General features: G+C 36.8%; 52 protein-coding genes, 1 tRNA gene and 1 riboswitch (1 of these 54 running past the window's edge). Of the genes, 26 read left to right on the forward strand and 27 right to left on the reverse strand.

The window, feature by feature from the left end:
• Positions 1-18 precede the first annotated feature (18 nt).
• Positions 19-609 (forward strand): NapC/NirT family cytochrome c, encoded by a 591-nt coding sequence (locus tag H4J67_RS16555; RefSeq protein WP_182204400.1) that lies wholly within the window; start codon positions 19-21, stop codon positions 607-609.
• A gap of 180 nt (positions 610-789) precedes the next feature.
• Here H4J67_RS16555 and rimI read toward each other — a convergent pair whose 3' ends face one another.
• From rimI to aceK, 10 genes are all read right to left on the reverse strand, one after another.
• Positions 790-1,239: a ribosomal protein S18-alanine N-acetyltransferase gene (rimI, locus tag H4J67_RS16560; RefSeq protein ID WP_182204388.1), complete on the reverse strand. Its 450-nt coding sequence runs from the start codon at positions 1,237-1,239 to the stop codon at positions 790-792.
• A 1-nt stretch (position 1,240) separates the two neighbouring features.
• Positions 1,241-1,591, reverse strand: coding sequence for a DNA polymerase III subunit psi (locus tag H4J67_RS16565; protein WP_182170998.1), 351 nt, complete (start codon positions 1,589-1,591; stop codon positions 1,241-1,243).
• Between the two features lie 152 nt (positions 1,592-1,743).
• Positions 1,744-2,196, reverse strand: a complete 453-nt coding sequence (locus H4J67_RS16570; RefSeq protein ID WP_182171000.1) for an EAL domain-containing protein — start codon at positions 2,194-2,196, stop codon at positions 1,744-1,746.
• A gap of 2 nt (positions 2,197-2,198) precedes the next feature.
• On the reverse strand, positions 2,199-2,978 hold the full coding sequence (locus H4J67_RS16575) for a diguanylate cyclase domain-containing protein (protein ID WP_182171010.1): 780 nt from the start codon (positions 2,976-2,978) through the stop codon (positions 2,199-2,201).
• A gap of 19 nt (positions 2,979-2,997) precedes the next feature.
• Positions 2,998-3,225: a PAS domain S-box protein gene (locus H4J67_RS16580; RefSeq protein WP_182204401.1), complete on the reverse strand. Its 228-nt coding sequence runs from the start codon at positions 3,223-3,225 to the stop codon at positions 2,998-3,000.
• Between the two features lie 3 nt (positions 3,226-3,228).
• The gene (locus H4J67_RS16585; protein WP_182171013.1) at positions 3,229-3,954 is read right to left on the reverse strand and encodes a hypothetical protein; all 726 of its coding nucleotides are present in this window, start codon (positions 3,952-3,954) and stop codon (positions 3,229-3,231) included.
• Between the two features lie 12 nt (positions 3,955-3,966).
• On the reverse strand, positions 3,967-4,467 hold the full coding sequence (locus H4J67_RS16590) for a tetratricopeptide repeat protein (RefSeq protein ID WP_182171016.1): 501 nt from the start codon (positions 4,465-4,467) through the stop codon (positions 3,967-3,969).
• 174 nt (positions 4,468-4,641) lie between these two features.
• Positions 4,642-4,914: a hypothetical protein gene (locus H4J67_RS16595; RefSeq protein WP_182171019.1), complete on the reverse strand. Its 273-nt coding sequence runs from the start codon at positions 4,912-4,914 to the stop codon at positions 4,642-4,644.
• A 195-nt stretch (positions 4,915-5,109) separates the two neighbouring features.
• Positions 5,110-5,186: transfer RNA gene (locus H4J67_RS16600), tRNA-Trp, on the reverse strand.
• A gap of 152 nt (positions 5,187-5,338) precedes the next feature.
• Positions 5,339-7,072, reverse strand: a complete 1,734-nt coding sequence (aceK, locus tag H4J67_RS16605) for a bifunctional isocitrate dehydrogenase kinase/phosphatase (RefSeq protein ID WP_182171022.1) — start codon at positions 7,070-7,072, stop codon at positions 5,339-5,341.
• Positions 7,073-7,310: 238 nt separating this feature from the next.
• Here aceK and queA point away from each other — a divergent pair, with 238 nt between their 5' ends.
• The 5 genes from queA to secF all read left to right on the forward strand — a co-directional run bounded on the left by queA (position 7,311) and on the right by secF (position 12,904).
• Positions 7,311-8,363, forward strand: a complete 1,053-nt coding sequence (gene queA / locus H4J67_RS16610; protein WP_182171025.1) for a tRNA preQ1(34) S-adenosylmethionine ribosyltransferase-isomerase QueA — start codon at positions 7,311-7,313, stop codon at positions 8,361-8,363.
• Positions 8,364-8,489: 126 nt separating this feature from the next.
• Entirely contained in the window at positions 8,490-9,605 is a 1,116-nt protein-coding gene (tgt, locus tag H4J67_RS16615) for a tRNA guanosine(34) transglycosylase Tgt (RefSeq protein ID WP_182171367.1), read from the forward strand.
• Positions 9,606-9,663: 58 nt separating this feature from the next.
• The gene (gene yajC, locus H4J67_RS16620; protein ID WP_182171028.1) at positions 9,664-9,999 is read left to right on the forward strand and encodes a preprotein translocase subunit YajC; all 336 of its coding nucleotides are present in this window, start codon (positions 9,664-9,666) and stop codon (positions 9,997-9,999) included.
• Positions 10,000-10,095: 96 nt separating this feature from the next.
• On the forward strand, positions 10,096-11,943 hold the full coding sequence (gene secD, locus H4J67_RS16625; RefSeq protein ID WP_182171030.1) for a protein translocase subunit SecD: 1,848 nt from the start codon (positions 10,096-10,098) through the stop codon (positions 11,941-11,943).
• Positions 11,944-11,956: 13 nt separating this feature from the next.
• Positions 11,957-12,904, forward strand: coding sequence for a protein translocase subunit SecF (gene secF, locus H4J67_RS16630; RefSeq protein ID WP_182171033.1), 948 nt, complete (start codon positions 11,957-11,959; stop codon positions 12,902-12,904).
• Between the two features lie 321 nt (positions 12,905-13,225).
• On the opposite strand, the gene H4J67_RS16635 is transcribed toward secF, so the two are convergent.
• Positions 13,226-14,425, reverse strand: coding sequence for an HD-GYP domain-containing protein (locus tag H4J67_RS16635; protein WP_182171036.1), 1,200 nt, complete (start codon positions 14,423-14,425; stop codon positions 13,226-13,228).
• 139 nt (positions 14,426-14,564) lie between these two features.
• On the opposite strand from H4J67_RS16635, the gene H4J67_RS16640 reads away from it, so the two are divergent.
• The gene (locus H4J67_RS16640; protein WP_182171039.1) at positions 14,565-14,936 is read left to right on the forward strand and encodes a DUF2750 domain-containing protein; all 372 of its coding nucleotides are present in this window, start codon (positions 14,565-14,567) and stop codon (positions 14,934-14,936) included.
• A gap of 51 nt (positions 14,937-14,987) precedes the next feature.
• On the opposite strand, the gene H4J67_RS16645 is transcribed toward H4J67_RS16640, so the two are convergent.
• From H4J67_RS16645 to can, 5 genes are all read right to left on the reverse strand, one after another.
• Positions 14,988-15,638: a sulfotransferase gene (locus H4J67_RS16645; protein ID WP_182171042.1), complete on the reverse strand. Its 651-nt coding sequence runs from the start codon at positions 15,636-15,638 to the stop codon at positions 14,988-14,990.
• A gap of 7 nt (positions 15,639-15,645) precedes the next feature.
• Complete coding sequence (locus tag H4J67_RS16650) at positions 15,646-17,238, reverse strand: PH domain-containing protein (protein WP_259368648.1); 1,593 nt, start codon at positions 17,236-17,238, stop codon at positions 15,646-15,648.
• On the reverse strand, positions 17,231-17,794 hold the full coding sequence (locus tag H4J67_RS16655) for a PH domain-containing protein (RefSeq protein WP_259368649.1): 564 nt from the start codon (positions 17,792-17,794) through the stop codon (positions 17,231-17,233). The genes H4J67_RS16650 and H4J67_RS16655 overlap by 8 nt, the downstream gene beginning before the upstream one ends.
• Before the next feature lie 138 nt (positions 17,795-17,932).
• The gene (cobA, locus tag H4J67_RS16660) at positions 17,933-18,739 is read right to left on the reverse strand and encodes a uroporphyrinogen-III C-methyltransferase (protein WP_182171049.1); all 807 of its coding nucleotides are present in this window, start codon (positions 18,737-18,739) and stop codon (positions 17,933-17,935) included.
• Between the two features lie 3 nt (positions 18,740-18,742).
• Positions 18,743-19,342: a carbonate dehydratase gene (gene can / locus H4J67_RS16665; RefSeq protein ID WP_070376043.1), complete on the reverse strand. Its 600-nt coding sequence runs from the start codon at positions 19,340-19,342 to the stop codon at positions 18,743-18,745.
• Between the two features lie 680 nt (positions 19,343-20,022).
• Between can and H4J67_RS16670 the strand changes: the two genes are divergently transcribed.
• Positions 20,023-21,189, forward strand: coding sequence for a methyl-accepting chemotaxis protein (locus H4J67_RS16670; protein ID WP_182171053.1), 1,167 nt, complete (start codon positions 20,023-20,025; stop codon positions 21,187-21,189).
• A gap of 728 nt (positions 21,190-21,917) precedes the next feature.
• The gene (locus H4J67_RS16675; RefSeq protein WP_182204392.1) at positions 21,918-24,113 is read left to right on the forward strand and encodes a penicillin acylase family protein; all 2,196 of its coding nucleotides are present in this window, start codon (positions 21,918-21,920) and stop codon (positions 24,111-24,113) included.
• Positions 24,114-24,501: 388 nt separating this feature from the next.
• Here the strand turns inward: H4J67_RS16675 and cobO are convergent, their stop codons facing one another.
• Positions 24,502-25,107 carry a cob(I)yrinic acid a,c-diamide adenosyltransferase gene (gene cobO, locus H4J67_RS16680; protein WP_070376046.1) on the reverse strand — a complete coding sequence of 202 codons (606 nt, stop codon included), beginning with the start codon at positions 25,105-25,107 and terminating at the stop codon, positions 24,502-24,504.
• A 122-nt stretch (positions 25,108-25,229) separates the two neighbouring features.
• Positions 25,230-25,374: riboswitch (cobalamin riboswitch) on the reverse strand.
• A 152-nt stretch (positions 25,375-25,526) separates the two neighbouring features.
• Positions 25,527-27,599 (reverse strand): M13 family metallopeptidase, encoded by a 2,073-nt coding sequence (locus H4J67_RS16685; protein WP_070376047.1) that lies wholly within the window; start codon positions 27,597-27,599, stop codon positions 25,527-25,529.
• Positions 27,600-27,929: 330 nt separating this feature from the next.
• Here H4J67_RS16685 and H4J67_RS16690 point away from each other — a divergent pair, with 330 nt between their 5' ends.
• The 3 genes from H4J67_RS16690 to lolE are packed head-to-tail and all read left to right on the forward strand — an operon-like array spanning position 27,930 to position 31,144.
• Positions 27,930-29,168: a lipoprotein-releasing ABC transporter permease subunit gene (locus H4J67_RS16690; RefSeq protein ID WP_182171057.1), complete on the forward strand. Its 1,239-nt coding sequence runs from the start codon at positions 27,930-27,932 to the stop codon at positions 29,166-29,168.
• The gene (gene lolD, locus H4J67_RS16695) at positions 29,161-29,844 is read left to right on the forward strand and encodes a lipoprotein-releasing ABC transporter ATP-binding protein LolD (protein ID WP_070376049.1); all 684 of its coding nucleotides are present in this window, start codon (positions 29,161-29,163) and stop codon (positions 29,842-29,844) included. Before H4J67_RS16690 ends, lolD begins: the two co-directional genes overlap by 8 nt.
• 10 nt (positions 29,845-29,854) lie before the next feature.
• A complete protein-coding gene (gene lolE, locus H4J67_RS16700; RefSeq protein WP_182204394.1) occupies positions 29,855-31,144 on the forward strand; it encodes a lipoprotein-releasing ABC transporter permease subunit LolE in 1,290 nt (429 codons plus the stop codon).
• 64 nt (positions 31,145-31,208) lie between these two features.
• On the opposite strand, the gene H4J67_RS16705 is transcribed toward lolE, so the two are convergent.
• Positions 31,209-31,721, reverse strand: a complete 513-nt coding sequence (locus H4J67_RS16705; protein ID WP_182171061.1) for a DUF2062 domain-containing protein — start codon at positions 31,719-31,721, stop codon at positions 31,209-31,211.
• A gap of 61 nt (positions 31,722-31,782) precedes the next feature.
• Here H4J67_RS16705 and H4J67_RS16710 point away from each other — a divergent pair, with 61 nt between their 5' ends.
• From H4J67_RS16710 to kdsB, 5 genes are all read left to right on the forward strand, one after another.
• Positions 31,783-34,248, forward strand: coding sequence for a DNA internalization-related competence protein ComEC/Rec2 (locus H4J67_RS16710; protein ID WP_182171063.1), 2,466 nt, complete (start codon positions 31,783-31,785; stop codon positions 34,246-34,248).
• 92 nt (positions 34,249-34,340) lie between these two features.
• Positions 34,341-36,101 (forward strand): lipid A export permease/ATP-binding protein MsbA, encoded by a 1,761-nt coding sequence (gene msbA, locus H4J67_RS16715; protein ID WP_182171065.1) that lies wholly within the window; start codon positions 34,341-34,343, stop codon positions 36,099-36,101.
• A gap of 21 nt (positions 36,102-36,122) precedes the next feature.
• Positions 36,123-37,211 carry a tetraacyldisaccharide 4'-kinase gene (gene lpxK, locus H4J67_RS16720; RefSeq protein ID WP_182171068.1) on the forward strand — a complete coding sequence of 363 codons (1,089 nt, stop codon included), beginning with the start codon at positions 36,123-36,125 and terminating at the stop codon, positions 37,209-37,211.
• A 33-nt stretch (positions 37,212-37,244) separates the two neighbouring features.
• Positions 37,245-37,424: a Trm112 family protein gene (locus H4J67_RS16725; RefSeq protein WP_070376055.1), complete on the forward strand. Its 180-nt coding sequence runs from the start codon at positions 37,245-37,247 to the stop codon at positions 37,422-37,424.
• 22 nt (positions 37,425-37,446) lie between these two features.
• Positions 37,447-38,226, forward strand: a complete 780-nt coding sequence (gene kdsB / locus H4J67_RS16730; protein ID WP_182171071.1) for a 3-deoxy-manno-octulosonate cytidylyltransferase — start codon at positions 37,447-37,449, stop codon at positions 38,224-38,226.
• 80 nt (positions 38,227-38,306) lie between these two features.
• Here kdsB and pepN read toward each other — a convergent pair whose 3' ends face one another.
• Complete coding sequence (gene pepN, locus H4J67_RS16735) at positions 38,307-41,006, reverse strand: aminopeptidase N (protein WP_182171074.1); 2,700 nt, start codon at positions 41,004-41,006, stop codon at positions 38,307-38,309.
• A gap of 465 nt (positions 41,007-41,471) precedes the next feature.
• Between pepN and H4J67_RS16740 the strand changes: the two genes are divergently transcribed.
• The gene (locus H4J67_RS16740) at positions 41,472-42,911 is read left to right on the forward strand and encodes a hypothetical protein (RefSeq protein ID WP_220463201.1); all 1,440 of its coding nucleotides are present in this window, start codon (positions 41,472-41,474) and stop codon (positions 42,909-42,911) included.
• Positions 42,912-43,092: 181 nt separating this feature from the next.
• A complete protein-coding gene (locus H4J67_RS16745; protein ID WP_182171076.1) occupies positions 43,093-44,490 on the forward strand; it encodes a hypothetical protein in 1,398 nt (465 codons plus the stop codon).
• Between the two features lie 67 nt (positions 44,491-44,557).
• Here H4J67_RS16745 and H4J67_RS16750 read toward each other — a convergent pair whose 3' ends face one another.
• Entirely contained in the window at positions 44,558-45,661 is a 1,104-nt protein-coding gene (locus H4J67_RS16750; RefSeq protein ID WP_182204396.1) for a 1-acyl-sn-glycerol-3-phosphate acyltransferase, read from the reverse strand.
• A 313-nt stretch (positions 45,662-45,974) separates the two neighbouring features.
• Here H4J67_RS16750 and hpf point away from each other — a divergent pair, with 313 nt between their 5' ends.
• Positions 45,975-46,331, forward strand: coding sequence for a ribosome hibernation-promoting factor, HPF/YfiA family (gene hpf, locus H4J67_RS16755; RefSeq protein ID WP_070376060.1), 357 nt, complete (start codon positions 45,975-45,977; stop codon positions 46,329-46,331).
• A gap of 123 nt (positions 46,332-46,454) precedes the next feature.
• Positions 46,455-46,868, forward strand: coding sequence for an alternative ribosome rescue aminoacyl-tRNA hydrolase ArfB (gene arfB, locus H4J67_RS16760; RefSeq protein WP_070376061.1), 414 nt, complete (start codon positions 46,455-46,457; stop codon positions 46,866-46,868).
• A 10-nt stretch (positions 46,869-46,878) separates the two neighbouring features.
• Here arfB and H4J67_RS16765 read toward each other — a convergent pair whose 3' ends face one another.
• Positions 46,879-47,649, reverse strand: coding sequence for a peptidylprolyl isomerase (locus H4J67_RS16765; protein ID WP_182204398.1), 771 nt, complete (start codon positions 47,647-47,649; stop codon positions 46,879-46,881).
• 298 nt (positions 47,650-47,947) lie between these two features.
• Positions 47,948-48,610 (reverse strand): signal peptidase I, encoded by a 663-nt coding sequence (lepB, locus tag H4J67_RS16770; protein WP_182171085.1) that lies wholly within the window; start codon positions 48,608-48,610, stop codon positions 47,948-47,950.
• A 432-nt stretch (positions 48,611-49,042) separates the two neighbouring features.
• Between lepB and H4J67_RS16775 the strand changes: the two genes are divergently transcribed.
• The 4 genes from H4J67_RS16775 (at position 49,043) to H4J67_RS16790 (ending at position 52,298) form a co-directional block, all read left to right on the forward strand.
• On the forward strand, positions 49,043-49,591 hold the full coding sequence (locus H4J67_RS16775; protein WP_182171088.1) for an RNA methyltransferase: 549 nt from the start codon (positions 49,043-49,045) through the stop codon (positions 49,589-49,591).
• Positions 49,592-49,873: 282 nt separating this feature from the next.
• The gene (locus H4J67_RS16780; protein ID WP_070376065.1) at positions 49,874-50,080 is read left to right on the forward strand and encodes a cold-shock protein; all 207 of its coding nucleotides are present in this window, start codon (positions 49,874-49,876) and stop codon (positions 50,078-50,080) included.
• A gap of 319 nt (positions 50,081-50,399) precedes the next feature.
• Positions 50,400-51,323: a cell division protein ZapE gene (gene zapE, locus H4J67_RS16785; RefSeq protein WP_259368650.1), complete on the forward strand. Its 924-nt coding sequence runs from the start codon at positions 50,400-50,402 to the stop codon at positions 51,321-51,323.
• Positions 51,324-51,488: 165 nt separating this feature from the next.
• Positions 51,489-52,298: a DUF2884 family protein gene (locus H4J67_RS16790; RefSeq protein WP_182171091.1), complete on the forward strand. Its 810-nt coding sequence runs from the start codon at positions 51,489-51,491 to the stop codon at positions 52,296-52,298.
• A gap of 131 nt (positions 52,299-52,429) precedes the next feature.
• On the opposite strand, the gene H4J67_RS16795 is transcribed toward H4J67_RS16790, so the two are convergent.
• Positions 52,430-53,656: an EAL and HDOD domain-containing protein gene (locus H4J67_RS16795; RefSeq protein ID WP_182171094.1), complete on the reverse strand. Its 1,227-nt coding sequence runs from the start codon at positions 53,654-53,656 to the stop codon at positions 52,430-52,432.
• A gap of 255 nt (positions 53,657-53,911) precedes the next feature.
• On the opposite strand from H4J67_RS16795, the gene putP reads away from it, so the two are divergent.
• The gene (gene putP, locus H4J67_RS16800) at positions 53,912-55,405 is read left to right on the forward strand and encodes a sodium/proline symporter PutP (protein WP_182171097.1); all 1,494 of its coding nucleotides are present in this window, start codon (positions 53,912-53,914) and stop codon (positions 55,403-55,405) included.
• A gap of 737 nt (positions 55,406-56,142) precedes the next feature.
• Here the strand turns inward: putP and H4J67_RS16805 are convergent.
• The 3 genes in view from H4J67_RS16805 to H4J67_RS16815 are tightly spaced (at most 58 nt apart) and all read right to left on the reverse strand, a layout consistent with a single transcriptional unit that may run on beyond the window.
• Positions 56,143-56,856, reverse strand: a complete 714-nt coding sequence (locus tag H4J67_RS16805; RefSeq protein ID WP_182171100.1) for a DUF3379 family protein — start codon at positions 56,854-56,856, stop codon at positions 56,143-56,145.
• Positions 56,849-57,364 carry a sigma-70 family RNA polymerase sigma factor gene (locus H4J67_RS16810; protein ID WP_310650621.1) on the reverse strand — a complete coding sequence of 172 codons (516 nt, stop codon included), beginning with the start codon at positions 57,362-57,364 and terminating at the stop codon, positions 56,849-56,851. Before H4J67_RS16810 ends, H4J67_RS16805 begins: the two co-directional genes overlap by 8 nt.
• Positions 57,365-57,422: 58 nt before the next feature.
• Positions 57,423-57,671, reverse strand: partial view of a BatD family protein gene (locus H4J67_RS16815; RefSeq protein ID WP_182171106.1) — the 3' end only. 1,428 nt of this gene lie beyond the right edge of the window; only the last 249 of its 1,677 coding nucleotides appear in the window; the start codon falls outside the window, past its right edge — the gene reads right to left on this strand; its stop codon occupies positions 57,423-57,425.

Raw genomic sequence — 57,671 nt, forward strand, 5'->3', positions numbered from 1 at the left:
AAAAATCAAAAATCAAAAATAAAAAGCTTACTTTCGTATTTAAAGTCGCCAAGCAGTGCCGCCTTATGGTTTATTTTAGCTATTGGCTTTGCTGGCGGAGTTATCTTTTGGGGGGGATTTAATACCGCGCTTGAAGTGACCAATACCGAAGAGTTCTGCATTAGTTGTCATGAAATGGAAAATAATGTTTATGAAGAATACAAAGAAACTATCCATTACTCTAATCGTTCGGGCGTTCGTGCTACTTGTCCAGACTGTCATGTTCCCAAAAAATGGACACATAAAATTGTTCGTAAAATTGCGGCGAGTAAAGAAGTTTGGGGCATGCTTACTGGCTTGATCGACACGAGAGAAAAGTTTCAAGATCATCGCCGCGAATTGGCTGAACGTGAATGGAAACGGATGAAAGAGAATGATTCACTGGAATGTCGTAACTGCCATGATTTTGAGTACATGGACTTTTCAGGACAAGGTAATCGCAGTGTTAAAATGCATTCAAGTGCGCTGGCTTCTGGCGAAAAAACCTTTATAGATTGTCATAAGTATATCGCCCATGAATTACCAGACATGAAAGGTGTTGAAAACTGGTGGTTTACTGACTTTCTGTGAATAGCTCAAACGCTTGTTCGTGAATCCGTGATATGTAAAAGCCTCTTTAATTGTCATGATTAAAGAGGCTTTATTTTGTTTCGTGTATGATAGTTTTAACTCTTATTGCTCTAATTATTGCAGCAGATTTTTACTGAACTCTATTAATTGAAAACTTATTTATGCCTGTTTTATTAGATATTAGAGCACTTTCTTCATGACGATAGCGTCTTCATAACCGAAACCAGAGGCACTTGGGTAGTAACCTGTTCTTCTGCCAGTTTCAATAAAGCCATTATTGATATACATCATTTGAGCACTGATGTTTTTTGCCCGAACTTCTAACCAAATAACGGTATTGTTTAGTTTTTTTGATTGCATAAAAAAGTGTTCTAGTAATGCTTTACCATAACCTTTGCCCTGCAGTGTAGGTAATACACAAACATCCATTAACGTTGCTTCACCAGCGACATGCTCGCCAATATAAAAACCCACTAACTCATTGTCCACTTGTAAGTAATGACCATAATAGCGCGCGCCAATACAGCCGTTAAAGGTTTTTTCACTCCATGGGTGAGAGTGACAAGCATTCTCTATAGGGATTAATAAGTCTACGTCGTTGTTTAATATTTTATGGTAGCTAAAAGTCATATCATTGAATTTCTTGTAGTTTTTGCCAAAGTGTTTGTTTTAATAGCGGAGAATTTTTCAAAACGTTAATCGACGGGGTAACCAAGTGATGCTTTGTGAGTGATATATCAGTCTGTTCACTAAATTGCCAAGTTAATAAACCTATCGATAAGGCGTTATTATTGCAACTTACTTCACCAATGGAGCAACCTAAAGAGTGCAGGATGTCGGTAAATATATGAGTATCAACTAATGTAGCAAGTTCAATGTCTAGATAAAGAGGGTGGTCGCTATCGTTCGTTTTATCACTGTTCTTTAACTGCCAAAGTTCAATACCCATAGCCTGCAAGTGCGAAAACTGTCTTTTAGTCATGGTCATAAATTAAGGCGATAAAGCATAGCGTAAGTAAGAAGCACATAATGACAGAATTTTCACTTAATACCAAATATACCCGTTAATATAGACGGTGTATTAATTCTCTGATTCTGAATTAATCGCAAATTTAAAGATAAAGCCACTGTACTTTATAGCGTTTTAATTTGAGTCATGACTAGTTGTTCTAACTCTTTAAAACTAATGGCTTTACTGAAATAATAACCTTGATACTCCTGATACTCCTGATAGTTTAATTGTTGGAGAAACGCTAAATGTTCACTTAATTCCACCCCTTCTGCGATAACACTTAAATTTAAATTATTAGCCAAGTTAATAATAGAGTGAACAATACTTTGATCAATTGAAGACTCATGCATTCCCATAATAAACGAACGGTCAATCTTGAGAATGTCGAAAGGAAATTGTTTTAAGTAATTTAAAGAAGAAAAACCTGTACCAAAATCATCTAATGAAAGCTTAAAGCCAAGTGCCTTAAGTTGTTGCATAGTTAAAATAGCGATATCTATTTTATCCAGTAACATACCTTCAGTAATTTCAATTTTTATCCTGGCGGGAGGGATGCCATATTGGTTTAGTTTCACTTTTAAAAGTGCAATAAGGGCTGCTGAGTCAGAAAAATTTTTGCTGATAAATTAATGGCAATAGGTCCAAAGTATAACGCTTGTTTTTGCCATAAAGCAACTTGAGCGAAGACCTTATTTATTGCGATTTCATCCAGTTGATCTATTAGACCAAGCTTTTCAGAAAAAGGAATAAAACTGTCAGGGTAAATAATATTACCGTCCGCTTCAACCCAGAGAATTAAGGCCTCTGCACCCGAAATTAAGCCAGACTTAGTATCAACAAAGGGTTGATAATAAAATTCAAAGGTCTCATCTTTTATTGCTGTGAGTAGCCTTTGTTCTTGCGCTAATTGTTCTGCAACTTCACTGTTCATGCGCTGTTCAAAAAATTGATAATTATTCTTTTTTTGAGCTTTTATATCAAAGATTGCTAACGCTGCTTTTCTTAATAGCTCTTGAGGAACATCAGCATCTTCAGGGTATCGTGTAATGCCAATGCTTGCGGTAACAGTCAACTGGTGGTCATCAAAGGCATATGCAGTGTCAAAACAAGACAGTATTTTCCGTGCAACAGCGATAGCGCCATAATTAGGGTCAGAAAGCTCAACTAAAATACAAAATTCAGCACCATTAATACGTGCAATAACGTCTTTTGGGTATAATACCGCACTTAAACGATGGGCAATTTCACAGATAACTTCATCACCGGCACTATGACCATAAGTATCATTAATTTTTTTGAAACTATTTACATCAAGTAATAATACGGTTGGTGATTTTTGAGAGCGCTGAGAGTTCAAAGAAGATTGGACAATCAATTCATGCAGTAGGGGTTCTATTAGGCCATTTGGTTAAATCATCGTGGGTAGCAAGCTTACTCAATTGCTGTTGTATTTTTACTTTTTCAGTAATGTCTCTAAAAACACCAAGATAATGGATGATTTCATTATTATCGTTTGATATCACTTCAATCTCTAATTCTAAACTATAAATTTCACCGGTAGATTTTTGATCAAAAAGCTCCCCTAACCAACTACCATGTACTATAGCCTAAGCGCGTAATTTTTCAGATAAATCAGTAGGCTGGCCATTTATTTCTGCAAAAACTACCTTTTGACCTATTACTTCAGATTTATGCTTGTGGGTATGTGTCACGTAAGCATTCTTTACTACTTCAATTTCGAAGTCTTTATTGCTTATCCATACCGCATCAGCCGTATTCCTAAAAGCAATAGACAATAACGCCAACTGTTCTTCATTGGCTCTAATTTCATTATTATGACGTGTTAAACGTACTTTTTCTTTTCGTATATAATGACGATTTACCGTAAGTAATAAAATGACTAAGGAAAATAGACTAATTACAATCGTCACAATACTCTGACTTATTGCTGACTGTAACTCTAATGTTTGTAATTGATTTTCAGCTTGTAATAAGTTGATTTTTTTCTGTTTTACTTCTGCTCTATATTGATTTTGTAGAACCCTGATTGATTTTTGCTGTGCTTCGCCATTAAGTTTATTAATGAATAGGGTATGTTTTTCATAAAAATTAAGGACTTGTTGCCACTTTTTCTGCGCTTGATAAGCTTTGCTGATGCGTTTATAGGTCTCTGGTTCAAGTTGCTGAAGTTTGGTCTCTTGATAGTAAAGTAATGCGCGATTATAAATAGCTAAAGCTCGAAGAGGCTCTCCCTGCAGTAGATAGATATCGCCAATAAAGCCTTCCGCACTAATTTGTGATTTTTTATTCTTGGTTGCTGCAGTTAATTGCAACGCTTCTTCTAATTACTTTTTTGCTAATGTTAATTCATTAATTGTAATGTAGGCATCGGCGAGACCAATAATGGCACCTAATGTCTCTTTAGGAAAATATTTACTGTCAGGGTGATTAATCACTTTTTTATAAGATACGATTGTATTCTCAAACTGTTTAAGATCAGTATAATAGATACCTTGATTTGAAATGTTAATGATATATAGCACACTGTCGTTAAGTTGTTGTGATATATCTATAGGTCTCTCTAAATATTTTAAGGCCGCATGAAAATCTTTTTGTGCCCAGCTAATTAGCGATAAATTATTAAGCGCCGCTGCGAAACCCTGTAAAGCCTGCAAGTCTTCATATAAACGCAAACTAGTAATAAAATACTGTTGTGCTTGGTCATAGTCGCCAATTGAGAAATACGAAATACCGGTTAAATTATTAATTTCAGCAACATCTAAGTTGGTCAGGTGGGCATCATCATTTAAAAGACTGTTATTTCTTTTTATTATTAGGTTGTTCATCTGATTAAATAACAGCAAGGAAATCTTTAATGCTGGCAGATGTTGTTGATCATTTTGTAACTCAAGCAGCTGATTTTTTTAATAGAAGATTTAATGCTAATAAGGATTTTTTTGAAATAATTTGATTAAGGTTTTTTTATAGCGGTCTAACCATCTTTGAGCATTAATAGTATCTCATTGAAAAATAGCATTGTAATGCAACTGATTAATAATTAGTGCTTCAAAGCGCTTGTTTTTAAACGGCGTTAGTTGCTCAAGCAGTTTAGTGTAGCTACTTTCTTTTTCTTGAAATGAAATCGACGTATTATTACGGTTAGACTGATAATCGGTGTCTAAATTTACTTCGCTGGTTAGCGCTGTTGCAACAGTGCTAAATATTATGAAATATAAAGAAAAAAATAATAAATAGGGTGATTTTATTTGGGGCACAGTACTAAAAAGTGTCAAATTATTCCAGTCAGATATTATTAGAAGTAATAAATATATTATAGGTTATATTTTTATTTCTTCACCTAAAAATAAATTATACTTTAATAAGTATAATGACTGCTCTTATTTTGAGAGAACTGAGTTACTATTAAGTTTTCGGTGATTTATAAAGATAGATTTTTTATCATAGCTAGAAATAGCTAAGAAAAGAATTGGCAGGGGTGGAGAGATTCGAACTCCCAACCGTCGGTTTTGGAGACCGCTGTTCTACCAATTGGAACTACACCCCTGCAACGGATTCGAATTATACGCAAGCAATAGCAAAGGTAAAGCGCTAAAGTCAAAAAAAATGAAATAAATGACTGTTTGCTTAAAATAACAACATTGCGTTTGTTTTAAAATCAATTGTTATCAGGTAAAGCAAACAATCACAGATACACTATTAATTATTACAAAAACGAAGTGCCTCTGGGTAGGGGAATACATCTTCAAATTTACCCGTAGCCACACTTTTTTGGCATTGTTGCCAAAAACTGGCTTCTAACAAATCTGCATGATGTAATAAAAAAGCATTGCGGTATTTAGTATTTGCCAACGCAAAAGTCGCAATTTCTTCTGGAAACATGTCGCCAGGTGCTACCGAGTACCAAGGTTCTGCAGCGTAAATTTGTTCCTCGGTAATCGCTTCTGGTTTCACCCTAAAGTTAACTTCATCCATATAGGTTATTTCATCATAATCGTAAAATATGACTCGTCCATGTCGGGTTACGCCGAAGTTTTTGAGTAACATGTCGCCAGGGAAAATATCGGCAGCAATTAACTGTTTGATCGCGCTGCCATAGCCATACATTGCTTCTTCAATTTCCTCATCACTTGCTTTAGCTAAATATAAATTGAGCGGTGTCATACGACGCTCAATATATAAATGTTTGATGATAATTAATTCATCTTCAAAACGAATAATAGATTGAGCAACATTGAGCAGCTCTGTTAATAATTCTTCACTAAAACGGTCTTTGGGAAAAGCAACTTCAGAGTATTCCATGGTGTCAGCCATTCGGCCAACTCGGTCATGTAATTTAACTAAGCGATATTTCCCTTTAACTTCTTGCTTAGTCATGGTCTTACTCGGGGCAAATTTATCTTTTATAATTTTAAAAACATAAGGGTAAGAGGGTAAGGTAAATACTGACATCACCATACCTTTAATACCTGCAGCTAATTCAAACTTGTCATCACTTGCGTCGAGGTGATTAAGAAAATCACGATAAAACTGTGTTTTCCCTTGTTTATGAAAACCAATGGCTGAATATAAATCGGCTAAGGTTTTATGAGGAATTAAGCGTTTTAAAAATTGCACTAAAGCAAAGGGATGCTGACAGTCGACAAAAAAGTAAGCGCGGGCAAAACCGAAAACCACCGCCATATTTGCCCCTTCGGTTAATAACGCATCTATGTATAATCCTGCTGCTTTTCCTTCTTTTTCATTATTAACAATAGGGACAATAAAGGGGGTTTCACCGCCAGGAGAAATAACTCGACCAATAATATAAGCCCCTTTGTTACGATAGAATATAAAATCAAGAATATCGAACTTCAATTCGCTAAGTTTATATCGTGTTTTATGAGCTTGAACGCGAAAAGACTTTATAAGACTTTTCATGTCTCTTTCTAAGTTAACAAAGGGAATGTTGAAGTTGGCATTATTCATAATAGCCGCAATAGTTTGTTCTAGGCCTAACTCACTTGGCAAATAGCGCGTGTATATAATAGGATTGGCAATGTTTTCTATTTTTTCAACGGTACTTTTTACAAAAATAAAAGCATTGTGGTAGTACTTACGTTCAAATAAATGACAAAAGATAGAGTTATAAAAGCTCTCTGCTAGCTCTGGTTGATGGTGTTCTTTTAATAAATCGACGTAACTTACCTTAACGTTTTGCCATAAAAGTTCGTCAAGATTTGAGACAAAAAAATCTTTTTTAATGGTCTCAAGTGTTTCTTCAACACGTTTATCATAAAAGTCTGTTCTACTTTTTGCTGCATCTTGAACCGCTTGCCATTGGCAGAGCTCAAAGCGTTTTTTTGCGGATTGAGTAATTTCACTAAAAAGATAGATATGTCGCTCAAAGCCATTAAGGATGGTTTTAGCGAGAGCAAAAGAAATATTGTTCATGATATTTTCAACTATAAATTTATCGATAATCTCAGCATACGGTAAATTGTCAAAAAGGGGAGATAAAGTTTCCAATATGATGATTATAAACAAGGTAAATACTAAGCTGTTTTATATTTAAGGTCTCTTGACCCTTTATTGCCACCGTATCGGCGTTATTACTTGCTATTGTTGGCGCTGAACACTAAAATTACGCGTTTTTTATTCTCTTAAAATAGATATTCTAATTGGTATTTACATGCGCGTAGCTGACTTTTTTTTTGATTTACCCGAAGAACTTATTGCTCGATATCCGAAAGCGGATCGTACCTCAAGTCGTTTAATGTCTGTTAACGGTAATAGTGGTAAAATCCTTGATCTTGGATTTACCGATATTATTGAACAACTTAATGCTGGTGATCTACTTATCTTTAATAATACCCGCGTAATACCAGCGCGTATGTTTGGACAAAAAGAAAGTGGGGGGAAAATTGAAGTTTTGGTTGAAAGGATCCTCGACGAAAAACGTTTTCTTGCTCATATTCGTGCCAGTAAGTCACCGAAAGTCGGTAACAAACTTATTTTAGAAGGCAAAGTCTCTGCGACTATGCTTGGTCGACATAGTGCTTTATTTGAATTAGAAATACAGGGTGATCAATCAGTTTTATCCGTGCTTGAAGAAATTGGCCATATGCCATTACCTCCTTACATCGACCGTCCTGATGAAGACAGCGATCGTGAAAGATATCAAACTGTTTATAATGAAAAACCTGGTGCGGTTGCTGCACCTACCGCAGGTTTACATTTTGATGAAAATTTATTAGAAAAAATAAAAGCTAAGGGTGTTGATCTCGCTTTTATTACCTTACACGTTGGCGCAGGTACTTTTCAGCCAGTAAAAGTCGATGAAATAGCCGACCACATTATGCATGCTGAGTATGTTGAAGTATCTGACGAGGTTGTTCAACAGATAGCCCTGACAAAAGCGAATGGCGGTCGTGTTATCGCTGTTGGTACAACTTCGGTACGTTCGATAGAAAGTGCTGCTAAGGTGGCTAAAGATAAAGCATTACCGCTTAGCGCTTTTTATGGTGACACGGATATCTTTATTACCCCAGGATATGAATTTCAAGTAATTGATGCCTTAATCACTAATTTTCATTTATCAGAGTCAACCCTGTTAATGCTCGTTAGCGCTTTCTCGGGTTACGAACACATGATGTCTGCGTATCAACATGCAGTGCATGAAAAATATCGTTTTTTCAGTTATGGCGATGCGATGTTTTTAACGAAAAAAGATTACAATATTTAAGATGATGTATAAAGCGTTTAATAATTTATAATAAACAACCGCTAGCCTGTTTCGCTAGAGGGTTTGGAGAAAGTCTATATGACAGATAAAACAGTAGCACCAGTGACTAAACCAGTAAAAAGCAAGATGAAGTACCAATTAATCAATACTGACGGTAAAGCACGTCGAGGCCGTTTAACGTTTGATCGTGGCACAGTAGAAACGCCAGCGTTTATGCCAGTAGGGACTTATGGCACGGTTAAAGGTATGAAAATGGAAGATGTTGAGGCAACAGGTGCTGAAATTATTCTAGGCAACACTTTTCACCTTATGTTACGTCCTGGTACTGAAATTGTTGAACAGTTTGGCGGTTTACATAATTTTATTAATTGGCAAAAGCCAATTCTTACTGACTCTGGTGGTTTTCAGGTGTTCAGTTTAGGTAAAATGCGTAAGATTACCGAAGAAGGGGTTAAGTTTAGTTCTCCTATTAACGGTGATAAAATAATGCTAACTCCTGAACGTTCAATGGAAGTTCAGCGCAGTTTAGATGCCGATGTTGTGATGATTTTTGATGAGTGTACGCCATATCCTGCATCACATGAAGAATCAAAAAGTTCGATGGAATTATCACTACGCTGGGCACAGCGTTCTAAAGTTGCTCATGGCGATAATCAATCAGCTTTGTTTGGCATTGTACAAGGCGGCATGTATGAAGACTTACGTGAAGTTTCTGTTAAAGGTCTAAAAGACATCGAGTTTGATGGTTATGCGATCGGTGGTTTATCGGTAGGTGAACCCAAAGAAGATATGATCCGCATTCTTGATCACACCACCCCCTTGATCCCTGAGAATAAACCCCGATATCTTATGGGTGTTGGAAAGCCTGAGGACTTGGTTGAAGGTGTGCGTCGTGGTATTGATATGTTTGATTGTGTTATGCCAACACGTAATGCCCGAAATGGTCATCTATTTGTGACTAACGGCGTTATTAAAATTCGTAATGCTAGCCACAAAACAGATACAGGGCCATTAGACAGCGAATGTGACTGTTATACCTGTAAAAATTATTCACGCGCTTATTTGCATCATTTAGATAAGTGTAATGAAATTCTAGGCTCACAATTAAATACCTTACATAACTTACATTTTTATCAACGTGTTATGAAAGGATTGCGTGCGGCTATAGAGCAAGGTAAGTTAGACGACTTCGTGAGTGAGTTTTATGCGTTACGCGGATTACCCGTTCCAGAACTAAAATAGCTATTTACACAAATTAAAAGAATTATCCATTTATTAACAATAAAAATCAGAGGAAATTATGAGTTTATTTATCAGTGAAGCACACGCAGCAACCGGCGCACCAGCAGGTGCCGATGGCACATCAATGTTGATCATGCTAGCCGTTTTTGGTTTAGTTTTTTACTTTATGATTTACCGCCCACAAGCTAAGCGTGTAAAAGAGCATAAAGGCCTAATGTCAGCATTATCAAAAGGTGATGAAGTTTTAACACAAGGCGGCATCGTCGGTAAAATTGTGAAAGTTTCAGACGAAAAAGATTATATCGTAGTAAGTGTTGCTGAAGGTACTGAAGTTGTTCTTCAAAAAGCAGCAATCAATGCGGTATTACCTAAAGGCACAATGAAGTCATTGTAATTGTAAGTCGTGGTAGGTTAGTTACTTGCTAAACAAGTTGACCATTGTGACTAACCTGCAACGATTTAAAAGAACGTTAATAAAAAGGATGAACTTGTGCTAAACAAATACCCCTTATGGAAAACACTGATGGTGCTATTTATAGTCGCTTTTGGTGCTTTATATGCTTTACCTAATTTATACCCTGAAGACCCTGCTGTGCAGGTTTCAGGTTTACGTGGCGTTGAAGCCAATGCTACAACGCTTGATAGCGTAAAGAGCGATTTGACTGCAGATAATATTTCATTCTCAAGTATTGTGCTTGAAAATGGCCAATTACTTGTCCGTTTTAGTGATACCGAGCAACAACTTCGTGCCCGTGATTTGCTTGAGGAAAGTTTAGGCGATAAATTTTCGGTGGCGTTAAATCTTACGCCGGCAACACCTGCATGGTTAGCAAGTGTTGGTGGTACACCGATGAAGTTAGGTTTAGATTTAAGTGGTGGTGTTAGCTTTTTAATGGAAGTGAACATGAGTGAAGCGATAGTTAAAGCGCAAGACGCCCTAGTTGATGATTTTCGTACCGATTTACGTGGCGAAAAAATTCGTTACCGTAGTGTCAAAAAATCGAATGATTCCATTAATGTTCAGTTTCGTAATGCAGAAGACTTAACTACAGCCCATGACTTTTTGAAGAAACGCTACCGTGACTTTTTAATGTCAGAAAATGCAGATAATTTAACCTTGTCTGCAAAAATGACCGATGAAAAAATTAAAGAAGTTCGCGAATATGCCTTGCAACAAAACATTACCATTATTCGTAATCGTGTTAATGAATTGGGTGTCTCTGAGCCGCTTGTGCAACGCCAAGGTAAAAAACACATCATCATTGAATTACCCGGTGTGCAAGATACAGCTAAAGCAAAAGAAATTTTAAATGCGACGGCAACTATCGAATTTAGACTCGTTGATACTGATGGCGATTTAAGTGCGGCACTCAATGGCAGAGTGCCAGCGAGCTCTAAGTTATTATATGAACGTGACGGCAAACCTGTTTTATTGAAAAAACGTGTCATGCTAACTGGTGATCATATTGTTGATGCAGGCTCAAGCTTTGACGAATATAGCCGCCCACAAGTCAATATTTCGCTTGATTCTGCCGGCGGTGGAAAAATGTCCAATGGGACTAAAAGCAATATTGGTAAGCCAATGGCGACCGTATTTATTGAATATAAACCCACTGACCGTAAAGATGCTGAAGGGAATACTATTTTTGAAAAAATAGAAGAAGTTATCTCAGTAGCAACTATTCAAGCACGTTTAGGTAAAACCTTCCGCATTACAGGTGCGGGTAGCCAAAGTGAAGCACATAATTTAGCCTTATTATTACGTGCCGGAGCGCTTGTAGCACCGATTCAAATTGTTGAAGAGCGAACGGTTGGCCCTACATTAGGTGCTGAAAATGTTAGGCTTGGTTTTGAAGCTATTTTAATGGGCTTTGGCTTAGTGTTTATTTTTATGATTATTTATTACCGTGCTTTTGGTGTGGTAGCAAATCTAGCGCTTGGTGCTAACTTAATCTTAATTGTTGGGATTATGTCGTTAATTCCTGGGGCAACGTTAACGTTACCCGGTATGGCTGGTATTGTTCTAACAGTTGGTATGGCAGTAGATGCAAACGTACTTATATTCGAACGTATACGAGAAGAAATACGTGAAGGTAAGTCGATTCAACAATCTATTCATCAAGGATATGAGGCAGCATTTTCAACCATTATTGATGCCAATATTACCACGCTTATTGCGGCACTTATTTTGTATGCTATTGGTACAGGTCCGATTAAGGGTTTTGCGATTACCTTATCTATTGGTATTCTTACCTCAATGTTTACAGCGGTTGTGGGTACACGAACCGTAGTTAATGCTGTTTGGGGCGGAAAACGTCTCGACAAACTTTCAATATAGGGCGAAGATATTTATGCAAATTTTACAATTAAAAGAAACTGTCGCCTTTATGAGTTACCGCAAGGGAGCATTGATGTTTAGTGTTATATTGATGCTTGCTTCTGTATTTTCTTTAATGACCAATAAATTAAACTTTGGCCTAGATTTTACGGGTGGAACATTAATTGAAGTGGGTTTTGAAAAAGCGGCTGATTTAAACAAAATTCGTGCGGTAATGGACAGTAATGGCTATCCAGATGCGGTAGTGCAGTTATATGGTACTAGCCGTGATGTGGTTATTCGTTTAGCCGAACGCGAAGGTTTAAACGTTGAAATGCTCGGTAATGAAGTACTTAGTGCCTTACAAGAAGGTACAGGTCAAACCATGGAAATGCGCCGTATTGAATTTGTGGGTGGCAGCGTCGGCGATGAATTAGCAGAGCAGGGCGGCTTAGCTATGTTAACTGCGCTAATTTGTATTCTCGTTTACGTAGCATTCCGCTTTGAATGGCGTTTCGCTTTAGGTTCGGTGTTTGCTTTATTTCATGATGTATTGTTAACACTGGGTTTGTTCTCGGTATTAAAACTTGAGTTTGACTTGACGGTACTTGCAGCGATATTGGCGGTTATAGGTTACTCACTCAATGATACGATTGTTGTGTCTGACCGTATTCGTGAAAACTTTCGTAAATTACGTGAAGGCGGGCCAGCAGATATTATCAATATTTCGTTAACACAAACCTTAAGTCGTACTTTTATAACGTCAATAACCACGTTATTAGTATTAGCTGCACTGTTTTTTAGAGGTGGTGAGCTTATTCATGGTTTTGCAACCGCGTTATTGTTTGGAGTCTTTGTTGGTACTTATTCATCTATTTATGTAGCAAGCTCTGTTGCACTCGCTTTTGGTATTTCTAAAGAAGACTTAATACCAGAAGTAATTGATAAAGAAGGCGCAGATCAAGAAGAGATGACGCCTTAACGCATCAAGCTGACAATAAAAGTTGTTAACTAAAAGCCGAGTATCCTTATTCGGCTTTTTATTGTCTTATCAAAAAGATTATCTGATACCCCCGTTTAAAAAGGACTTATTAATGACTATTAAGATGATATTTGTAATAAAGTTGCGCTAATGCTGAATTTTATTAGTGTACTGTGTTTACATTAAATCATTTATTAGTATAATTACTCTAGTTCTTAAGGGCGATGCTCTTACCAAACTTTTGTTATTCCATTACAAATGTTTTTATGCCGCGTAACTTACGCGGCTTTTTTTTGCCTAAAAAAGGACATTTAAGGTACGTTAGGCTTTATTGGCAATGTCGTGTATCACTTTAGCAATGTTAATATTATGGTCTTCAGCTCGTGCCGAGCCAACGATGGTAATAGCGACAAGTGAAAGATCGCAATCTTTTGAATTAATATAATTTTGAAGTTTTAAGCTATAAAAAGTTTTTACTTTAGGTTTTAGCGGCTCAGCTCTGTTACCTTCAACCACAATGGCTATTTTATCATTAGACAGTTTAACCAGTGAGCCCACCGGATGGACACCTAAATACTTGATAAACTGTTGAACAAGTAGCTGATCAAACTTGCCTTTTTCGGCTAATAAATAACGTAACGCGTTAATGGGTTGTTGACTTTTTTTATAAGCTTTATCACCTGTTACGGCGTCATAAACATCAATAATTGCTGTAATACGAGCAAGTTTAGAAAGTTTTTCTTTTTTTAAGCCCCTCGGGTAGCCAGAACCATCTAATCGTTCATGGTGATTAATCAACATATCCATAATGATAGGATCATTAAAACCATCTTTTTTACAAAGCTGATGTCCCCATGCAAGGTGTTTTTTAACAATATCCATTTCATTAACTGTCAGTTTATCTGGTTTTTCAATGATGCCTTTGGGTATTTTTGCAACACCAATATCATGTAATAAAGCGCCCAATGTCATTTTTTCAGCGGTTTCTTTATTTAAGCCAAGGAAAAGTGCAAAGCCGCATATTAAGATGGCGCAGTTAGTGGCATGCTCCCATTGATAGGTAGAGTGATGGCGAATACGCGTTAAAATAGTTATGGCATATTGATTACGAATAACCGAGCTGGCTATCTCTGAGGCGAGCAAACTGATTGCCTGCGGTGATAGACTTTTTTGACTTTTCGCTTGGTCGAACAAATCCTGAATTTTTTTATTACTATCATCATAGATTTCACACGAACGTGAAAATTCTTCATTTAATGAGCAAGGTAAAGTCACTGACTCTGCAGTTGATAATTTCTCTTCTTTAGCTGTTAAATTTTTATTTTGTTCCTTATCAGACTCAAGTTTGATAATAACTTGAGTAACGCCTTGTTTTTTTAAAGACATTATTGTGCTTTGAGAATTAACTCTGCCTTGGTTTTTTACTTTTGTTTTACTGTGTTTAAGCATTACGGTGGTAACGAACATACCAATTTCTAGTTCATCAATGCTTAACGTCTTCAATCTAACTTCTTCAGTCATATAGTATTTTTATTATTATTGTTCCATATCCGTTCATACTTGCTTATTTTTTATACTTTTACAATAAATTGTTATATTAGCAAATGAGATGGTGTGAGATAATTGAAGACTGCTCATTAATTAATTGATACCAATAATCATGAATTCAACAATCTTAAGCACCTTTTTAGTCGACGTTAAAAACAATCAATCGTTCTGGGCTCTGCAAGAAAAATCAGCAGAAGATTGGGTAGTACTTGATTCTATTAATTTTGAAAACACTGAAGTTATGCCATTATGGTCAAGCCAAGAACTCGCTCAGAAGCATTGTGTTGATGAATGGCAGGAATATGTTCCGACTAAAATAACCTTAAGTGACTGGTTGGAATTTTGGTTAGAAGACCTTAGTGAAGACGGTGTTATCGTTGGCATTAATTGGCAAGAAGAAACTAGTGATACCAATGATAATACATATGTTGAGTTAGATTTAGCCGAATTTAGTCAAGCACTCGCTGAAATTGAAGCTTTGTAACATTTAGAAAAGCAGTATGTTGACTTCATTATAGAGCTCAACGTGCTGCTATTATTCGCCTGATACATCTAAATAAGTTAGTAAACTTATTCGACCATTCTTGGTAGACGCTATTTTATTTTTATTGATTAAATCCTTCCAGGCGGTCACTTTGCCACCCGTATTGAGCTGCTCAAAGCTTGCCGATTCATTTCCTTGCGCTAAAGATAAAAAATTGAGTAATTTCTGATAACTGTCTGACTCGCTAACATCTATAGTGAGTAAGTCTTTTGGGCGAGCAAGAAAATACTGTCCAACCTCACTCTTATGCCGCTGGTAGCATAATGATAAAAAATTATCATCTTCAATATTATCTAAGGTAAATGGTGAAAATGTACTTTGGTAACAGCGTTTAATAATTGTATTAAAGCCACCATCATCTCGGGTAACATTAATATACATTCGTTGTAGTAATTGCTTAATCGAAGGTAACCATTTTTGTGACTCACGGGACAAATAGATAAATTTACTGTCAGGGTAAAATGTATCTAGACGTTTAAAATCAGCAAAAATGGGCGTATCAGCGATGACTTGTGCATGATCAAAAGTTTTTTGCGTATAAGCTGTGTGTGCGACGGTATAGCCGAGTTCAAGCATAGCGGCACAAATACTGGTGGTGCCGGTGCGAGGTAAGCCGATAATGAATATTTTAGTGCTGTTCATATCTTAGTTACATCCAAGATTTGCGGCTACTTTCTACTTGGTAAAGTGCATTATCAAGTAATTGGTAGGCAAACTCTTGTTTGATAAAAGGAATATCTTGCGCGCCTGCCGCTAATACTATTCTTATTGAACTGAGTTGGTGGCGTTTTTGAAACCAACTTTGTTTAAACTGAACTTGTTGAGTTTTAAAAATAGGAAAACAGTAATAGTCGACGCCAAAATAACCTTTACGGATATAAATAAAATCTTCATCTTTAGCATAGCCCCAACGAAACCAACGCATAAAAATTAACAAACCAACAAATAAATAACCAGGAATTATAGCCATTAATAAATTAGTTTTATCAACAGTGATGAAAAAGACTAACAGTGAAATAAATATTGGGGTGAGGATATAGCCAAGATTACGCAACAGAAAGCGTTTACTAATGCTTTGATAATCAACCGTCATCATTTTATTAGTTGGGTATACGTTGTTAACCAACGCCAAACATTCGCTAGGATTAATTGATGGAACAATAATACGATTATTTTCTGCACTCGCTTGATATTGATTTAAAGCACTATTGCTTTGCTCAAATTTAAGGTTAATTCGTTTGAGTATCACATCAAGCCAATCTTGTTGACGAACTACCATTTGCAGGCGAGATAATCGCATGATCACTTCATACTTGGTTAACAGACCACTACGGCGAATATAACGATCGTCGACTTTACTTAAGGTGAACTGGTAAAAAGTAATAATAGAACCGGCGATAGAAAATAAGGTAAAAGGTAATAAAATAATAAAAGTTAAGGTTAGTGCGTATAAACCAACTTGGCACATGGGTTTATCAGCAAACGTTAAGAATTTTTCGAGGTCGATACCTAAGCCATTAAAAAATTCAACAATATAGCGACCAAAATCATCAAAAAATGGTGCTAAGCCACCAAGGAAAATCCAGATTCTGTTGTTAGTTAAGCCATGAATAATAAGGTCTGTAATACTGCGTGTGTTTAAAATAGTTTCGTTGTTTTGATCCTTTGATGCTAAGTCATTAACTGTTTCTGCATCTGCGACTGTTGAACGGGCTATTTTATGCTGAGCTAAAATTTCTACTTTAAGTTGCTCGGCAAAGTCTACTTTTAAAGCGACGACTTTAGCTTCTTGCATAGCGGAGCCTGCAGTATCAAGCTGGAGACAGGTAAAACCGAATAGTCGATAATACAACGGCTGCTCTAGTTTTACGTTTTGAATTTTAGCAAAGGGTAAATTAACGTATTTCTTTGAAATTACGCCAGAGCGTATTTCAATATGATCCTGATATAATCGATACTGAAAGAAGTAGAAACTTAAAAAGGTCGAGATCATAATAATGGCGAGTATGGCTAAACCTATTGGTAGCCACAAATGGGGATGTGCAATAAAATTATCGTAACCTAAATATAATGCGGGTAAAAAAACGACGATATTACTTAAAAATCCCATCACAAATTTTGCTAAAAAATAAATAATAGCGATAGGTGATATACGCTGCCAGTCTTTGGTGTTTTGTTTCGAGCCAAGAGGGGGAATTGTTACTTCGCCATCGCTCTCTAGCGTCGGTGTTGATTTATCCATGATGGTTAACATCTTTGTGATCAAGAATAAATTGGCGAATACTCTCTGCTTTCTCTAACGGTAAACCTGGAATTTCAAAAGTGTGCAATGCACCACCAGCGCTGAAAACTTGCAGTTTAGCCAAACCTATTTTTTGGTCAATAGGACCACGCTTTAGCTCTACATGTTGAATACGTAGCATGGGTTGACTAACAGTTTTTAGGAAAATAACGCCACTTTGATAACTAAGATCTTGTTGGCGAAGTGCGTAAAACTTTCTTTTATCGGCAACTATAGTGTAAAGGGTACTCATAAAACCAATCAGTGCTATTACCCAAATAACATAACTTACAAAGTTATTTACTGCAGTAGTTAAGGTAATAAAGTGTTGTAGCTGAACGATGAATAAAATACTTATAATAAACAGGGTGATGAATAAGGTGATATAGCGGTTACTTTTTGCATAAAGCGGCGATAACATTTCAAATTTTAGTGAGTCTAATCTTGGTAAATCGTTACTTGTTAAATCTGTGTTTGAAAAGTTAACCGTTCCTGGGATATTCTCAGTGCCCTGCATAATCGCTATTCCTATTATTTTTATTATCAAAAGAGTGGGTAATTGTTATTATAATTCTTAATATAAACCGAACAATATGATTAATATTGGCGCAGTGCAGAGCTTGATTTTCTTAAACGATTTTTTAGGTGTTTAGTATTATTCTGGTGATAAATAACCTAAATTCATCAAGCGCTTCTCATCAAAGGTGTTAATAACATCACCAATAATGACTAATGTTGGTGGTTTTATATCATGTAATTCAACTAAGTGGTTCAATCCCACTAACGTACCTCGGTAAACTTGTTGTTCTGGATTTGTTCCTTTATAAATCAATGCTGCGGGTGTTGAAGCCTTACGACCCGCCTTAATTAGTTGATCACTGATGATGGGTAAGCTTTTGATCCCCATATAAAAGACAACGGTTTGTTTATTATCGTTAAGCGTGTGCCATGGCAGTGATAATTCACCATTGTCTTGGACGTTACCAGTAATAAATGTGCAACTTTGTGCGACTTGTCTATGCGTTAAAGGGATACCTACATAGCTAGTGCAAGCAGAGGCCGCGGTCATTCCTGGTACAATATGACAAGCGATACCATTTTTTAAGGTATATTGTGCTTCTTCACCTCCTCGACCAAAAACAAAAGGATCGCCGCCTTTTAAGCGTAAAACTTTTTTGTTTTGTTTAGCATAATCAACTAATAACTGATTAATTTTGTCTTGGGGGACTCTGTGTTCTGCTTGTTTTTTACCGACATAAATTCGCTGACAATTTTCGGGTAATAACGCTAATATTTCAGCACTTACTAATCGGTCATAAATGGCGACTTCGGCTTGTTTAATGAAACGAAAAGCTTGTAAGGTGAGTAAATCAGGATCGCCAGGACCCGCGCCAACTAAAGCGACTTCGCCACGAGCAAAAGGTTGTTTACTGTTTGGTGAGTCAGGCATCATTAGGGTCATTGGTTATTTACCATTAGAAGAAACGTTTAAGTTCTTCAAAATACCGTCGTGTATATTATAGACAAAGCCGTGTACGGTGACATCTTGATTGGCATTCCAGGCACTGACTAATGTAGTGGTATGACAAACATTGGCTACCTGCTCAATTACATTGAGTTCACAAAGTAAGTTGACCTTTGTTTGCTGGTCTTCAACGGCATCAAGGCGCTCTTTGTGAAAACGATAAACATCTTTAATATGGCCTAACCAATTATCGATTAGCCCATGACGCTTATTATCAATGGATGCTGTAATACCGCCACAGCCATAGTGACCACATACTATTATATGTTTAACTTTTAGGTTTTCTACAGCAAATTGAATAACAGAAAGGCAATTTAAATCGGTATGGATAACTTGATTAGCAATATTACGATGAACAAACACTTCACCTGGTGACATACCGAGCAATTCATTGGCTGGTACTCTTGAGTCAGAGCAACCTATCCATAAATATTCGGGTTTTTGTTGTTCTGACAAGCGTTTAAAAAAATCGGGGTCTGCTTTTTTTATCTTTTCAGCCCACTGCTGATTATTGTCGAACAAATGTTGAATTGAAGTCACGGAATGCCTTGTTAAATAATCTATTCATTGATTTTATGAGAATACACCAAGAAGTGAAAGATAAATGTGATATCAATTATTTATGATGTATATCCATTTAGTTGGGCACTTAGCCATAACTGGCGATATTATGAAAACTTAACTAGGCAGAGTCATCTCAACCTTATGTGAGCGAAAATTTTAGTAATACAAAAACGAAAGCCGTTGGACGAAAAAGAAAAATAACCAAAGTAGCTGAGTTTGGTGTCCTGACTAAGAAGAAATCAACTTATCTATTAGCTAAAAAAGGGCGATTTAAGTGAATTTAAGCAAAGCAAATAGCTAAGACTTTTAATCATGTCGTTTTAAAGGAAAAATTAAATGGTTTATGTCCCAATAAAAATAAATTTTGGCTTTGATTTTAGCCAAACTCTTTATTGTCATGAATCTACTTTATTATCTTTCTCTTTTTATTTATCCGCCAACACTTAGCATAATATTATAAGTGTTGGCAGATAACATTGAATGTTCCACAATCAATTGTTACTCAGTATCATTAAAATAACAGCTGATTTTTGTTGAATGGCATAAATTAGTAAATATTATTAGCAAAACTGCTAAATAATAGGTAATTTATAAGGAAATAAAGACAAGTAGCTTTAATCTCAGCTATTTTTTTAAACTAACATCATGGATACTCTATGTTTACTCGCTTAAGCGTGAAATTACTTATACCGACTGCTGTTTTTGGATTATTAGCTGTATTATTTATTTTGCTATTTACAGATGAGTTAAGTAAGCCGTTTGTTATCGGTATATTATCTCTATTAGTGATTGCCCAATTAATATCAGGTTATATATTTACTCAAAGTCAGCTGTCGTCTCGATTAACAAACTTACTTCATTACTTAACGCTTGTTGTGAGTACTAAGCAGGCGCCTCCTGGCCCATTAGTCGATGATGGTAATGATGAGCTCGCTCAAGTCACCAATGAGCTTAGTGCTTTTATTGGAGATTTATCCGATGTGCTTGCTGAGTTGCGAACCGAGTCTGAATCGTTAAAAGAGGGGTCATTTTTATTGGCCACACAAATGACAGATTCAGTGAGAGCCGTTGATGATTCTGCCCGTCAAATAGAACTTATGGCTCACTCTATTGATGAAGTCGCGTCAACGTCTAGTATACTTTCTGAGAGTGCTTCACAGGTAAGTGAGACGACTAATCAAGTTATTGACATTTTATCGCACGGGACAACTTCTTCAAATACCAGTCAGCAAACCATTGAAGCTTTTTCTAAAGAAGTGACCGAAATGGCGACAGACTTAGCGCTACTGCAAACAGAGTGTTCTAATATCGGTTCTGTTCTGGATGTTATTCGTGGCATTGCCGACCAAACAAACTTACTCGCATTAAATGCAGCGATAGAAGCAGCGCGAGCGGGTGAGCAAGGACGTGGTTTCGCGGTTGTTGCCGATGAAGTAAGAGCACTTGCGCATAGAACACAAGAAGCAACGGTTGAAATTCATTCAATGGTTGAAGGTTTGCAAGAGAAATCAACGAATGCTGTAACGGCGATTTCGCGTGGTCAAGCATTGACGCAAGACAGTCTGACACATTCAGCCGAAGTGGTTGAAGCGTTAGAGCAAATAGGTCGAGTCTTTAAAGAGGTGAATGCCTTAACCTCTCAAATTGCTAGTGGCACTGAACAGCAACAGCAATCAACTGCAGCGGTTAATACCAATATGGCTGAAGTTGCCTCTTTGAGTCGAGATATCACTAATGGCTTAAGTTCTGTTGCCCAGCATGCAGAGCAACAGCAAAAGGTATCTGTTGATGTTGCTACGACCTTAAATAGGATTTGTGTTTAGAAAGTAGCATGTAAAAGCACCGAGAGTAACGTTTTATCATAAGCCCATTTAAACATGGGCTTTTTTATGTTCAGGATAAACGGTGATGATTTTTTCATAAATATCTTAAGTACATCCTTGCATATCGACATAAAGGCGTGACGATGTTTACACAGCAAGACCATTCCTAGCAATCCATGGCATTATTACTTTCGTGTATGTCGATGCGAGTGAAGCTGCACAGACGTCGCATAATGTTTGATATTGGCATCATTTTCAACAGTTGCCTTTTAAAAGGCGATAAACAGATTAACTTGTTTTTTAGAAATTGCATTTCAGTCAAAATCTCTGATCTTCAGCAAGCAATATTAATGATCACTTTATATGCATTATAGTTAGCAATTCATTAATTTCTAACTCCACTTTAAGTCTATAGTCTCTACAAGCTCTATGAACTAGACGGTGTGTGTGATTTTCCCCGATGATTAAAAGCCTATAGTCCTGAATCATCGGTAGTAAGTCTGATCCAATTAACGCTAAGACTTCATGATAACAATCGAATCAAATTTAGTTGGATCATTTTTGATTTTAGATCTTTCAGGTTGATGTATACCAATATGCGTGGCAAGCTGACTTTGATTTCAACTATTCTCTTTTCGACCTTTTGCAATCAGTTTGCCTAGGTGTTTTGATCAATATATTTTACTTTTATCTTCGTTGGAAATAATCATTTTATTTTAAGGTATCACATGAAGAAAATTATAATCGCTGTCACTATTTTTATTTCAGCCTGTTCTCAAAATCCAAAAGAAACAACAGAAGTAGAACTTTGGCAAGCAACTGCTGATAAAGTTACTATCACGCGAGACAACTGGGGAATACCACATATTTATGGCTCTACAGATGCCGATGCTGTCTTTGGAATGATCTACGCGCAAGCGGAAGATGATTTTAATCGTATAGAAATTAATTTTTTAAACGCTATGGGACGTTTGGCTGAGGCAGAAGGTGAGTCGGAAATTTATCGTGATTTACGGATGAAATTATTTATTCGCCCTGATGAAATTAAAGCCATGTATGAAACAAGCCCGTTATGGTTAAAAAAACTGATGAATGCTTGGGCTGATGGTTTAAATTATTATTTGCACACCCACCCACAGGTTAAACCTAAAGTACTGAAACGTTTTGAACCTTGGATGGCATTAACTTTTTCTGAAGGCAGTATTGGTGGTGACATTGAACGCGCGCGCCTTAACCGCTTAGAAAACTTCTATGGCGATAAAATAATCAATATTCCTGATGAAAAGCTCGACTTAACCAAAGAACCGCAAGGCTCCAATGGTTTTGCTATTGGTCCTAAAAATACAGCCTCGGGTAATGCAATGTTACTTATTAACCCTCATACTTCATTTTACTTTCGTGCAGAATTGCATATGAAAAGTGACGAGGGTCTGAATGCCTATGGTGCTGTTACTTGGGGGCAATTTTTTGTTTATCAGGGCTTTAATGAAAGAAATGGTTGGATGCATACCTCGACAGGCTCTGATTTTATTGATGAATATTTAGAAACTGTAGAAGAGCGTGACGACGGGGTTTATTATTTTTATGATGATAAGTGGCTCAAAATGGCGACATCTGTTATCAGTATACCTTACAAAACCTTTCTAGCGAATGGAGAAGAGGGCATGGCAACCAAGCAAGTCACTGCTTATCATTCCCATCATGGTCCTATTGTACGGGCCGAAGGTGATAAATGGGTGGCTATGGCTATTATGGAAGAGCCAATGAAGGCGCTGATACAATCTTACGAGCGTACTAAAACAGATGGTTTAGCAAGCTATAAGAAAAACATGGAATACCATACTAACTCATCGAATAATACGGTTTATGCTGATGCTGATGGTAATATTGGCTTTTTCCATGGTAATTTCATCCCTAAACGAGATCCTACGTTTGATTGGACTAAGCCTTTAGATGGCAGTACCTCAGCGACAGAGTGGCAAGGAATTCACAGCGTTGATGAATCAATAAATCAGTTTAACCCTAGTGTTGGTTGGCTACAAAATACGAATAACTGGCCATTCTCTATGAGTGGGGCACAAAGTCCTAAAAAAGCAGATTATCCATCATATATGTCTACTTATACTGAGAACCCTCGAGGTCTACATGCCCTTCGCGTTTTAGAAAACAGTAAGGATTTTACCCTTGATAGCCTAATAGCTGCTGCTTACGATAGTTATTTAACCGCTTTCGAACCATTAATTCCGAGCTTAGTGAAAGCTTATGACAATGCTAAAGCTGAGGATAAAGTTGATTTAGCCGCTGCCATGAAGAAATTACAAGCATGGGACTTACGCTATGCTGTTGATAGTGTCGAAACGTCTGTAGCAATTTATTGGGGACGTGAGTTAATGCGAATGTCTTCAGAACCTGCTCGTGCTAATAAAATAAATATTTATGAATATATGGAGAATAAAACCTCAGCAACTGAGAAGCTAGATGCTTTACGTGCAGGTCTTGCTAAATTGACCGCTGATTTTGGTCAATGGGATATGGCGTGGGGGGAAATTAATCGCTTTCAACGAATAACAGGAGACATTGTACAGCCGTTTGATGATAACAAACCTAGTGCTCCTGTGGCATTTACTTCTGCGCGTTGGGGAAGTTTAGCGGCTTATGGTCAGCGTACCTTTAATGACTCAAAGAAAAACTATGGTACACGCGGTAACTCATTTGTCGCAGTTGTTAATTTTGGTAAAAAAATAACGGCAAAAGCCATAACGGCAGGTGGGCAGAGTGGTGATGTAAATTCGCCACATTTTGCTGATCAAGTAGCTGATTATTCCGATGGTGTTTTACGTGACGTTTATTATTATGACACTGACATTAAAGCGAATACTGAGGAATATTATCGCCCTGGAACTAGAAAAAAGGTTAATAAATAACTATATTGAAACACTTAAATTCAAAACATGAGGCAAAACTTTGAATGACTCGCCACATTTGATGAATAAAAACGTCGAGTAAGAATACAGTGTGATATACATTTTTTATTGGTTGCGGATGGTGATAAAAACAATCTGTAAAACGTCATTTATCACTGAAAATGCAACCATCATTTTTAATCTTGTGACTGGCAGCAATGGTGGCTAAGCGGACTACTTATTAAAATAAATTAAGATAGGCCGGCTTTGTGGTAAATGTGATCTGAAGGGATCAATCGGTCGTGATATCGTCATGCTGATACTGAAATAAATTCAGCATGACGGAGTTGGTATCAGCATGACGGAGTTGGTATCAACATGGCTGAACTGCTATCTGGGTGCTGAGTTATTACCAATCAATACCTTTTTGTGCTTTTATATTATTATCAAAAGCATGTTTAATCGATTGCACTTCACTTACTGTATCAGCTAATTCTAAGAGTGAACGGTGTGCGCCACGGCCTGTGGCTATTACATGTTGCATAGGCGGGCGATTAGCGATGGCGTCTAGTACTTCATCAAGATCAAGGTATTTAAACGACAACATATAAGTCAGTTCATCAAGTAGCACAACATCAACGGTTTCGTCAGCTAATAGTTTCTTTGCTTCTTTCCAAACAAGTTGAGCAGCGGCAATATCGGTTGATTTATCTTGTGTATTCCAAGTAAACCCTGTTGCCATCACGTGAAAAGGTACGCCGAGCTTTTCTAGGACATTTCTTTCGCCACAAGCCCAAGTGCCTTTTATAAACTGAATGGCTGCTGCGTTTAGACCGTGTCCTACTGCGCGAGTTAGCGTGCCAAATCCTGATGTTGACTTACCCTTACCGTTACCTGTAATTACAATTAATATACCGCGTTCATCAGTGGCAGCATCAACTCTTGCATCAACTTTGTCTTTTACTTTTTGCATGCGTGCTTGGTGTTTTTCACTTTTTTGTGTTTCGTCAACCATGAGTATTCCTATGGGTAATTATAGTTTTTTTAAAGAGGAGAAAAGGCAAGGCTAACGTTAAGGGGGTCCCTTAAAAAATAGCAATTTACCGTGTATTCCCGCACGATTTTATTGATGTTAATGGTGGTAATCTTATTGTGGATAGGTATGCTGACTCATTGGCAACTCTTAAGTCACTACAATTTACAGTTGCGGGAACAGTCAAGGTTTCTCACCTTATTCCCTAAACACGTTTACGTTGCGTTAGTTTACGAGATTTATAATTATTTACAATATCTAGCGGTATTAAACATCATTGATTTTATATTTTTGATAAATAGAATCTAAGGCAAGGAATTTTCAGTAATAAAAATGCCAACAATAGTTGTTGGCATTTTAGTATTTTTCTAATAAGAACGTTATTTAACTAAGCCATTGGCTTACCAAATTTTTACACGTTTCTCAGGGGCGATATACATAGCATCACCTTCTTTAACGTTAAACGCTTTGTAGAATTCAGGCATGTTAGATAAAGAACCTAATGCACGGAACTCACCAGGTGAATGAGGGTCAGTTGCTACTTGATTACGTAATGATTTCTCAACCTTTTTTCCACGCCATACTTGAGCAAAGCCCATGAAGAAACGTTGATCGCCAGTTAGTCCGTCAATTACTGGTGCTTCTTTACCATTTAATGAAGCAATATAAGCTTTATACGCGATAGTTACCCCTGATAAATCACCAATATTCTCGCCCAGTGTTAAAGAACCGTTTACATTTAAGTCTTCAAATACTGAATAGCCATCGTATTGTTTTACCAAGTCATCGGTGCGAACTTTAAAGGCCGCTAAATCTGCTTCAGTCCACCAGTTACGCATGTTACCGTCGCCATCATACTTACTCCCTTGGTCGTCAAATCCGTGACCCATTTCATGACCGATAACCGCGCCAATACCGCCATAGTTAACCGCATCGTCAGCAGCTAAGTTGAAAAATGGTGGTTGTAATATGGCTGCAGGGAAAACAATTTCATTCTTAGTTGGATTGTAATAAGCATTAACAGTTTGCGGCGTCATGCCCCATTCTTGCTTATCAATTGGACCACCTAACTTAGCGACTTCTTTTTGATGAGAAACACTACCAGAACGCATTTTATTGCCCACTAAGTCATCACCTTTAATAACAAGTGCGGAGTAGTCTTCCCACTTATTTGGGTAACCAATTTTAGGATCAAAGCTTGCTAGTTTAACATGGGCAGCTTTTTTAGTTGAATCAGACATCCACTCTAGTTCATCAATACTTGCACCATATGCTCCGCGTAAGTTTTCAACAAGTTGTGTCATACGGGTTTTAGCTTCAGGCTTAAAGTGACGGCTCACATAAACTTTACCAATAACCTCACCTAAATTGCTGTTAACTACGCCAACACCACGCTTCCACATTGGACGTTGTTCTTTTTGTCCTCTTAACTGCTGAGAATAAAAGTCAAAGTTTTCATTATCTAAGTCAGCGGTTAAAGAACCAGCAAAGTTACTTAAGGTATGGAAAGTTAAGTAAGTTTGCCAATCAGCTAATGGGGTTGCTGCAAATATTTCGCCAAAACCTTTAACAAATGAAGGTTGGTTAATAATGATGTCTTTTTGCGCTGATACGCCTTGAGCAGCAAGGTAAGCATTCCAGTTAAATGCATCAGTAACTGTATTTAAGTCAGCGACATCGAATTTATTGTAAGTTTTACTGCTGTCACGAGTTTCAATTTTTGTCCAATGAAAACCTGCTAATTTAGTTTCAATTGCCATGACCGTTTGCGCAGCAGCTTTACCGTTCTTCAAACCAGCTAAATTGAACATATTTTCAATATGAGCAACATAACCTTTACGCAATGCGGCAAAGCGTTCGGTTTCATCAAAGTAGTAATCTCTGTCGGGTAAGCCTAAACCTGTTTGCCAAATATGAGTGGCATAGCGAGTTGAGTCTTTACCGTCAACGCTAATATAAAACGCTAACGGACTACCGACACCATTTTTTTGATTTTCACCAAAAAATGTTGCAAGTTCATTCTTGTCTTTTAAACCATTGATGCTATCAAATAATGGTTGAATAGGAGCCGTACCTGCAGTATTACGTGCATCCATGTTCATATATGAACGGAATAAGTCAGCTACTTTTTGTTCGTCGCTGCCCATTTTTAAATTTTCTGTTGCTGCTAATTCTTCAATGATTACTTTTACATTGTCATCAGCTTCGTCACGTAAGTCATAAAAGGCACCAATTGACGTTTTGTCTCCAGGGATTTCATTAGCGTTCAACCAAGCACCGTTTACATAACGATAAAAGTTGTCTTGCGGACGAACGGATAAGTCCATTGTTGCTTTGTCGATACCTGAAGCTAATGCAGTTTTTTGCATGATAGGCATTTCTTGCTTAGTTGTCTCAGTGCTTTCTGGATTGTCGTTGCAAGCGGCAAGCAACAATAACGAAGAACAGACTGCACCTGTTATTATTTTTTTCATGGTAATCTCATTATTATTAAGTAAAGAATATGGTTATAAAATGGTAAACGCATTGATACTAAAGGGTTACAGGGCTTTTTACTAGATTTGGACATGAATTTTTACATAATGTATCAGCAGTGCCGTATTTTATTTTGTACATTAAGCCTGATGACTTTTTTATTTTTTTATTTAACTAATTGAAAATAATCGTAATATTTTTAACTTTGATTTTTATCAATATTAATTATTGGCTTTTTTGCTGCCAAATAAAACATTGACTGTGCTATGCTGTGGCTACTTATAGAGTAATAGTTCTCTTACTGAATAACATAAGATGAAGTTTAATTAATGTTTCAACCCGTCAGTTTTTTCATTGGGCTACGCTATAGTCGTAGCCGTAAAAGTTCTGGATTTGTATCCTTTATCACTTTTTTCTCCATTGTCGGTATCGTCCTGGGTGTCGCATCATTGATCACAGTTGTTTCCGTTATGGACGGTTTAGAAGGTGAACAAAAACGGAGAATATTGGGTCTAGTTCCCCATATTGTCGTCGCCAATCAACCTCTGCAAAACAAAAACAATGCTTTACCTACATGGCAAATCCTACGTGAACAATTATTACTTACGCCTAAAGTTAAAGAAGTTACTCCTTTGTTGGAAAGTGAAGCACTCATACAAGCTAATTCTGGCGCATTACGCGGTGTACTCATTCAAGGAATCATGCCTGAATTCGAGCAGCACAATATTGTTAACAACTCTATGGTATCAGGACATTTAGATAATCTATCGACACAGAGCTTTGCCATTGTTATCGGACAGTCGTTAGCAAGACAACTTGATGTCGATTTGGGTGATAAAATACGTTTAACACTGCCTAATAAAACCGTTTTTACCCCAATGGGGAGAATTCCGGTGCAACGCACTTTTACCATCGCTGGTATTTTTAGTGTTGGCTCACAAGTTGATGAAGGACTGGTCTATATTCACAGTAAAGATGGCGCAAAACTTCATCGACAAAGAGGTGATGGCGTTGAAAAACTTCGTTTGTATCTTGATGATGCTTTTGCTGCTGAGCAAGTGGTCAAACGTTTAAAACAACAATATCCACAGTATGATTTTACGACATGGCGCGATACTCAAGGCGCTTTATTTTCTGCTGTGCGCATGGAGAAAAATATGATGTGGTTGATGTTGAGCTTAATTATTGCCGTTGCCGCGTTTAATATTGTTTCCGCTTTAGTGATGGTTGTTATCGAAAAAAAGGGTGAAATTAGTATTTTACAAACACTTGGGCTAGATCGCCTTGGCGTGGTAAAAATATTTATTACTCAAGGTTTAGTTAATGGTTTTTGGGGCGTCACTATCGGTACTGTGGTTGGCGCCATACTAACCTTAAATTTAAACACTATATTTACCCTTCTCGGTGTTAATTTATTGGGAGCAGGGCAGTCTTTGCCCGTCGAACTATCAGTGAATAATGTGTTTAGTATTGTTTTATCAGCGTTAGCGATGAGTTTTATTGCTACATTATATCCCGCTTATCAGGCTTCTTTAACAGAGCCTGCCGAGGTTTTACGAAATGAGTAAAGGTTTACTTTGTCAGCAATTATCAAAGTCATATTATCAAGGTAGCATTGAAACCAAAGTCTTAGACGGGCTTGATTTGTCAGTAGATGCGGGTGAACTTGTTGCTATAGTGGGCAGCTCTGGTTGTGGTAAAAGTACTTTTTTACATATAGCTGGAGCACTAGATTCTCCGTCTTCAGGGCAGGTCTTTATTAGCGGTGTTGATATCCACCAGTTATCTGACAAGCAACGTGCTAAATTTCGCAATAAACATATTGGTTTTATTTATCAATTCCATCATTTAATGATGGAGTTTTCAGCACAAGAAAACGTGGCAATGCCTTTACTGATTCGCGGGGATTCACCTAAAGCGGCCTTAGCTGCTGCACAAGAAATGCTCACACAGGTTGGGTTAAGTCATCGCTTTGAGCACCGGCCCTCAGCGCTTTCTGGTGGTGAACGTCAACGTGTAGCTATTGCTCGGGCATTAGTGACTAAACCTTCGTTAATATTAGCTGATGAACCAACAGGGAATTTAGACTTTGATACTGCAGAGCAAATATATCAGTTATTACGTGACCTTAATAAAACAGTAAACACCAGTTTTGTTATTGTTACCCATGACTTAATACTTGCTGCCAGAATGGATCGCCAACTACGTTTATCGCACGGCCGGTTAGCGCCCCTTGAAAGTTAAGGCTTTTTAAATGACCCAATCATTAAGTTTATTTTTAGGCTTACGTTATGTGCGTAGCCGAAACGGTAATGGCTTCTCTTCGTTTATTTCAGCATCTTCCACTATCGGTATTGCGCTTGGTGTAATGGTATTGATTATTGTGCTCTCAGCAATGAACGGTTTTGAGCGAGCATTAGCGCAACATTTGCTGTCGGTTATCCCTCACGGCGAGCTAATTGCTATTAATACGCCGATAGATAACTGGCAAAAACACGTGGCGAAAGCACAACAACATCCACAAGTGATAGCCGCTGCACCTGTGATAAAACTTACCGGTATGATGCAACATGGTAGTGAACTCAAAGCCGTTGCTGTGCGTGGTGTCGATGTAAAGTTAGAACAGCAAGTTTCTACTATTGCCGATTATATGATTGCCGGCAGCTGGCAAGCGATCGTCGATAATGAAAATACCGAAACCCCTACGGTCGGTGTTATTATCGGATCCGGAGTTGCAAAAAAATTACAACTTGAGTTAGGTGACTCACTACAATTGTTACTATCGAATGTCATCGCCCAAAAAAGTAACCAGCAAGCGAGTGCTAAATTTCCGGTGCCGGTTAAGCACCAAGTCAACGTTGTTGGCATTTTTAAATTTGGCGGTACGATTGACGAAAACTCTGTATATCTTTCACTTGAGCATGCCGAAAAAATGGTAAATCTCGATAAGGGGCAAGTTCAGGGAATTCGCATAAAAGTAGCTGATGTTTTTCAAGCGCTGCAGGTAACACGTGATGTTGCTTATAGCTTTGATGATACTTATGTTGCCATTTATGATTGGACACGAAGTCACGGCCATATTTTTAATGATATACAGCTTGTGCGCTTAGTGATGTTTATTGTCTTAATATTAGTCATAGCGGTAGCAAGTTTTAATATTGTTTCAACGCTGATCATGGCGGTCAATGAGAAAAAAGGTGATATCGCTATTTTAAAAACTATGGGGGCACCAGCGAGTGTTATAATGATGACCTTTATGTTTCAAGGACTGGTTAATGGAGTCGTGGGTTGTCTAGTGGGGACAGTGTTAGGTATTGTTATCTCATTAAATTTAACTGATATTGTTACCGCAGTAGAAACACTTCTTAATGTAAAAGTGTTATCAGGCGATATCTATTTTATCGACTTTCTTCCCACTCACTTAAGCCAAGCTGATGTTGTAATCACTGTTTGTACGGCTTTACTGATGAGTCTACTGGCGACTATTTACCCCGCATGGCAAGCAACTAAAGTTGAGCCAGCGCAGGTGTTAGGACAAATGTAGCGGGTTTCACTTTTATATTATTAACCGATAATTTTTATAACCAACGCGAGACTAGAGCAGATTTTTACTTTCTACTTTTACGTTTATTCCATTGTTTGATAACAGAATATCGCCATAGACCATGTATGGAAAAATAACCTATTAGCGAGAAAAGTACCGCTAGCACGCCACAGCCAAGTAAAAATGCTGGTCCAATAGTTGATAAACTATCAACCAGCCATTGCCAATTCGCTTCAAATACAAATTCTTTTTCAGATCGGCCTAGTAGCCAGATGCCAACCATATAACAGCCATAAAAAATTGCGGGTATTGTGAGCGGATTAGTTATCCAAACGAGTGCAACAGAAAGTGGCAAATTCGAATGTACTATAATAGCAACACCAGCAGCTAAAACCATTTGAAAAGGTACCGGGATAAAGGCAAAAAATAAACCTACGGCAAAAGCTTTTGCGACAGAATTACGGTTTAAATGCCATAAGTTGGGGTTATGCAATGACGCACCAAAAATTTTTAAATGTTTATTATTTTTTATGGTGTTGTGATCCGGCATATAACGCTTGAAGAGTTTTTTAGGCATATACTTACTTATATTATCTAGGCTTTATTTATCGATTAGACAGATACGGAAATTAATCACTATGGAACGGTGGCTATTTACATTTTTTATCGGTGCTATTTTGTCACTATTCTTACCGATAGTACCAGACATTTCGCAAGTTTATATTTGTTTTTGTTTTGCTGTCATTTTTTGTCTCATCAAAAGGTTACGGAGTTATAGTGGGCTCTTTTTTGGCTGTGCTTGGTTACTCTATGCTGGCTTCGTTTATCAAAATATATGGCAAGTTAATAGCCTAATTACAGATGATTTTTTCGGTACAACCTTAACGGTAAAAGGTGTGATTGCTAATATTCCAAAGTCATTAACGCGTAAAACAAACAAGGATGAAACGACCAAACAAGTATCACGTTTTAATTTTGTTGTTGAAGAAGTCAATCAACAAAAACTTCAATCAAAGATAAATATTCGTCTCCGCTGGGATCATAAGTCTGTTAAACCGTATCACTTAAAAAAAGTTACTAAGATTAACCAAGGCCAGAAATGGCAACTTATGGTGCGAGTAAAACCTGCCCATGGTTTTGCAAATGTTGGCGGTTTTAGCTATCAAACATGGTTAAGACAAAAGGAACTCCATGCTACTGGCTATGTAAAACATTCAGCAAAAAATAAATTAATAGCAGCGCAGCCTAGTTATCGTCAAAATTTGTACCTACAACTCAATGAATTAATAGACTCATTGGCTTTGACAAACGATCTGCACCATTTTATTTTTGCTCTTACCTTTGGCGAACGTGGCAAAATTACCGCTGAGCAATGGCAAGTTTTACAAGCAACAGGAACACAGCATTTAATGGCTATTTCTGGCTTACACTTAGGCTTAATTGCCAGTGGTGCTTTTGGATTCATCTTGATGTTTTTTAGCTATAGTCCGTTTTACTTACTGTTATCTGAAAAAGGCAAGTTATGGGTGGTAAAAAAGAACAGTCGTATCGTGGCTTTCGTTTTTAGTAGCTTAATTGCACTATTTTATGCTTATCTCGCCGGCTTTTCTTTACCTACATTGCGTGCCTTGATCATGATGCAAATATTTATTTGCGCTAAGTTATTGGGGGTTAAATTAACAATAATACGTTGGTTATTACTGAGTATCGTTTGCATTATATTAATATCACCTTTTAGTCTATTTAGTGTCAGTTTTTGGCTAAGTGTTTATGCGGTATCACTGATATTATTGGTTATCTGGCGATGTCGAAAGTTACTGTTAACATCTGGTGATGGTAAAGTTGAAAAAATAAAAGCTTGGCTCCTTTCTTTAATGATTATACAGCTAGGTTTAACATTATTTATGTTGCCTGTGGCGGCTTTATTAAATCATCAACTACCTCTTTCTGCATTACTTGCTAATATTATTGCCGTGCCTTGGATGAGTTTTACCGCTATTCCGTTATGTTTATTGGCTGTGGTTGCTATGCCTTTTAGTGAAGCGCTGGCTATATTTTTTCTTGAGTTATCGTTAATATCATTAACATTTATTTGGCAGTGGCTACGTTACTTATCGAGCCAACAATGGCTGTTTATCGACGTTAACCATCAGACGTTAGTGGTTGTTTTGATAATCACCGGTTTATGCTTCATCAGTTATTTTCTAGCCTTACCCAAAAAAATACTGGTTGTTGCAGTATCACTTACTTTTTTATTCAGTTATGTGTTTGTTAATGACCAACAAAAAAATGATGACTGGCAAGTGAGTGTCCTTGATGTGGGGCAAGGGTTAGCGGTTGTTATTGAAAGGCATGGACAGGCTATTTTATACGATACAGGGGCAAGTTATCCTAGTGGATTTAACTTGGCAGAAAGTGTGATTTTTCCTTATTTACAGTATCAAGGCTTGACCACTCTTGACTATTTACTGTTAAGTCATGCTGATAACGATCATGCTGGTGGCTTGGCTTTTATCGATAAAAAAGTGGCGCTAAATAAAATTATCGTTAAGCACATCAAGTATAATCAACCGGTAGAAGATGTTGGCAGGTATAGTTTTGTTAACATGCACAGTTGTAAACAAGGCGATGATTTCTCTTGGCAAGGTCTCACTTTTTCTGTGTTGTGGCCGGTGGTTATTGAAGATAAAGAAAATGATAATTCGTGCGTGATCCATATTTCTGATGGTAAATATAAGGTGCTATTAACGGGTGATATTCCTCATAAAGTTGAAAAAATACTGGTCGCTAATACTGAAATCGCTAATACTGAAATCGCTAATCAGTTAAAAGCTGATGTTATTGTTGCGCCGCACCATGGCTCTAAAACCTCATCAAGTACGGGGTTTATTAAAGCGGTTTCACCCGAGGCCGTTATCTTTAGCGCGGGTTTTATGAATCGATGGAAGATGCCTAATAAAGCGGTACTTAAACGTTATCATCAGCTCAATGTAACGCCGTATGCAACTGCTGAACATGGAATGATCCGCATAAACATTACCGAACAAGCTCTTGAAATTCAATCTTATCGTCTGCATATCAAGCCATATTGGTTTGCTAATTAACGTTGTAAATATTATTAGTTGGTTGCAACTAAGAAATAACGCTAAAATGGCTTGGATATGAATAATTAATCGCGAAGTCACAGAGAGACTGAATGTTAGCAAGTAAAAGCAAAGTAGCCGCACAAGCCACAACGTGGCAAAATTTTAAACGCTTAATGAGTTATGCTAAACCTTACAAAGCAGGGTTTGTCATCGCTATATTAGGGATGCTTGGCTACGCCGGTATCGACACTTTATTTTTCTCGCAGTTACAGCCATTAATCGATGATGGTTTAACTGATGCTAATCCTAACTTTATGAAGTGGGCCCCCCTTTTTGTTATTGTTTGTTTTATTATCCGAGGTATCTGCCATTTCTTTGGTAATTATTGTTTAGCTTGGGTGGGTAATAATGTCGTTACCGATTTAAGACAAAACTTATTCGAACACATTATGGCGCTACCGGTGACTTTTCATGATAAAGAGTCTACTGGAACGTTAATCTCTAAACTGACCTTTGATACCGAACAAGTCCTTAATGCAACCAGTAAAGCATTACTTACCTTAGTGCAACAAGGCGCTATGGTGATTGGTTTTCTCGCGGTTATGTTTTATAACAGTTGGCAGTTATCAGCAATATTCCTCCTTATAACTCCTATCATCGCTATTATTGTTACTGTGGTTTCGAAACGTTTTCGCCAAGTTAGTAAAAAAATTCAAAATGCGATGGGTGAAGTCACTTCTGCTGCCGAGCAGACCTTTAACGCGCATAAGGTGGTCTTAACCTTTGGCGGACAAGAACGTGAGTTCGAACGTTTTGGTCAGATAAATAAACATAATCGTCAACAGCGCATGAAGATGGTGGCCACTAAATCTTTCAGCGTACCCTTGATACAAATTATCGCCTCTTTTGCGTTAGCGTTTGTACTTTACGTTGCCAATTTAGAAAGTATGAAAGCCAGTTTAACGCCAGGGATTTTCATAACGGTGATTACTTGTATGACTATGCTACTGAGACCCTTAAAGTTATTAACTACGGTTAACAGTGACTTTCAAAATGGTATGGCGGCTTGTGTTAGTATTTTTGCGGTGCTTGACCAAGAAAATGAAAAAGACACGGGCCAACAATCACTTGATAAAGCCAAAGGAACACTTGCTTTTGAACAAGTTAATTTTTCTTATACTAATGACGAAAAATTAGCGCTTACTCAACTAAGCTTTACCGCGAATGCTGGCGAAACAGTGGCTTTGGTTGGTCGCTCGGGGAGTGGAAAATCAACCGCCAGTGCAATTTTGCTGCGCTTTTATGATGCAACAGCGGGTAAAGTATTAATTGATGGAAAAGACATTACCTCATACAAGTTGAAAGACTTACGTGCTCAGTTTGCTTATGTTTCTCAGCAGGTGGTGTTATTTAATGACTCTATCGCTAATAATATTGCCTATGGTAAACCCAACGCCAGTCGTGACGAAGTTTTAGCTGCGGCTAAAAGTGCTCATGTGCTTGAGTTTGCAGAAAATATGGTTGACGGAATAGATACTAACATTGGTGACAATGGTGCTTTACTTTCTGGTGGACAACGCCAACGTGTTGCTATCGCTCGAGCATTATTGTGTGATGCACCTTTTTTAATTCTTGATGAAGCAACCAGTGCATTAGATACCGAGTCAGAACGTCATATTCAAGATGCTTTGCAAGTTTTACAAAAAGATCGTACCTGTATTGTTATTGCTCATCGCTTGTCTACCATTGAAAATGCCGATAAAATTATTGTTATGGAACAAGGTAAAATTCTTGAACAGGGCGATCATCAAACGTTATTAGCAAAAGAAGGTGCTTATGCAAAATTACACAACTTTCAATTTAGCGAATAAAATGACGGTTGAGATTTTGCTATGCGCTTAATTGAAAAGGTTTGGTTTTTTCAACACCCAGCTAAATGGCTGCTCGTGCCGTTATTGTTACCGTTAACTGTTATTTTTTGGTTGCTATCCGCGTTGCGACGAAAATGCTATCAACTGTATTTTTTTAAATCTTTTGGTATCGATATCCCTGTGGTGGTGGTGGGTAATATTGGTATTGGTGGTAACGGTAAAACACCGGTGGTTTTGTACTTAATTAAGCAATGCTTTGCACAAAACATGAAAGTTGGCGTTATTAGTCGAGGTTATGGTGGACAAGCACCGCACTATCCCTACTTACTCAATGCAAGCAGTACCGCAGCTGAAACAGGCGATGAGCCTTTATTAATTTATCAACGCCATCGTATTCCTGTTGTGGTTGGCGGCGATCGAGTGGCGAGTGCCAGGTTGTTAATGCAGCAAGGCTGCGACGTTATTATTGCTGACGATGGTTTACAACACTATCGCTTAGAACGAGATTTTGAGCTTATTGTTATTGACGGTAAACGCGTGTTTGGAAATGGCTTGTTATTACCCGCAGGGCCATTACGTGAAGGTTTATGGCGTTTGAAAACAGTCGACGCGCTTATCTTTAATGGCGCAACGCCAACCGATAATAAAGTTTATCCAGTTGGTACACCACAAATAACAATGACCTTAATGGCAAAAACGGTGGTTAATGTTAAAACCAAGCAGCAGCTATCATTAACTGATTTTTATCAACAGTTTAATGATAACGAAAGTCACACTAAGCGTATCAATGCTATCGCCGGTATTGGTGACCCTAGTCGTTTTTTTAAAACTTTAGTTGATAGTGGCTTTAGTCTTGAATCATCAGTAGGCTTCAAAGATCACCAGCATTACAATGAAGCGCAATTTGTCAGTTTTTCTGACGATATTCCACTTTTGATGACAGAAAAAGACGCGGTAAAATGTACGTCTTTTGCTAAAAATAACTGGTGGTATTTACCGGTTGATGCCCATATTGAAAATAAACAAATAACGCCATTTTTAGACGCGCTATTTGACAAAGTAAAAGCAGATAAACTGAGCCGTATTAAGGCTAGATTCACGCTAAGTTAACTAATCAATAAACTGATAAATAAGAGAATAAACATGGCATTTGACGTAAAACTAATGGAAATATTAGCTTGTCCAGCATGCAAGGGCAAACTTGATTACAATAAAGAACAACAAGAATTAATCTGTAGATTCGACCGCCTTGCTTACGCTATTGAAAAAGGCATTCCGGTCTTGTTAGAAAGTGAAGCGCGCCGTATTACCGAAAATGACTAATTAAATGTATTTGGAGAATTAAATGTCTTTTATTGTTGTAATACCTGCTCGGTTTGAGTCGTCTCGTTTACCGGGAAAAGTCTTAGCCGATATTAATGGTAAGCCGATGATCCAATGGGTTGTTGAAAAAGCCCAGCAAAGTGGTGCTAGCCAAGTGATTGTCGCCACTGATAATAAGCAGGTTGAAGAAGCGGTATTAGCATTTGGTGGCGAGGTTTGTAAAACTCGTGCCGATCATCAATCGGGTACCGAACGTTTAGCCGAAGTGATGAACATTTATAACTTTGACGATGATCAGGTTATCGTTAATGTTCAGGGGGATGAGCCTTTTATTCCCGCTGAAAATATTGCGCAAGTTGCCAGAAATTTAGCAGACCAGCAGAGAACAAATCAGCAACAAGCTAGAATGGCGACACTTGCTGTGCGTATTCATGACGTCGATGAGGCTTTTAATCCTAACGCGGTTAAAGTGTTAACAGATAAACACGGTTATGCGATGTACTTTAGCCGTTCGACGATCCCTTATGACAGAGATCGTTTTCTTAATGAGAAAAGTGTCGCCGCTATTGGCGATTTTTACTTACGCCATATTGGTATCTACGCATATCGAGCTGGGTTCATTAAAGATTACGTGCAATGGCCGGCCAGTCAATTAGAGCAAATTGAGTCTTTAGAACAACTGCGCGTATTATGGCAAGGTGAAAAAATTCATGTTGCGGTAGCCGAAACTCGTTTAGCGGTTGAAGGGGTTGATACGCCAGAAGACCTAGAAAAAGCTAGAGCTTACGCTTTAACGCTTTAATTTTTTATAAAATAAAATAAAATAAAATAAAAAAGGCCTTATGTTTTCACATAAGGCCTTTTTATTACGCTAATGAAATATTATTTTAATAGTTCAAGCGCTTTAACACAGCGACCAATTTGTTGATGGCTAGCTTTGACTGTCTTTAACACTTGTGGCTTCATACCACTGTAGTCTTTAATCAGTTGTGCTAATTCTGCTTCACTGGCTGCATTACATTGTGTCGGTAACATGCTATCAGCAAAAGACTCTAATAAACCTAAATCACTTCCTTCATTTAATTTAGGGATGTGTGCGAGAATTTTAGCTTTATATGGCGCTTCTAAAGCTTGTTGCTCACCAGGGAATAAACCCCACATAATATAACGAAGGGTAGAAAGTTTTAGTTTGTCAGGGTTATTAATAACGATGTTAAACCATTTTTCTTTAACTTCAGCCTCAGGTCGAATAACTTCTGCATAAATAGCACTTTTAACACCTGAATCGGTAATGTCTTTTTTGGCTTCAGTGCTCAATAATGCTTGGTAATTACCATGTAGGTAACGGTTCATTTTAGCAATTAATGTCCAGCGCTTGTCTTGATCTATGGTAATACCATCAAAACTTTTTTCACCGTTCAAAATATTTTGTAAGCGATTTAAATGCTTAGTTGTTTTCGTTACACCAACATAACGACCATACCAAAGTTTTTGGAAATCTGAACCCGCTTCGGCATTTTCTAATAAACGTAAGTATAAGTTTTCAACGTCCATATAAAGTGCCGTATAATCTTTTTGCTCTAAGCGTGTTGCAACAGTTAGAAAGCCTAAAGCCGAGGTTAAGGTACTCGCAATTTTACGCGATACGTTATAATCGCTTTCACCCTCAATATTAGCCATGGCAAACGTTACCAACTGGTCAGCGGCTAAGTTTGCATCGTTGACGCTGTCAGACAAACTCTGCCATAGCATTAAGCGCATGGTGGCATTATCAATAGCATTAATGTGTTTTTGTGCTGATGCCAATGACTTTTCATCAAGATCTACTTTTACGTAACCCCAATCGGCTTCGTTTGGATAAACCAAATCAGGACATGCTTGACCTATCACAGCCTTGATCTCAGTGGTTGCACCTTTATACATAATAGGTGTTGCAGAGGTTAAGTTAATCGCAGTGCCATCAGCACTAACATTGTATAAACCAATTTGAACACGTTGTTCACGTAATGTTGGGTAACCATCTGGTGCTGTTTGGTTTATCGCAAACTCACTAATTTTACCATCACTACATTGGTAATTAACTTTGATGGTGTTTAAACCTGCATTATATAACCAGTCTTGTGTCCACTGGGTCATATCTTTATCTGCAGCTTTGCCAAGTTCACCAATGAAATCGTCTAAATCAGTATTTTGGTAAGAAAACTTTTTCAAGTAATTGCTAACACCAATGCGGAAGTTCTCTTCACCTAAATAATAAGGCAACTGCTTTAATACTGATGCGCCCTTACCGTAGGTAATACCGTCAAAATTTGACAAAGCAACACCCGTAGAAGCAACCGGTAATTCTATCGCATGAGTGTTCACTGAGTCATCAGTGCGGTAAGCCCATTGTTTAGTACCAGAGTAGAATACATCCCAGTTGTTCTCAAAGTCGCTGGCTTCTGCAATAGCTAAGTTGGCCATATAAGTAGCAAAACTTTCATTTAACCATAAGCCGTTCCACCAGCGCATGGTAACTAAATCACCAAACCACATGTGTGCCATTTCATGAGCAATAACATTAGCAAGACTCATGCGAGCACTGGTTGATTTCTCTCCACGTGCAATATAGCCTTCATTGAATGTAACCGCAGCAACGTTTTCCATAGCACCGGCATTAAAGTCAGGTGCAACAATTTGGTCATATTTGCCAAAAGGGTATTTCACATCAAAGTACTTATTGAAGAAGGCAAAACTTTGTTTGGTTGGGATAAACCATTCGTCAGTTTTAACGTATTCGGCTAAACTTTGACGAGCAAATAAACGCAATTTCATCCCTTCAAAATCATCTTCCCATACAGCGTAATTACCTGCATGAAGAGAGAAAACATAAGAAGAGAATCTTGCTGAAGCAGGGAATGACCATACTTTGTTATCACCGTTTTCGCTAATCGTTGTTTCGCGAGTTGCGCTAATTATTTGCCAATGAGCGGGAGCGGTTACTTGTATTTCGTAGCTGGCTTTTAAATCAGGTTGATCAAAATGAGGAAATAATCGGTTCGCGTCATAAGGTTCAAAATCGGTGTATAAGTAAACTTCACCATTTTTAGGGTCAACAAAACGATGGAAACCAGAGCCGTCAGTAGAGTAAGGACGTTGGTAATCTATAGTAATACTTTGCTTACCCGCTGTTAATTCGCTAGCAGGAATAGTGATAAACCATTTTTCATAGCTAAACTTAACTACTTTACCATTCACTTTTAATGAGTTTATGGTGCCTTCATCAAAATCTATGGTTAAATCATTTTGATTGTTCTCTACTAAATCAAAGAGTAACTCGGTAGAGCCAGAAAAACTTTCGCTTTTATTATCAATCGTCACACTTAACTTATAGCTAACGTTGCTGACTTGTTTAGCACGCATCTCAGCATAAACTGCTTCAAGTGATTCACTTTGAGTACGTAATAAACTTGTTTGCTGTATGGTTTCAGCGACTGCTGAGTTGCTTGCTGTGTCTGCTTTTTCACAGCCCATCAGTACAACACTTGAGCTTATAATAGCAATGGACAGCGCCTTAGCTATTTGAGATTTATTTAATGTCATTTACCCAGATCCTACTTTATTATTTTTAAGATTTCCTAGTGGAAACACTTTTCATTTAAAATACCTCAGTATTTATATCATATAAGCGGGGGAAATCTACTTCAGTCATCGCGTAAATAATGGAGTTGATCGAATTTCAACTGATTTTTAGCAAGGCTTGCTTTTATTAACTTATTTTTATCTACTTTTTTAATTAAAACATTGTGGTGCCAGTATTTTATTAATATTTAGTCATGTCAAATAGGTGCTGTTTGTTATTCACTTTTTATTGTTTTTGTTTGCTACATTACGTCAAAAATTAATTGTGTTGAGTAATATTGATCAACGCGATGAGCATTTATTGTAATATGGAGATTAAAATGTCGACGTTCATCTTATTTTCTATCGGTTCAAACGAATAAACCTTGTAAGGAGACGTTACTTCTCTTTATTATAATCAGGAGCTATTAATTAAAAGAAATAATAATGAACATAAAAAGAACCCTAACAAGCATCGCAATAATAAGTACTATGGCCCTTTCTGGTCAGAGTTATGCAGATACAGCTGAAAAAGATCAAGCAAAGAAAGTTTCACCATCAACCTGGTTAAATTTATCTGAAAGTGAGTTAGTTGCCGTTGAAAAATATGCGACCGATTACAAAACTTTTATTTATCAAACACCAACAGAATTGACCTTTGTTACAGAAACTATAAAACGTGCTGAGAAACAAGGTTTTAAGCGTTTGTCTGAAAAAAGTAACTTAAAGCCAGGTGCTCGTTTTTATGACGTCAATCGTGACCGTACTATTTCATTAATTGTTATTGGTAAAAAAGGCCTTGAGCAAGGTACTCGTATTGTTGGCGCTCATATTGATTCACCTCGCCTAGAACTTAAAGGACGACCGCTTTATGAAAAAGAGAAGTTTGCTATGCTGCAGACTTATGTTCATGGTGGTATTAAAACCTATCAATGGGTCAATATCCCTTTAGCGCTGGTTGGCCGCGTTGACAAAAAAGACGGGACAGTTGTTAATATCTCTGTTGGCTTTGATGAAAACGATCCCATCTTTATGGTACCTGATTTAGCCCCGCATGTTGATCATCCAAACAGGGATCGTAAAAGTCGTGATGTGATCAAGAAAGAAGAACTTGATGTTATTATCGCAGCTAAGCCTGACTTAGATAAATCAATAAAAGAATTGATCACCGATTTCTTAAAAACAGAGTATGACATTTCAGTCGAAGACTTAGTGTCTGCTGAATTAGCCTTAGTACCAGCAACTAAACCTCGCGATGTTGGCTTTGATCGCAGCATGATCGCTGCTTATGGCCAAGATGATAAGGCAAGCTCTATTGCCGCTGTTACTGCCATCTTTGAACAGAAAATTCCAGAGTATACCTCGGTTGCCTTTTTAGTGGATAACGAAGAAGTGGGCAATATTAATAATACCGGGGCAAGCTCAAGTTATCTTGTTGATATGTTAAGTGGCTTGTTATACAACCAAATGGGTGACGATTATAACGATTACCAGTTACGTAAAGTTTTGCGTAATACCAAAGTTATTTCAGCGGATGTTAACCCGGGTGTTAATCCTAATTGGGCTGGTGTTTGGGAATTAGGCAATGCGCCACGTTTAGGTAACGGTATTAACTTGAAACTGTACGGTGGTGGTTTTAATGCTAACTCAGAGTACATGGCATGGACACGTAATTACTTAGATAATAATAAAATCAAATGGCAAACATCGACCTATAAAGGTAAAGCTTCTGGCGGAACTATTGGTAGCGATTTGTCTAATGACAATATGGAAGTAATTGATTTTGGTGTACCCATTTTGTCAATTCACTCTCCTTATGCGGTAGGTTCAAAAGTTGACTTATATTCATTATATAAAGCCATGTCAGCTTTCTATCAGCAAAAATAAACTTAACACTTAATTTCAATATCAAAAGATCAGCATTTGCTGATCTTTTTTCTTTATATAAAGCTAAAATATCATTTTTTATAATGAATACAAGACTCGATGATATTAGTGCTTTAAGTCTTAGTGGTGATTACTTTATAATTACTGTAATGGATCGCTAAACTTAGGAAGAATTCTTGATATGCTATTAAAATTATTTCAGCTACAAAACCGCCCAATAAACTCATTGTTAAACAATTATAAAAAAACACTTTTATTACTGCCTATCTTTTTGGGTATACAAGCATGTGGAGGAGGTGGTGGCAGCGATAATACGACCCCAACAGCGCCAAAAAGTTATGCTTTTTCATTAACGTCTACACTGACCAATAAATGTGGCGAAAAACTACCGTTTGTTGATGCTGAGTTGTTTATTCAAAATAATGATTGGAGTGTTGTTACAAAGTTACAGCCAAACGCTGATGGACTTTTTAGTTTTTTATCAGACAATGAACTCATAAATTACACACTTGTTGCTAAAACTCAGCAAGAAGGAAAAGTGGAAGGTTTAGATTTTGTTAGTTTTCATCAGGTAAAAGCAACAACGCCCGCCATTTATCAGGCAGAACATATCAGTAAAGTTGTTGATGCTAATTGTGAATGTATCACTCGAAATGTTGAAGTGTCACATACCCCTATCTCTGATATTACTCAAGTAACTAGCTCCGCAACATTTACCAGCACTGAAGCGATAGACTCACAACGCACTGACTTTATTAATGTTGAAGCTTGCCGAGTAATTGATGGCGCCTGGCCACTACATTCTTTCTCGCTTGTTGGTACCGGAAATAACAGTAACGTTTTGGGTGCTGCTGGCTTTATTGATGATTTTAGTCAAACAGTCGTCAATAGCGACAATCAAGCTGTATGGCAACTCTCAGCTTTCGCCGCCATTGAACAAATTGGCTTAAATAAAAATCATCAGCCTTTTACAACACAACAGTTATTTTTGGGGCAGGCACATTTTGCAACAAAAGTGCTTGAAGATGATAACTCAGTTGATTTATTTAATAGCCATTTATACGTTTCAGAAACTGTTTATCAATCAAATGCAGAGGTTATTTTATCTGAAACTGATTCTGCTTTTGGTCAAATAAAAATATCGAGCCAGCATCAAGTTATTTCTTCAGCTTTCAACACTAGTTTTGCCTTAGCCGCGACGACTAAAAAACCAGATGTTGATGATATTTATTTCTCAGAGATTAAATCAGACTGGAGCTATAATTACAGTAATGTTGCTAATTATCCTTTGGCTATAATTACTGTCAATTATCAAGCTTACCATCCCGAAAAAAATACACCTATGCCAGCTAAATGGACAAGTTATGGACGAATTACGGGGCAATTACCGGTAACTATGGCTTTATCTGGTTATGACAGTATTATTAATGATGACACCCTTGTATTGGGTACCAGTACAGATTTGGTACAAAGTGAAGATACTGATAAATATGAAAATTATTTATTGTACTATCAAAATAAAAATAATAACTCTTTTGCTAATAATGTAAAAAATTATCATATATCAATAAAAAAATAAGTTTACTTTTATATAAAAACGGCGCTATAAAGCGCCGTTTTTTATTCATACCCGTTTCTGTTAGCCATTAATCTACTGCTTGTTTCGCTCTAACAGGATTTGCATACATAGTTAATAACCAATGCTGTTGCTGTTCAGTTAAATCAGACATCCGGCTATTTAACTGATTCATCACGCTTTGCTTAATATCATCTTGCTGGTGAAGCTGGGCATAAGCCGTTAAGTTGCTGTCATATAATTTATAGTTACTGATAATTTCTTTATCAATAGCTTTTGCAACGGCTTTACTATCGGCATAGTCGCCTTGAATAGCGTGGCAGAACTCAACATGAACACGCCCTTTTTTCCCCATTAACCCTTGTGTAATACTATTTAAGTCTTCGTTTTCTTTCTTTTTATAACACCCCGTTGCTTCTCGTTCTGCAAGTTCGATGGCTTTATCTCTATCACAGGGATCAAATTCATACGAAATTGAAACAGGTACAATATTAATTTCACTTAAATAGTCTGCAAGCGGTGTTTGCTTGTCTTTGTTGAGTAATAACATTGAAATTAAAGCCGAGTTGGTTTTGTCTATGCCGTCTTTAGCACGACCTTCTCGCTGCGCTATCCAGATGTTTTGTTGGCGCTCATAAACTGTATGGTGAATATAGGCTGATAATTGCTTTGACGCATTGAGCATGGCACGTTTTGACTCTTCACTGCGTTTAACAATGAAGCTTTTGTTAATACGCATTAAGTCAGCAACCCAAGGTTGATGCAATAAGTTGTCGCCGACTGCTGCCTCAACGGTATTAATGCCGCTGTTGTACAACGCCCAATTAATTAATGCGACATCAAGTACTATGTCTCTATGATTACTGATAAACAGCATAGGTTTACTTGTATCAATTTTCTCTAAACCATGAAAAGTAAAACCATCGGTACTTTTTTGTACTAGGTGATGCAAGTACTTTGCTACTTCACGTTGAATGTCTTCGATGTTATGAAACTTACTCACGCGTAACTTTAACGTCCATTTTACCATTGAGCGACAAATTACGGGTAGAAGCTTATACAGTCGAGGCATTTTAAAACTAGCAATAGAAGAAAGTAGCCCTTGGTCATTAATCAGTTTTCGGATCACAGTTACAACCTCATCGTCACGATAAGGGCGAATATCATCAAACATGTAAGGTCTCTTTACTGCTTAACAGCGATTAATTAACTTAAAAATTGGCGGATATTATAACCGTTTTTTAAATGAAAAGGCTCCTATTGTTTATGCTTTACTTTTTTAAATAATATAATTTCATTAACTTAGGGATAAATATTAATAATAATATAAAAAATGAGGCAAAATCCAAATAAAATGTATAATTTTTGCTACAGTTAATTGTGTAAGCTCTTTTATGAATTAATTTCTATTTTTTTCATACTAAGGCCTTGCGTTTTTCGACTTTACCCTCAAGTCTTAAATAGAGCAATAAACAAAAGGAATACCTATGAAAATAAATCTTTCAGGTCACCATGTAGATGTTACCGATGGTGTAAAAGAACATATCGATGAAAAATTCTTAAAAATTTCTAACCATTTTCCAACGCTGATCTCATTAGACATTATTCTTTCAAAAGAGCATGGAAAATATGGCGCAGAAATAACAACAAATTATGAAGGTGGTCGTATTGCTGTATCAGCAGAAGACGATGTTATGTTTCCCGCGATTGCTAGTGTAGCCAAAAAGCTTGATGCCGCACTTAAACATAGAAAAGGCCAATTAAAAGCAAATTTACACAGTAAACCTGTTTCAGTTACGCCTGAAATTGCCCATGAGAAAGTTCAAGAAATGAATTTGAACTAATTTCAAAGTAGTTATACTTAAATGTTTACGGGAGCTATTGCTCCCGTTTTAGTTTCTAGCTTATTATTATCATTATGAATGGTATACTTAACGTGTGAATAAATAAGGTAGTAGAAGTAAAATATGTTGGCCCTTTCAAATAATGTCTGGTTAGATCAAAATGAACTCGAGTTAACCGCTATTCGTGCACAAGGGGCGGGAGGACAAAATGTCAATAAAGTATCATCAGCGATTCATTTACGCTTTGATATTAAGGCATCGTCTTTACCTGATTTTTATAAAGAACGTTTATTAGCATTAAAAGATAAACGTATCACTAAAGAGGGAATTTTAGTTCTCAAGGCGCAACAGTATAGAACACAAGAGAAAAATCGTGAATCTGCACTTGAGCGTGTTGTTGAAGTAATTAAATCAGCAATGGTTATTCAAAAGGTTCGAAGAGAAACTAAACCATCAAAAAACTCCAAAAAAAGACGTTTAGCGGGTAAATCTCACCGCGGTAATGTTAAAGCACTCCGCGGCAAGGTCACTGACTAGTTAATATCGTTTAAGATATTTTCATTTTACGTCGTAAGCCGACTAAAGATAATGTCAGTAATGCAAAGTAGGATAAGCTACCGCCACCGCTACTATCACTTGAACTGCTCTCCTGATTAATCAGCGTATTTTTTACCGGAGATAGGCTTTCAGCCGTTGTTGTTGAACTATTTGAAATGGTAACAGCACGAATGGTTACAAAATTCTCATCTGCAGGTACAAAATTACTATTAGCACATTGCTCGTCGGTATAATCTGGCATTGGTATACTTTGACAAATGGGTAATTGGGCTATTTTATCGATATTATCCATACCTTCAATAACTTCACCAAACACCGTAAAACCACCATTTTGTATATCTAAGTTAGCGCTATTATCTTTATAATTAATATACCACTGACTGGTTGCGCTATTAGGACTGTTTCCTACTTTAGCCATCGCGACAGTTGCTCTAACATTTGAATACAAGGGTTCATTTTTTATAGAACTATCGACATCAATGGCCGTTAATGGAAAGTTTCCGTTAAATTCAAAGCCTCCCGCTTGCATAATAAAGTTAGGCACTAAACGATGAACAACAGTATTGTTGAAATCCCCGTCATTAATGTACTTTAAAAAATTTTCTACTGTTGTAGGCGTGGTTTGATCGTGTAAGTTAATTTTGAAATTCCCTTGAGAAGTTTCAAATTCAACAATTGTTGCATTACTCGATACTGATAATAGTGTCGCAATAGAAAATGCACCCGCTAGTACGAGTGACTTAGGAGAATTTTTATACATAGTAACCTTAAGTTTATTAGGGATAATAATAGTTGAATACAATGCTAGAGATACTAAAAGTATTAGTCTAAAACAACAAGAGCTTTTCTTACCTGTAAATTTGAGTTTGTGGTTGTAGCGTTTTTTTTCAGCATATCAATGAGGCTATAAAAGTGGTGAGAGCTGATAACGTATATCGTTATTAACGACATACGTTAAATAAATACCAGTATCATCAAAATTTAAATAAAAACAGTTGTCTGAATTTATCTAATGTAATTTAAGATCTGAGGCAAAAGTACTAGCAGTTCACAAATATTTAAAGTGAATGAAAAAAACGATTAGTGCGTGGTAAAAAGTTATTATTGTAATCTAGAGAAAAAGCGACTTGACTAGATCTACCAACAATTTCCTTCCTTGGCACTAAGCCAATTACCCGGGAATCTGCACTATTATCTCGGTTGTCGCCTAGAACTAGATACTGATCAGTAGGCACGATAACTTGGTTGAAGTTATCAAGTTGTGAAGCCAACTTACTGGTTCGAATAAAATGTGGTTGGCCATTTATCGTCTCAACCTTGTCGTGGTAATTGTTCGATGGAAAGTTTGTTGTTGATTCTTTTTTGTAGCTAATGACTTGGTTGTTTATAATTAATTTATTGTTTTTCATGGTAACAGTATCACCTGGAACACCAATTACACGTTTTACTAAACGTTTATCTGATACCACTGAATCAAAAATAATGATGTCATTGGTTTGTGGTTCAGAAAGTGCAACAAGAGAAATATGTGTGAAGGGTAAGCGAATATCATAAGCCATTTTATTAATAAAAATCCTATCGCCTTCAACAATTGTTGGTTTCATCGAACCAGTAGGTACGTCACTCCAGTCAGCGACAGCGCTACGAAAAACCAACATTAAACCAATAAAAATAAATAATAACTTATTTTCTTTCCATAGTTTTTTGAGACTATTTTTCATTATCTTTCCTTTTAAATATTGATGACACAGGTATAGTTATTGATAGAAAACCCTAGTTTATTATGACCATTATTTTTTGATTTGTTGCTTATGAAATGTAACGGATTATGACAACTTTACTGTTTGATAAGAATAGATCTCATGAATAATACGTTATTAATAGCTTTGTATCATTTTTAAAAAATAAATTTAGTTGGTCACTTTACTTACTAGTGTGAAACTTACTTAGTGCTCATATCACTATAGGTTTCGAGCTTAAACTATAGGTTTCGAGCTTAAACTATAAGTCGCTAAGGTCGAACAGATAAATTAAATGTTAACTGTAGAACAAATAAAAAATTATTATTTACTTGAGTTTTTTATTAACGCTAAGGAAAATTACTGTAGAATTTAGCTGTATTTGTAAAGTAACTAACCAAAACGATTATATTAATGACTAAAAAGATAAAAGTACCGTTAAAACATAAAAACGCTGAATCAGCTGAGATAACATTAGGTTTAACCGATCCTAAAAGCCCAAGTAATGTTGGTGCTGTAATGCGCGCAGCAGGATGTTATCAAGTTGATAGCGTACTCTACAGTGGTGTTAGGTATGCAAGAGCCGCGAAATTTCATACCGATACACAAAGTGCCAGTAAAAAAATACCTTTAATTGGTGTTGAATCTTTGGTGGAAAGTTTACCCGAAGGGAGCAGGCTAATATGTGTTGATTTAATTGAAGGAGCGGTGCCATTGCCGGCTTTCATTCATCCTAAAAATGCTATGTATGTGTTTGGCCCTGAAGATGGCACTATTAGTCAGGCTGTTATCGATAAAGCTGATGCTGTGGTATATATTCCAACGAATGGTTGTATGAATTTGGCAGCAACAGTAAATGTTTTGCTATATGACCGCTTAGCAAAGTCTGCAATAGCTATTGGTGACAATGAACTTATCCGAAAAAGTAGAGATACAAATAACACGGTAAAAGTGAAACAGTAAAATGGCTTGTTGATAGTGTTAATCTTACGGTTTGTTCATAAAACAAACAAAAGAATTAATAAAGTCGATAAAAAACTTGACTCTTTCTGCCAACGATATACAATGCACGCAGCTAGAAAGTACTACCTATATTTATGTACCAAGTTTCGAAGTTATGTTAGTAGCTCGTCCTGTTTAATAAGTCATAGCAACACTCTCAGCATCATCGTTTTAGCGGATTAAATTTATTTAATTGCTAGAAAAAAATTAAGATTAATTATATTAAACAAATAGGATACTATTATGTCTACAACTACTGGTACAGTAAAATGGTTCAACGAGTCTAAAGGTTTTGGTTTCATCGAGCAAGAATCTGGTCCTGACGTTTTCGCACATTTTTCTGCAATCTCTGGCGACGGTTTTAAAACTCTAGCTGAAGGCCAAAAAGTACAGTTTACTGTAACTCAAGGTCAGAAAGGTCCTCAAGCTGAGAACATTCAAGCTCTTTAATTTTGTATCTTGAGCTAACTTAGGTTACCTTATACAAATAAATTGCTAAAAAGGGTAAGACTTATGTCTCACCCTTTTTTTGTGGGAAAAATTTAGTTTCAACGTTTAAAACTTAAGATATGCTTTCAGCTTACCAAGCTCTATCTACTTCGAATAATTTTAAATACGATTATGCACAAGTTAATGCCGTTGCCAAACTTGATGATCTTTCTGAACAAATCTATCAACATGAGCGTAAATCTTGGCTTGCTAAACGACTGAAAAATCGTCTGCTATTCGTGGTATTTATCTTTATGGGAGAGTCGGTCGTGGTAAAACCATGCTTATGGATCTCTTCTTTCAAAATTTAGCCGTTACTGCTAAAAAACGTATTCATTTTCATCGTTTTATTGAAGAAGTACATCAACAATTAAATTTATGTACAGGACAAAGTGACCCATTAACGTTTATTGCTAAGCAATGGGCTAAAAAGATCAAAGTACTGTGTTTTGATGAGTTTTATGTTTCAGATATTGGTGACGCTATGTTGCTTTCTGGCTTATTTCAGGCGTTCTTTCAACAAGATATTATTTTAATCGCTACCTCTAATTGTCGACCCGAAGAACTTTATCGTAATGGGTTACAGCGTGAAAGATTTTTGCCAACCATCGATTTAATTAATCATTATTGCCAAGTGTTATCGGTTGATGGTGCTGCAGATCATCGCTTAGAGCATTATGATGAAACCGCAATTGCATATCGTGATTATACTTACCCATTAAATAACAAAACGCTTAGACAAAGGTTTTTAGATATTACGGGCATTGTGGGTACTTCAGGTAATATAACTGTTAACCACCGTAAAATCCCTTTTCAAGCGAAAACAGACACTATTATACTTTTTGATTTTTATGCACTATGTTCAGGCCCTAGAAGTCAGCGAGACTCCATTAGCCTAGCTGATCATTTTAAACTGGTATTGCTTGGCCAAGTTCCTCAATTTGACGGAGAGCGCATAACGTCTGTTATATCGGGTGTAGAAGATGACTATCAACGCGACGGTAAATTATTAAGCCAACTTTGCCATTTAGATGACGAAGCTCGGCGCTTTATTGCTGTTGTTGATGAATTTTATGATAGAAATATACGACTTATTATTAATACTGAAGTTGATATAATTGAGCTTTATCAAGGACAGCAATTAAGTTTTGAATTTGCTCGCTGCCAATCCCGTCTCATTGAAATGCAACAATTAGCATATTAACCAAAAATGTGTTTATTTCACTAATAATTAGTATTTAATTTTTAGTTTGTTTTATGGATTTATTATATCTTATTGAATTTTATTGGTTTTACTAGTTGGCACTAGTTTTGTAATGTCTATATTAAGTTAGGCATTATTTAATCGATAACAATCGAAGGGCATAATATGAAAACACTCATCGCAACATCACTTATATTGGCAAGCAGCACTACGTTCGCTTCCACCGCATCTTTTACAAATGACTCATGCAATGCAACAATATCTGGTGGTATTAAAATTACGCCAACCGCTATTGAATTCTCTAAAAGTAAACTGCCACTCTATAAAATTGTTGATAATGAACGATTATATGTCAATGGTGTTCAAGTTGACTTAACAGATAATCAGCAATCCTTGATTCATGATTATTCGTCTGGCATTAGGGCTGCAGTTCCACAAGTAAAAAGTGTTGCATTGGATGCTATCGATCTTGCGAATGACGGCATTAACTTAGCGTTTAATGAGTTACTAGGTCAAGATAATACGCTGAGTGCTGAAATTACTAGTCAACTTTCAGAAATACGTAAAGAAGTTGATCTGGGCTTAACCAGTGATAATGACATTTATTTTGATGAGGATGGTTTTTCAGGAGAAAACTTTTTCAACGAAGATTTTGAGCAACGTATTGAAAGTGCGATAGAAAAGACGGTGCAAAATTCGATTGGTAGTTTAATGATAGCGGTAGGTCAACAGATGCTTTTCTCTGGTGGCGATATGAACGCTTTTGAATCTCGTATGGAGGATTTCGGTGAAAAAATGGAAAACGAAATGGAATCTCGTGGTGAACAAATTAAAAAAAGTAGTAAAGTACTTTGTCAATCTGTTGTCGACATCGATGCACTTGAAGACAGGTTAACTAACGAAATAATAGTGTTAAAAGACTTTAATTTATTAACCACTACTGTTTCATCTAAAAACACTAAAGAACTTATGTAATGTTAACTAAATACGGATAAACTTCTCTAGCGCCGATTATAACATGGGCGCGTTATTCTCTAATTATTGACAATAAAAAACGAGTAAACAATTTGGTTACTCGTTTTTTGTCAATTGAACCACTGACTTAATTAACTGCCATTGGTCATTTGTGACTGCTCGTCAGCCCATGAAAGTGCTTGGTTGTAATCTCTAATGACTTTTTCTTTTTCTATACCTAACTTATTCATAACAACAATGGTTTTATCCCATTGTGCATGCTCAATGTACTCTAATAACTGGATTAATTCAGCCAATACACCTTTCTTAGTGAGTAAAGAGTCCTTTATCTCTTGTGCAAGTGGTAACTTTTCTAAAACAGTTTCAAGTTTTTCATCTAAAATGGCATCAATTAATGATAATAAGCCCGTTAAGAATGCAATCGATGAATCTATTGGAGCACTAATATCCTTTGAGAGAAGTTCACAAAATTTAGCACGAGCCATCGCTGAATTAATTAACTCTGAAGGTTTGTCAGGGTTAACATTTATAGCAAACATCAAACCTAAAAATCGTTTTAATTCTTGTGATCCTAGAGTTACAAGTGCTTGTTTTATTGTTGATATTTCATTGCGTCTGCGAAATGTTGCCGAGTTAACATATCTTAATAGTTTATAAGAAAGTGTTACATCGCGTTCAAACACAGAAGTAATACTGATTAAATCTAATTCGGGTTTTGATGTTTCATAAAGTAACTCAGCCATGGCAATCTGTGATGGAGAGAGACTTTTAGTTTTTATCATCTCAGGCTTAGCAAAGAAAAAACCTTGGAATAGTTCAAAGCCTAATTCTAGTGCTTGATTATACTCGTCGTAAGTTTCAACTTTTTCTGCAAGCAACTTAATATCAGGGAAATTAGCAATCGCTTGTTTAACTTCTTTAATTTCTTCAATAGTGGATATTTTCCAATCTATTTTTATTATTTTGATATAAGGGAAAAAATGTATCCATACTTTTTGATGTTCATAATCATCGAGCGCTAATGTATAACCTTGTTCATAAAGGTCTTTGCAAATAGCTAATAACTTTTTACCCGGTTTAACCGTTTCAAGAATTTCAACGACGACTTCATCGGTGGTCAGCATATTTGCGTAACCAAGACTCAATGTTTCAAGGGTAAAATTGATAAAGGCGGGCTTATTACCAGTAAACTCTCCTATACCTAAGTTAAATTTACTTGCTTCAATCATTTTTGTGGTGGCTTCATCGCCATCAATATCAGGAAAAACGTTGTCAATGCTGTCTCTAAATAGTAATTCATAGGCAAAAAGATTTTTGTCTTTATCTAGAATGGGTTGCCTGGCGGCATAAAAATACATAAAAATTCCTGATATTTTCGTAACTATATTGAATATATTGGAAAAAGGATAAATTAGCATCAACTATTTTTATATATTAGTTGCTGGCATAAAAATATTACATGGATAATACCTTTAATATAGTTGAAAAAAATAAAAGTATAGTAATAGCAAAATATCTAGTCATACTAGCTTAATCCATTTTTTGCTTAGTAACAGAATTTTTTAACATTTTTTTTACTTAGTAAAAATATAATAATACTTTCGGAGGTTAATTTGGCATTTGGTACATTATTTTCTTTAGGTTTATATTTTATTGTGATGATCGGTATAGGTTTATATGCCTTTAAAAAATCGACCAGTGACGCAGCAGGTTATATGCTAGGAGGGCGCAATCTAAGTCCTTCAGTGACGGCTCTTTCCGCTGGGGCTTCTGACATGAGTGGTTGGATGCTAATGGGCATACCAGGTGCTATGTATGTGACAGGTTTAAGCAGTATTTGGATCGCCGTAGGTTTAGTGATTGGTGCTTATTTTAATTATTTAATTGTTGCGCCTCGTTTGAGAACTTATACTGAAGTAGCAAATGATTCGATAACTTTACCTGATTTCTTTGAGAACCGTTTTAATGATAAGCGCCATTTGCTACGCGTAGTTTCATCAATTGTTATTATTGTCTTTTTCACGCTTTATACTTCATCAGGTATTGTTGCTGGTGGTAAATTGTTTGAAAGCTCTTTCGGATTAGATTATGAAGTTGGGCTCTACGTTACCGCAGGTGTTGTTGTACTTTATACTATGTTTGGTGGTTTTTTAGCCGTAAGCTTAACCGATTTTGTGCAAGGGTGTATTATGTTCGTAGCACTTGTGCTGGTACCTTTTGTGGTCATAAGCGACATTGGTGGCGTACAAGCAATGAATGATGTAATTCATTCTATTGATGCTGAAAAGTTTAATATGTTTAACGGTGTTAGCGCGCTGGCGATTATTTCAGCGATGGCTTGGGGCTTAGGTTATTTTGGCCAGCCACATATCATCGTGCGCTTTATGGCAATTCGGTCAGTTAAAGATTTACCTGCTGCTCGTCGTATTGGTATGACTTGGATGATCGTTTCTATTTGTGGTGCTATGGCAACTGGTTTTGCTGGTATTGCTTATGTGGCGAAAACGGGCACAGAATTAACCGATCCAGAAACTATTTTTGTTTTATTTTCTCAGGTCTTATTTCACCCTCTCATTTCTGGCTTTTTATTAGCGGCTATTTTAGCTGCAATAATGAGCACCATTTCTTCTCAATTATTAGTGACATCAAGCTCATTAACCGGTGACTTTTATCAAGCGTTTCTAAATAAAGACGCTACTGATAAACAGCTTGTTTTTGTTGGCCGTTTATCCGTACTTCTAGTTGCTATTGTTGCGATATCTTTAGCTTATGACCGAAATAGCTCTATTTTAAGTTTGGTTAGTAATGCTTGGGCAGGATTTGGCGCCGCATTTGGACCACTAGTTATCTTTAGTCTCTACTGGAAAAAAATGAACAAACAAGGCGCTTTAGCAGGAATGTTAACAGGCGCTATAACCGTTCTTATTTGGATTTATGCCCCGATAACTGTCGGTGGCGAACTATTGAGTTCAGTGATGTATGAAATTGTTCCTGGCTTTATACTTTCAACAATAGCGATTGTTGTGGTGAGTAACTTTACTGCGGCACCTGATGAATCTGTTGAAAAAATGTTTGATGACATGATAGAGCAGCACAATATCGATTAATGGTATTGTAAACTCTCTCAAATAAAGCCCGTTATTGATATTCAATAACGGGCTTTTTATGTTCAGGATGAACGGTATAGCGTGGTGCCAAGGATGGCAATGAACGTATATGTTCAGGATGAACGGTCATGATTTTTGTTCCTGACAAATCATAAGTACCTCCATCCATGGAGGCAATAGCGTGGTGCTAAGGATGGCAATGAATGTATATGTTCAGGATGAACGGTCATGATTTTTGTTCCTGACAAATCATAAGTACCTCCATCCACGGAGGCAATAGTGTGGTGCCAAGGATGGCAATGAATGTATATGTTATTTTAATCTCTATTTTATTGAGGTCAGTACTAGATACTGAAACTAGTTCAGCATGACGATTTTGACTTCTATTGTTTGAGAGGTTTGTACTAGATACTGAAACGAGTTCAGCATGACGACTATGGTATCTGTGGTTTGAGAGGTGTGTACTAGATACTGAAACTGGTTCAGTATGACGACTATGGCTTCTGTGGTTTGAGAGGTGTGTACTAGATACTGAATCTGGTTCAGCTTGACGATTATGCTATCTGTGGTTTGAGAGGTGTGTACTCGATACTGAAAAGAGTTCAGTATAGGGGGTGTGGTATTAAGATGATGGTTTTAGTGCAAAAGGAATTAGGCTTTGATAAGAGGGGATTAAGAACTTCGTCGCCATGGTTTCATGTACGACGAAGTTAACAGTAAAATATTATTTTTATGACTTAAATAGACCAGCTAATATTTTTATCAATCGCTGTTTGCCACTGTGTCAGCGATTCACTTTTGTCAGCAACGACAATAATATTATTGTTTTTAAAGTGTTGGGATTTTCCTATTAATTTCTCTGTTGAAAAATCAGCGGTAAATTTAAGCTCTTCATTATTTGGAACAATAAAAACAGTGACCATGCTTGTTGTACCTTGAAAAACTAAGTGTAGGCTTTTCATGCCATCAAACCGGCAATAATTAGCAAACATTAATTTGCCTATGCTATCAGTAAAACTGGCATTAAACGTCGCCATTTTATCGTTAAGAGAGGCTAAGCTAACATTTGCAGTTGAAGTGTTAGAAAAATGTCCTTCTTCATGGGCAATATGAGCTATCGCGTAATCCCCTAGGTTGTTATAGGCATTAGAAAACTGCATAAAATTAATCGTTAAACCCATCACAAAGGCAACAGACGCAGCTAAAGCTAAACGAACACGACTTTTACGTTTTTGTTCCTGATGACTGGCCATGGTTTGACGTAAAATAAGTTTATCGCTTAAGCCTACAGGTACTTCAATATTTAACGCTTGAAAGAGTTTACTGTCTAAACTTTCAAGTTCTTGTGTAAAATTTTGCTTGGCAGGATCACTATGAATTGCAGCAAGCATATCTTTATCACGTGTATTTGGATCTGCATAAATACGACGTCTAAATTGCAAATCATCCATTGTACTGACCTCTAACTTTGGGAGTATTATCTAAAGCTTCTTTTAATTGATTACGCGCTCTAAACAACCTTGTCATCACGGTATTCTTATTTAAATCGAGCTGTTTAGCTATTTCTTCACCTGAAAATCCACCAATAATTTGTAATACTAATGGCTCACGGTATTCTTCTGGCATTTGTGCTATTTTTTCACGAAGCCAATAGTTTTCAATTTCTTGTTCGCTACTTGTTGATTTAGTATCGGTAACAGTGGCTTCTTCATATTCACTCATATCAAATCGTTTACGTTCGAAACGACGAGAATTTTCTCGTCGTAAAATTGTGATCAGCCATGACTTAGCCGCTTTTTCATCTTTTAATGAATCTAAAGCTCGCCATGCCCGTAAAAATGTCTCTTGCACTAAGTCTTCAGCCACATGTTTGTCGTGACATAGCCAATAAGCATAACGGAATAAATCGCCATGCAAAGCTTTAACTAGTGCTTCATATCTAACTTGTTTTGTTGCCATGTTGTAAGAGACCTGAGCTGACATTATTTTATTTCGCTTTTAAAAATATATTTCATTTTTATCTTGGATTCAGAGTTAAAACCTTAGCTTTATTTGCTTTTAATCCTTGCTTATTAATAGCTTGAATTAAGCTTGTTAAGGCCTTTCCTTGCCAAGTTTTTTGCTCTTTCCCATAATAACATTGCTGTAACAACTCAATTTCGTCCTGAAATTTATTATCATTAATCTCGATTAACGCATCATCAAGTGTTGATGTTATTTTGTTACCTGCTTTTGCTTGTAAGGTATTTATCCATGGCGATATTAA

The sequence above is a fragment of the Colwellia sp. BRX10-4 genome (assembly GCF_014077465.1).
Taxonomy (GTDB): Bacteria; Pseudomonadota; Gammaproteobacteria; order Enterobacterales; family Alteromonadaceae; genus Colwellia_A.

What these genes read in the sequence shown, in the direction of transcription:
- rimI (WP_182204388.1), bottom strand. Translation starts at nt 1,239, where the DNA reads ATGACTTTTAGCTACCATAAAATATTAAACAACGACGTAGACTTATTA.
- H4J67_RS16565 (WP_182170998.1), bottom strand. Translation starts at nt 1,591, where the DNA reads ATGACTAAAAGACAGTTTTCGCACTTGCAGGCTATGGGTATTGAACTT.
- H4J67_RS16590 (WP_182171016.1), bottom strand. Translation starts at nt 4,467, where the DNA reads ATGAACAACCTAATAATAAAAAGAAATAACAGTCTTTTAAATGATGAT.
- aceK (WP_182171022.1), bottom strand. Translation starts at nt 7,072, where the DNA reads ATGAACAATATTTCTTTTGCTCTCGCTAAAACCATCCTTAATGGCTTT.
- queA (WP_182171025.1), top strand. Translation starts at nt 7,311, where the DNA reads ATGCGCGTAGCTGACTTTTTTTTTGATTTACCCGAAGAACTTATTGCT.
- tgt (WP_182171367.1), top strand. Translation starts at nt 8,490, where the DNA reads ATGAAGTACCAATTAATCAATACTGACGGTAAAGCACGTCGAGGCCGT.
- yajC (WP_182171028.1), top strand. Translation starts at nt 9,664, where the DNA reads ATGAGTTTATTTATCAGTGAAGCACACGCAGCAACCGGCGCACCAGCA.
- secF (WP_182171033.1), top strand. Translation starts at nt 11,957, where the DNA reads ATGCAAATTTTACAATTAAAAGAAACTGTCGCCTTTATGAGTTACCGC.
- H4J67_RS16635 (WP_182171036.1), bottom strand. Translation starts at nt 14,425, where the DNA reads ATGACTGAAGAAGTTAGATTGAAGACGTTAAGCATTGATGAACTAGAA.
- H4J67_RS16640 (WP_182171039.1), top strand. Translation starts at nt 14,565, where the DNA reads ATGAATTCAACAATCTTAAGCACCTTTTTAGTCGACGTTAAAAACAAT.
- H4J67_RS16645 (WP_182171042.1), bottom strand. Translation starts at nt 15,638, where the DNA reads ATGAACAGCACTAAAATATTCATTATCGGCTTACCTCGCACCGGCACC.
- H4J67_RS16650 (WP_259368648.1), bottom strand. Translation starts at nt 17,238, where the DNA reads ATGGATAAATCAACACCGACGCTAGAGAGCGATGGCGAAGTAACAATT.
- H4J67_RS16655 (WP_259368649.1), bottom strand. Translation starts at nt 17,794, where the DNA reads ATGCAGGGCACTGAGAATATCCCAGGAACGGTTAACTTTTCAAACACA.
- cobA (WP_182171049.1), bottom strand. Translation starts at nt 18,739, where the DNA reads ATGACCCTAATGATGCCTGACTCACCAAACAGTAAACAACCTTTTGCT.
- H4J67_RS16670 (WP_182171053.1), top strand. Translation starts at nt 20,023, where the DNA reads ATGTTTACTCGCTTAAGCGTGAAATTACTTATACCGACTGCTGTTTTT.
- H4J67_RS16675 (WP_182204392.1), top strand. Translation starts at nt 21,918, where the DNA reads ATGAAGAAAATTATAATCGCTGTCACTATTTTTATTTCAGCCTGTTCT.
- cobO (WP_070376046.1), bottom strand. Translation starts at nt 25,107, where the DNA reads ATGGTTGACGAAACACAAAAAAGTGAAAAACACCAAGCACGCATGCAA.
- H4J67_RS16685 (WP_070376047.1), bottom strand. Translation starts at nt 27,599, where the DNA reads ATGAAAAAAATAATAACAGGTGCAGTCTGTTCTTCGTTATTGTTGCTT.
- H4J67_RS16690 (WP_182171057.1), top strand. Translation starts at nt 27,930, where the DNA reads ATGTTTCAACCCGTCAGTTTTTTCATTGGGCTACGCTATAGTCGTAGC.
- lolD (WP_070376049.1), top strand. Translation starts at nt 29,161, where the DNA reads ATGAGTAAAGGTTTACTTTGTCAGCAATTATCAAAGTCATATTATCAA.
- lolE (WP_182204394.1), top strand. Translation starts at nt 29,855, where the DNA reads ATGACCCAATCATTAAGTTTATTTTTAGGCTTACGTTATGTGCGTAGC.
- H4J67_RS16705 (WP_182171061.1), bottom strand. Translation starts at nt 31,721, where the DNA reads ATGCCTAAAAAACTCTTCAAGCGTTATATGCCGGATCACAACACCATA.
- H4J67_RS16710 (WP_182171063.1), top strand. Translation starts at nt 31,783, where the DNA reads ATGGAACGGTGGCTATTTACATTTTTTATCGGTGCTATTTTGTCACTA.
- msbA (WP_182171065.1), top strand. Translation starts at nt 34,341, where the DNA reads ATGTTAGCAAGTAAAAGCAAAGTAGCCGCACAAGCCACAACGTGGCAA.
- lpxK (WP_182171068.1), top strand. Translation starts at nt 36,123, where the DNA reads ATGCGCTTAATTGAAAAGGTTTGGTTTTTTCAACACCCAGCTAAATGG.
- H4J67_RS16725 (WP_070376055.1), top strand. Translation starts at nt 37,245, where the DNA reads ATGGCATTTGACGTAAAACTAATGGAAATATTAGCTTGTCCAGCATGC.
- kdsB (WP_182171071.1), top strand. Translation starts at nt 37,447, where the DNA reads ATGTCTTTTATTGTTGTAATACCTGCTCGGTTTGAGTCGTCTCGTTTA.
- pepN (WP_182171074.1), bottom strand. Translation starts at nt 41,006, where the DNA reads ATGACATTAAATAAATCTCAAATAGCTAAGGCGCTGTCCATTGCTATT.
- H4J67_RS16740 (WP_220463201.1), top strand. Translation starts at nt 41,472, where the DNA reads ATGAACATAAAAAGAACCCTAACAAGCATCGCAATAATAAGTACTATG.
- H4J67_RS16745 (WP_182171076.1), top strand. Translation starts at nt 43,093, where the DNA reads ATGCTATTAAAATTATTTCAGCTACAAAACCGCCCAATAAACTCATTG.
- H4J67_RS16750 (WP_182204396.1), bottom strand. Translation starts at nt 45,661, where the DNA reads ATGTTTGATGATATTCGCCCTTATCGTGACGATGAGGTTGTAACTGTG.
- hpf (WP_070376060.1), top strand. Translation starts at nt 45,975, where the DNA reads ATGAAAATAAATCTTTCAGGTCACCATGTAGATGTTACCGATGGTGTA.
- arfB (WP_070376061.1), top strand. Translation starts at nt 46,455, where the DNA reads ATGTTGGCCCTTTCAAATAATGTCTGGTTAGATCAAAATGAACTCGAG.
- H4J67_RS16765 (WP_182204398.1), bottom strand. Translation starts at nt 47,649, where the DNA reads ATGTATAAAAATTCTCCTAAGTCACTCGTACTAGCGGGTGCATTTTCT.
- lepB (WP_182171085.1), bottom strand. Translation starts at nt 48,610, where the DNA reads ATGAAAAATAGTCTCAAAAAACTATGGAAAGAAAATAAGTTATTATTT.
- H4J67_RS16775 (WP_182171088.1), top strand. Translation starts at nt 49,043, where the DNA reads ATGACTAAAAAGATAAAAGTACCGTTAAAACATAAAAACGCTGAATCA.
- H4J67_RS16780 (WP_070376065.1), top strand. Translation starts at nt 49,874, where the DNA reads ATGTCTACAACTACTGGTACAGTAAAATGGTTCAACGAGTCTAAAGGT.
- zapE (WP_259368650.1), top strand. Translation starts at nt 50,400, where the DNA reads ATGCTTATGGATCTCTTCTTTCAAAATTTAGCCGTTACTGCTAAAAAA.
- H4J67_RS16790 (WP_182171091.1), top strand. Translation starts at nt 51,489, where the DNA reads ATGAAAACACTCATCGCAACATCACTTATATTGGCAAGCAGCACTACG.
- H4J67_RS16795 (WP_182171094.1), bottom strand. Translation starts at nt 53,656, where the DNA reads ATGTATTTTTATGCCGCCAGGCAACCCATTCTAGATAAAGACAAAAAT.
- H4J67_RS16805 (WP_182171100.1), bottom strand. Translation starts at nt 56,856, where the DNA reads ATGGATGATTTGCAATTTAGACGTCGTATTTATGCAGATCCAAATACA.
- H4J67_RS16810 (WP_310650621.1), bottom strand. Translation starts at nt 57,364, where the DNA reads ATGGCAACAAAACAAGTTAGATATGAAGCACTAGTTAAAGCTTTGCAT.